The organism is Streptomyces sp. VTCC 41912 (genome assembly GCF_045799175.1).
In the GTDB taxonomy this organism is placed as follows: domain Bacteria; phylum Actinomycetota; class Actinomycetes; order Streptomycetales; family Streptomycetaceae; genus Streptomyces; species Streptomyces albulus_C.
Genome location: NZ_JBJMAB010000025.1, coordinates 56,703 through 113,578, shown reverse-complemented (window position 1 = coordinate 113,578; position 56,876 = coordinate 56,703). Strand labels below are relative to the sequence as shown.

The 56,876-nt window shown below is 71.5% G+C and carries 48 protein-coding genes and 1 pseudogene (1 of these 49 only partly in view); 14 read left to right on the top strand and 35 right to left on the bottom strand.

The genetic code is table 11. The features are described from left to right. The 3 genes from ACJ6WD_RS28405 to ACJ6WD_RS28395 form a co-directional block, all read left to right on the top strand. Positions 1-879, top strand: partial view of a hypothetical protein gene (locus tag ACJ6WD_RS28405; RefSeq protein WP_374206804.1) — the 3' portion only. The gene continues 57 nt to the left of window position 1, outside the view; the window shows 879 of its 936 coding nt (coding positions 58-936); its start codon lies off the left edge, out of view; the stop codon is at positions 877-879. Beyond that, the gene (locus ACJ6WD_RS28400) at positions 876-1,328 is read left to right on the top strand and encodes an ABA4-like family protein (protein WP_233658019.1); all 453 of its coding nucleotides are present in this window, start codon (positions 876-878) and stop codon (positions 1,326-1,328) included. Before ACJ6WD_RS28405 ends, ACJ6WD_RS28400 begins: the two co-directional genes overlap by 4 nt. Positions 1,329-1,659: 331 nt before the next feature. Then, complete coding sequence (locus ACJ6WD_RS28395; protein WP_407616781.1) at positions 1,660-2,784, top strand: LLM class flavin-dependent oxidoreductase; 1,125 nt, start codon at positions 1,660-1,662, stop codon at positions 2,782-2,784. Positions 2,785-2,872: 88 nt separating this feature from the next. Here the strand turns inward: ACJ6WD_RS28395 and ACJ6WD_RS28390 are convergent, their stop codons facing one another. The 11 genes from ACJ6WD_RS28390 to ACJ6WD_RS28340 all read right to left on the bottom strand — a co-directional run bounded on the left by ACJ6WD_RS28390 (position 2,873) and on the right by ACJ6WD_RS28340 (position 14,937). Next, complete coding sequence (locus ACJ6WD_RS28390; protein ID WP_038518422.1) at positions 2,873-5,689, bottom strand: RNA helicase; 2,817 nt, start codon at positions 5,687-5,689, stop codon at positions 2,873-2,875. A gap of 843 nt (positions 5,690-6,532) precedes the next feature. Beyond that, positions 6,533-7,498, bottom strand: coding sequence for a twin-arginine translocase subunit TatC (tatC, locus tag ACJ6WD_RS28385; protein ID WP_407616780.1), 966 nt, complete (start codon positions 7,496-7,498; stop codon positions 6,533-6,535). A 63-nt stretch (positions 7,499-7,561) separates the two neighbouring features. Beyond that, complete coding sequence (gene tatA / locus ACJ6WD_RS28380) at positions 7,562-7,861, bottom strand: Sec-independent protein translocase subunit TatA (protein WP_016570840.1); 300 nt, start codon at positions 7,859-7,861, stop codon at positions 7,562-7,564. A gap of 208 nt (positions 7,862-8,069) precedes the next feature. Further along, a complete protein-coding gene (locus ACJ6WD_RS28375; protein ID WP_016570839.1) occupies positions 8,070-8,279 on the bottom strand; it encodes a hypothetical protein in 210 nt (69 codons plus the stop codon). A 26-nt stretch (positions 8,280-8,305) separates the two neighbouring features. Continuing rightward, entirely contained in the window at positions 8,306-8,566 is a 261-nt protein-coding gene (locus tag ACJ6WD_RS28370; protein ID WP_016570838.1) for a hypothetical protein, read from the bottom strand. A 60-nt stretch (positions 8,567-8,626) separates the two neighbouring features. Continuing rightward, a complete protein-coding gene (locus ACJ6WD_RS28365) occupies positions 8,627-9,577 on the bottom strand; it encodes a YafY family protein (protein WP_016570837.1) in 951 nt (316 codons plus the stop codon). A gap of 13 nt (positions 9,578-9,590) precedes the next feature. Then, the gene (locus tag ACJ6WD_RS28360) at positions 9,591-10,583 is read right to left on the bottom strand and encodes a YafY family protein (protein WP_233658021.1); all 993 of its coding nucleotides are present in this window, start codon (positions 10,581-10,583) and stop codon (positions 9,591-9,593) included. Between the two features lie 114 nt (positions 10,584-10,697). Next, a complete protein-coding gene (locus ACJ6WD_RS28355) occupies positions 10,698-11,069 on the bottom strand; it encodes an FKBP-type peptidyl-prolyl cis-trans isomerase (protein ID WP_016570835.1) in 372 nt (123 codons plus the stop codon). Positions 11,070-11,137: 68 nt separating this feature from the next. Next, positions 11,138-12,154, bottom strand: a complete 1,017-nt coding sequence (locus ACJ6WD_RS28350) for an FKBP-type peptidyl-prolyl cis-trans isomerase (RefSeq protein ID WP_078488511.1) — start codon at positions 12,152-12,154, stop codon at positions 11,138-11,140. Between the two features lie 152 nt (positions 12,155-12,306). Then, positions 12,307-13,668: a Pup--protein ligase gene (gene pafA, locus ACJ6WD_RS28345; RefSeq protein WP_407616779.1), complete on the bottom strand. Its 1,362-nt coding sequence runs from the start codon at positions 13,666-13,668 to the stop codon at positions 12,307-12,309. A 9-nt stretch (positions 13,669-13,677) separates the two neighbouring features. Further along, positions 13,678-14,937: an MFS transporter gene (locus tag ACJ6WD_RS28340; RefSeq protein WP_016570832.1), complete on the bottom strand. Its 1,260-nt coding sequence runs from the start codon at positions 14,935-14,937 to the stop codon at positions 13,678-13,680. Between the two features lie 113 nt (positions 14,938-15,050). Here ACJ6WD_RS28340 and ACJ6WD_RS28335 point away from each other — a divergent pair, with 113 nt between their 5' ends. Then, positions 15,051-16,160: a LacI family DNA-binding transcriptional regulator gene (locus ACJ6WD_RS28335; protein WP_331247615.1), complete on the top strand. Its 1,110-nt coding sequence runs from the start codon at positions 15,051-15,053 to the stop codon at positions 16,158-16,160. A 56-nt stretch (positions 16,161-16,216) separates the two neighbouring features. Here ACJ6WD_RS28335 and prcA read toward each other — a convergent pair whose 3' ends face one another. The 6 genes and pseudogenes from prcA to arc all read right to left on the bottom strand — a co-directional run bounded on the left by prcA (position 16,217) and on the right by arc (position 22,195). Further along, entirely contained in the window at positions 16,217-17,044 is an 828-nt protein-coding gene (gene prcA / locus ACJ6WD_RS28330; RefSeq protein WP_233658024.1) for a proteasome subunit alpha, read from the bottom strand. Between the two features lie 70 nt (positions 17,045-17,114). Continuing rightward, the gene (gene prcB, locus ACJ6WD_RS28325) at positions 17,115-17,960 is read right to left on the bottom strand and encodes a proteasome subunit beta (protein WP_233658025.1); all 846 of its coding nucleotides are present in this window, start codon (positions 17,958-17,960) and stop codon (positions 17,115-17,117) included. A 79-nt stretch (positions 17,961-18,039) separates the two neighbouring features. Beyond that, positions 18,040-18,210: pseudogene (locus ACJ6WD_RS28320) on the bottom strand (hypothetical protein); the annotation flags it as partial. A 24-nt stretch (positions 18,211-18,234) separates the two neighbouring features. Further along, on the bottom strand, positions 18,235-18,453 hold the full coding sequence (locus ACJ6WD_RS28315; protein WP_016570828.1) for a ubiquitin-like protein Pup: 219 nt from the start codon (positions 18,451-18,453) through the stop codon (positions 18,235-18,237). 188 nt (positions 18,454-18,641) lie between these two features. After that, complete coding sequence (dop, locus tag ACJ6WD_RS28310; RefSeq protein ID WP_016570827.1) at positions 18,642-20,153, bottom strand: depupylase/deamidase Dop; 1,512 nt, start codon at positions 20,151-20,153, stop codon at positions 18,642-18,644. 275 nt (positions 20,154-20,428) lie between these two features. Beyond that, complete coding sequence (gene arc / locus ACJ6WD_RS28305; RefSeq protein ID WP_233658026.1) at positions 20,429-22,195, bottom strand: proteasome ATPase; 1,767 nt, start codon at positions 22,193-22,195, stop codon at positions 20,429-20,431. A 249-nt stretch (positions 22,196-22,444) separates the two neighbouring features. Here arc and ACJ6WD_RS28300 point away from each other — a divergent pair, with 249 nt between their 5' ends. Then, entirely contained in the window at positions 22,445-22,738 is a 294-nt protein-coding gene (locus tag ACJ6WD_RS28300; RefSeq protein WP_016570825.1) for a ferredoxin, read from the top strand. A 90-nt stretch (positions 22,739-22,828) separates the two neighbouring features. On the opposite strand, the gene ACJ6WD_RS28295 is transcribed toward ACJ6WD_RS28300, so the two are convergent. From ACJ6WD_RS28295 to ACJ6WD_RS28285, 3 genes are all read right to left on the bottom strand, one after another. After that, a complete protein-coding gene (locus ACJ6WD_RS28295) occupies positions 22,829-23,407 on the bottom strand; it encodes a hypothetical protein (RefSeq protein WP_376557928.1) in 579 nt (192 codons plus the stop codon). Between the two features lie 203 nt (positions 23,408-23,610). Next, a complete protein-coding gene (locus ACJ6WD_RS28290) occupies positions 23,611-24,564 on the bottom strand; it encodes a tRNA (adenine-N1)-methyltransferase (protein WP_407616778.1) in 954 nt (317 codons plus the stop codon). Between the two features lie 227 nt (positions 24,565-24,791). After that, complete coding sequence (locus tag ACJ6WD_RS28285; RefSeq protein ID WP_407616777.1) at positions 24,792-26,078, bottom strand: site-2 protease family protein; 1,287 nt, start codon at positions 26,076-26,078, stop codon at positions 24,792-24,794. Positions 26,079-26,269: 191 nt separating this feature from the next. Here ACJ6WD_RS28285 and ACJ6WD_RS28280 point away from each other — a divergent pair, with 191 nt between their 5' ends. Next, on the top strand, positions 26,270-27,307 hold the full coding sequence (locus tag ACJ6WD_RS28280) for a RecB family exonuclease (protein ID WP_407616776.1): 1,038 nt from the start codon (positions 26,270-26,272) through the stop codon (positions 27,305-27,307). Between the two features lie 25 nt (positions 27,308-27,332). Next, positions 27,333-28,004 carry a response regulator transcription factor gene (locus ACJ6WD_RS28275; RefSeq protein ID WP_020929992.1) on the top strand — a complete coding sequence of 224 codons (672 nt, stop codon included), beginning with the start codon at positions 27,333-27,335 and terminating at the stop codon, positions 28,002-28,004. Between the two features lie 97 nt (positions 28,005-28,101). Here the strand turns inward: ACJ6WD_RS28275 and ACJ6WD_RS28270 are convergent, their stop codons facing one another. The 4 genes from ACJ6WD_RS28270 to metH form a co-directional block, all read right to left on the bottom strand. Then, a complete protein-coding gene (locus tag ACJ6WD_RS28270; RefSeq protein ID WP_233658031.1) occupies positions 28,102-29,697 on the bottom strand; it encodes an ABC transporter substrate-binding protein in 1,596 nt (531 codons plus the stop codon). An 83-nt stretch (positions 29,698-29,780) separates the two neighbouring features. Next, entirely contained in the window at positions 29,781-31,388 is a 1,608-nt protein-coding gene (locus ACJ6WD_RS28265; protein WP_407616775.1) for an ABC transporter substrate-binding protein, read from the bottom strand. A 360-nt stretch (positions 31,389-31,748) separates the two neighbouring features. Next, the gene (locus ACJ6WD_RS28260) at positions 31,749-32,462 is read right to left on the bottom strand and encodes an HAD family phosphatase (RefSeq protein ID WP_233658033.1); all 714 of its coding nucleotides are present in this window, start codon (positions 32,460-32,462) and stop codon (positions 31,749-31,751) included. A gap of 227 nt (positions 32,463-32,689) precedes the next feature. Beyond that, a complete protein-coding gene (gene metH, locus ACJ6WD_RS28255) occupies positions 32,690-36,199 on the bottom strand; it encodes a methionine synthase (RefSeq protein ID WP_331247609.1) in 3,510 nt (1,169 codons plus the stop codon). A 238-nt stretch (positions 36,200-36,437) separates the two neighbouring features. Here metH and ACJ6WD_RS28250 point away from each other — a divergent pair, with 238 nt between their 5' ends. The 6 genes from ACJ6WD_RS28250 (at position 36,438) to ACJ6WD_RS28225 (ending at position 43,538) form a co-directional block, all read left to right on the top strand. After that, positions 36,438-37,202, top strand: coding sequence for an IclR family transcriptional regulator (locus ACJ6WD_RS28250; protein WP_038518450.1), 765 nt, complete (start codon positions 36,438-36,440; stop codon positions 37,200-37,202). Positions 37,203-37,429: 227 nt separating this feature from the next. Next, entirely contained in the window at positions 37,430-38,218 is a 789-nt protein-coding gene (locus ACJ6WD_RS28245; protein ID WP_233658035.1) for an MIP/aquaporin family protein, read from the top strand. 46 nt (positions 38,219-38,264) lie between these two features. Further along, positions 38,265-39,821 carry a glycerol kinase GlpK gene (glpK, locus tag ACJ6WD_RS28240; RefSeq protein ID WP_233658036.1) on the top strand — a complete coding sequence of 519 codons (1,557 nt, stop codon included), beginning with the start codon at positions 38,265-38,267 and terminating at the stop codon, positions 39,819-39,821. A 13-nt stretch (positions 39,822-39,834) separates the two neighbouring features. Continuing rightward, entirely contained in the window at positions 39,835-41,439 is a 1,605-nt protein-coding gene (locus tag ACJ6WD_RS28235) for a glycerol-3-phosphate dehydrogenase/oxidase (protein ID WP_233658037.1), read from the top strand. Between the two features lie 239 nt (positions 41,440-41,678). Continuing rightward, the gene (locus ACJ6WD_RS28230; protein ID WP_407616774.1) at positions 41,679-42,776 is read left to right on the top strand and encodes an LLM class flavin-dependent oxidoreductase; all 1,098 of its coding nucleotides are present in this window, start codon (positions 41,679-41,681) and stop codon (positions 42,774-42,776) included. Positions 42,777-42,866: 90 nt separating this feature from the next. Further along, on the top strand, positions 42,867-43,538 hold the full coding sequence (locus ACJ6WD_RS28225) for a FadR/GntR family transcriptional regulator (RefSeq protein ID WP_331247607.1): 672 nt from the start codon (positions 42,867-42,869) through the stop codon (positions 43,536-43,538). Between the two features lie 19 nt (positions 43,539-43,557). Here ACJ6WD_RS28225 and ACJ6WD_RS28220 read toward each other — a convergent pair whose 3' ends face one another. The 8 genes from ACJ6WD_RS28220 to ACJ6WD_RS28185 all read right to left on the bottom strand — a co-directional run bounded on the left by ACJ6WD_RS28220 (position 43,558) and on the right by ACJ6WD_RS28185 (position 52,426). After that, the gene (locus ACJ6WD_RS28220) at positions 43,558-44,343 is read right to left on the bottom strand and encodes an SDR family oxidoreductase (RefSeq protein ID WP_233658040.1); all 786 of its coding nucleotides are present in this window, start codon (positions 44,341-44,343) and stop codon (positions 43,558-43,560) included. Between the two features lie 153 nt (positions 44,344-44,496). After that, positions 44,497-45,348 (bottom strand): amidohydrolase, encoded by an 852-nt coding sequence (locus tag ACJ6WD_RS28215; protein ID WP_233658041.1) that lies wholly within the window; start codon positions 45,346-45,348, stop codon positions 44,497-44,499. Positions 45,349-45,385: 37 nt separating this feature from the next. Then, complete coding sequence (locus ACJ6WD_RS28210; protein ID WP_233658042.1) at positions 45,386-46,387, bottom strand: aldo/keto reductase; 1,002 nt, start codon at positions 46,385-46,387, stop codon at positions 45,386-45,388. A 12-nt stretch (positions 46,388-46,399) separates the two neighbouring features. Further along, positions 46,400-47,431 (bottom strand): ABC transporter permease, encoded by a 1,032-nt coding sequence (locus ACJ6WD_RS28205; protein ID WP_407616773.1) that lies wholly within the window; start codon positions 47,429-47,431, stop codon positions 46,400-46,402. Continuing rightward, positions 47,428-49,134, bottom strand: coding sequence for a sugar ABC transporter ATP-binding protein (locus tag ACJ6WD_RS28200; RefSeq protein WP_407616783.1), 1,707 nt, complete (start codon positions 49,132-49,134; stop codon positions 47,428-47,430). The genes ACJ6WD_RS28205 and ACJ6WD_RS28200 overlap by 4 nt, the downstream gene beginning before the upstream one ends. Positions 49,135-49,172: 38 nt before the next feature. Beyond that, positions 49,173-50,225: a sugar ABC transporter substrate-binding protein gene (locus tag ACJ6WD_RS28195; RefSeq protein ID WP_407616772.1), complete on the bottom strand. Its 1,053-nt coding sequence runs from the start codon at positions 50,223-50,225 to the stop codon at positions 49,173-49,175. 90 nt (positions 50,226-50,315) lie between these two features. Next, positions 50,316-51,098: an SDR family NAD(P)-dependent oxidoreductase gene (locus ACJ6WD_RS28190; protein ID WP_233658045.1), complete on the bottom strand. Its 783-nt coding sequence runs from the start codon at positions 51,096-51,098 to the stop codon at positions 50,316-50,318. Beyond that, positions 51,095-52,426, bottom strand: a complete 1,332-nt coding sequence (locus tag ACJ6WD_RS28185) for an enolase C-terminal domain-like protein (RefSeq protein ID WP_376558377.1) — start codon at positions 52,424-52,426, stop codon at positions 51,095-51,097. The genes ACJ6WD_RS28190 and ACJ6WD_RS28185 overlap by 4 nt, the downstream gene beginning before the upstream one ends. Positions 52,427-52,736: 310 nt before the next feature. Between ACJ6WD_RS28185 and ACJ6WD_RS28180 the strand changes: the two genes are divergently transcribed. Further along, the gene (locus ACJ6WD_RS28180; protein ID WP_331247603.1) at positions 52,737-53,852 is read left to right on the top strand and encodes a PAC2 family protein; all 1,116 of its coding nucleotides are present in this window, start codon (positions 52,737-52,739) and stop codon (positions 53,850-53,852) included. 114 nt (positions 53,853-53,966) lie between these two features. Here ACJ6WD_RS28180 and mshC read toward each other — a convergent pair whose 3' ends face one another. The 3 genes from mshC to ACJ6WD_RS28165 all read right to left on the bottom strand — a co-directional run bounded on the left by mshC (position 53,967) and on the right by ACJ6WD_RS28165 (position 56,825). Beyond that, positions 53,967-55,196 carry a cysteine--1-D-myo-inosityl 2-amino-2-deoxy-alpha-D-glucopyranoside ligase gene (mshC, locus tag ACJ6WD_RS28175; protein ID WP_233658048.1) on the bottom strand — a complete coding sequence of 410 codons (1,230 nt, stop codon included), beginning with the start codon at positions 55,194-55,196 and terminating at the stop codon, positions 53,967-53,969. Positions 55,197-55,365: 169 nt separating this feature from the next. Beyond that, positions 55,366-56,271 (bottom strand): SCO1664 family protein, encoded by a 906-nt coding sequence (locus ACJ6WD_RS28170; protein ID WP_376559037.1) that lies wholly within the window; start codon positions 56,269-56,271, stop codon positions 55,366-55,368. Next, positions 56,235-56,825 (bottom strand): DUF3090 domain-containing protein, encoded by a 591-nt coding sequence (locus ACJ6WD_RS28165; protein WP_016570982.1) that lies wholly within the window; start codon positions 56,823-56,825, stop codon positions 56,235-56,237. Before ACJ6WD_RS28165 ends, ACJ6WD_RS28170 begins: the two co-directional genes overlap by 37 nt. Between the last annotated feature and the right edge of the window lie 51 nt (positions 56,826-56,876).

Here is a 56,876-nt window from a genome sequence, read left to right as displayed (position 1 = left end):
GTCGGCGCGCCGATCTGGTTCAAACCACTGAAGTTCGCGGTGTCGTTCGCCGCCTACGGGCTGACGCTCGCGTGGATGCTGTCCCGCCGCCCCGCGCCCAGCCGGGTCGGCACCTGGGCCGCGCACACCGTCGTGGTCGCCGGACTCATCGAGATGTCGATCATCATCGGCCAGACGCTGCGCGGCCGCCGCAGCCACTTCAACGTCGAAACCCCCCTGGACCGGGGCCTGTTCCTGATCATGGGCGGCACCATCGTCGCCCTCTGGCTCGCCACCCTGGTCCTCGCGGCACTCCTGTTCCGGGCCCGCCTGGGCGACCGCGCCACGACCTGGGCCATCCGACTCGGCGCGCTGATCGCCCTGGCCGGGCTGCTGCTCGGCGGCCTGATGTTGACACCCACCCCGGAACAGCAGGCCCAGCAGGCCGCCGGCCTCGCCCGCACCCTCGTCGGCGCGCACAGCGTCGGCGTCCCCGACGGCGGCCCGGCCATGCCGCTCACCGGCTGGAACACCACCGGCGGCGACCTGCGCGTGCCGCACTTCGTCGGCATGCACGCACTCCAGGCCCTGCCGCTCTTCCTCCACGGCGTCGAGGCGCTGGCCCGCCGCCGCGCCCGACTGCGCGACGCACGGGTGCGACTGCGCCTGGTGCTCACCGCGGCCGGCTTCCTCACCGGACTGCTCGCGCTGGTCACCTGGCAGGCACTGCGCGGCCAGGCCCTGATCCACCCCGACGCACCCACCCTCACCGCACTGGCCGCCCTCGTCACCGCCACGGCGGCCGGCGGCTACGCGGCCCTCCGCCCCACCTCCCGGACCCACACCGACACCGACATCGACACCGAACGCCCCACTCAGTCAACGGAGTTGACCGCATGACCGACCGCACCCTCTTCAGCCTCGCGTTCGCCCTCGCGGCCCCGTTCTGGGCCCTGCTGATCCTCGCGCCCGGCCGCCGCTGGACCGACCGGATCGCCGCCTCACCGCTGCCCATGGTGCCGGTCATCGGGGTCTACCTCGCCCTGGCGATACCGGTCTTCCCGCAACTGTGGGCCGCGGTCAGCCACCCGGACCTCGCCGGGTTCCAACGCCTGCTCGCGCTCGGCGGCGGCGCCGGGGCGATCTGGGCCCAGCTGATCGCCTGGGACCTCTTCCTCGGCCAGTGGATGTACCGCGAAGCGCGCGACCTGGGCATCCACCCCCTGGTGATGGGCCCGCTCCTGGTCCTGACCATCCTGCTCTCACCCGTCGGCGTCCTGCTCTTCCTGTGCCTGCGCGGCACCCTCCGCCACCGCACCGGACAGCGCCCGTCGACGATCCCGAACTAGCCCTCCGCACACCCCAACCGGACCGCTCCGGTTCCACCACACCGGCAAACGCCCGACGCCCCACGGCACTTGCTTTCCCACGCAATGGTTGACGGCGCATGCACCTGCCTGTTCCACTGGCCCCATGCGACCTCAGCAACGGCTGGTCACCCGCGACCACATCGACTTCGGTCGCGTGTGGTCCGCCTCCTGTTGCCTCTGACGCCCCGGTGCCGCGCCGGGCGCCCCGCCCGCGCGCACCCGCATGCCGCCCTGCCGGTCCTCCCGCGCACCGCGCATGCCCTCGCCATGCCCACTGACGCATGATCGACGAGAAGACGAGGCCGCACCCATGCCTGTCGAGTTCCTCGGCATCGCCGCCACCCACGACGGCTCCGAAGTCACCCCGCGCTCCGGCGCCTCCTTCGACAAGGAGTACACCCTCAAACTCGCCCGCGCCCACGAGGAGTACGGCTGGGACCGGGTCCTGTTCGCCTACGGATCCGGCTCCCCCGACCCCTCCCCGGCCGCCGCCTACGTGGCCGCCCACACCGAGCGGCTGCAACTCCTCGTGGCGCACCGCCCCAACGTCTCCTACCCGACGTTCGCCGCGAAGACCTTCGCGACGCTGGACCGGATCAGCGACGGCCGGCTCGCGGTGCACTTCATCACCGGCGGCAACGACCACGAACAGCGCCGCGAGGGCGACACCCTCACCAAGGACGAGCGCTACGCCCGCACCCGCGAGTACATCCGGATCGTCAAGCAGGTCTGGACGAGCCGCAACCCCTTCGACCACGAGGGCACGCACTACCGCTTCTGGGACTTCGTCTCCGACACCTTCCCCGTCCAGCAGCCGCACCCGCAGGTGTCGTTCGGCGGCTCGTCGCCCGCGGCCTACGCGGCGGGCGGCGCCGAGGCGGACATCTACTGCCTGTGGGGCGAGCCGCTGGCGCAGACCGCCGAGCAGATCGCGTCGGTCAAGGCGGCCGCCGCCGCGGCCGGCCGCACCGACGTGCCCCGGATCCAGGTGGCGTTCCGCCCGATCATCGCGCCCACCGAGGAACTGGCCTGGGAGAAGGCGCACCGCACCCTGGCCCGGATCAGGGCCCGCAAGGAGGGCGGGCCGCTCAGCCGCCGCCACCCCCTGACGAACCCGCAGAACGCCGGCTCCCAACGGCTGCTGGAGGTCGCCGCCCAGGGCGAACGGCACGACCGGGCGCTGTGGACACCGACCGCCGCGGAGACCGGCGGCGCCGGCAACTCCACCGCCCTGGTCGGCACCCCGGAGACCGTCGCCCAGGCCCTCCTGGACTACTACGACCTGGGCGTGGACATCCTCTCCGCCCGCGGCTACGACCTGCTCGACGACGCCATCGACTTCGGCCGGTACGTCATCCCGCTGGTCCGCGAGGAGGTCGCCAAGCGCGACGCCGAACGGGCGGCGCGGGGGCCGGCGGAGCGGACCGCCTCCTAGCGGCAGCCGCGCGGCGTCCACCGGGCCGCGCCGTCGTCGCGGGCGCTCGCCCGCCCCGACGGCGCGGCCCGACGGCCGCCGTCCGACGTCAGCCGACCGAGGAGTACGCCACGACCCCGCGCAGCACCCCGTCCATCGCCTTGCGCGCGGACCGCGCCACCGTGCCCTCGGCCGGGGCCGCCGCCGCGATCTGCCCGAGGACGTCCACCAGTTGCTTGCACCACCGGACGAAGTCGCCGGCCGGCATGTCGGCCTCGCCCAGCACCTCGTCGAGGCCGAAGCCGGAGGCCCAGCGGTACGCGGCCCAGGCGAAGCCGAGGTCCGGCTCGCGCTGGCCGACGCCCTCGGCCTGGCTGATCTTGTGGTCCTCCTCCAGGGCGTCCAGCCGGCCCCAGATGTGCACCATCTCCGCCAGGGCGTCCCGTGCCTTGCCGGCCGGCAGCTTCGGCGCCACCGCGTCGTCCGCCTGGCGCGCCTCGTAGACCAACGCCGAGGCGCAGGCGGCTAGTTCGGCGGGGCCGAGCCCCTCCCAGACGCCGTCCCGCAGGCACTCGCTGGCCAGCAGGTCCAGTTCGCCGTAGAGCCGGCCCAAGCGGCGGCCCTCGTCGGTGACGGTGTCCCCCTCCAGGTAGTCCAGCTCGGTCAGCAGCGCGCAGATCCGGTCGAAGGTCCGCGCGATGGTGTTCGTCCGGCCCTCGATCCGGCGCTCCAGCTGGTGGGTGTCCCGCCGGAGCCGGTGGTAGCGCTCCGCCCAGCGGGCGTGGTCCTCCCGCTCGTCGCACCCGTGGCAGGGATGGGCCCGGATGTCCTTGCGCAGCCGGGCGATCTCACGGTCGTCGGCCGCCTCCGCCCGCGGCTTGCGGTGCCGCGAGGGCACCAGGTGGCCGGCCTTGGTGCGCAGCGCGGACGCCAGATCGCGGCGCGACTGCGGACTGCGGGCGTTGAAGCTGCGCGGGATCCGCATCCGGTCCAGGGCCGTCACCGGCACCGGGAAGTCCATCGACGCGAGCCGCTTGACCTGCCGCTCGGCGGTCAGCACCAGCGGCCGGGGGCCGTCCTGGGCGTCCATGCCGCGGTGGCCGTTGGTCCGTCCGGAGGGCATGCCCGGGTCCAGCACCAGCGCCAGCCCGGCGTACTTGCCCGTCGGCACGTGGATGACGTCGCCCGGCCGCAGCTTCTCCAGCGCCGCCGCGGCCGCCGACCGCCGCTGGACCGCGCCCTGCTTGGCGAGTTCGGTCTCGCGGTCCTTCAACTCCCGCCGCAGCCGGGAGTACTCCTCGAAGTCGCCGAGGTGGCAGACCATCGCCTCGCGATAGCCGTCCAGGCCCTCCTCGTTGCGCTGCACCTGGCGGGTGATGCCGACCACCGACCGGTCGGCCTGGAACTGCGCGAAGGACATCTCCAGCAGTTCCCGCGAACGGTGCCGCCCGAACTGCGCGACGAGGTTGACCGCCATGTTGTACGACGGCTTGAAGGAGGAGCGCAGCGGGTACGTCCGGGTCCCGGCGAGGCCGGCCAGCGCCCCCGGGTTCATCCCGCGCTGCCACAGCACCACCGCGTGGCCCTCGACGTCGATCCCGCGCCGCCCGGCCCGACCGGTCAGCTGGGTGTACTCGCCGGGGGTGATGTCGGCGTGCTGCTCGCCGTTCCACTTGACGAGCTTCTCCAGCACCACCGACCGCGCCGGCATGTTGATGCCCAGCGCCAGCGTCTCGGTGGCGAAGACGGCCTTGACCAGCCCCTTGACGAACAGCTCCTCGACGACCTCCTTGAAGGTGGGCAGCATCCCGGCGTGGTGCGCCGCGATGCCCCGCTCCAGGCCCTCCAGCCACTCGAAGTAGCCGAGCACGTGCAGGTCGTCGTCCGGGATGCCGGCCGTCCGGGCCTCGACTATCCGCCGGACCTTCTCCCGGGCCTCCGTGTCGTTGAGCCGCAGGCCGGAGTGGAGGCACTGCTGGACGGCCGCCTCGCACCCGGCGCGGCTGAAGATGAAGGTGATCGCCGGCAGCAGCCCCTCGTTGTCCAGCCGGTCGATCACCTCGGGCCGGCTCGGCGTCCAGATCCGGGCGCGCTGGCGCCGCTCCCGCTCCCGGTCGGCCTCGCGCAGGTTGCGGCCGCGCCGCTTGTCCCGGCCGAACGTCGGCCGGCTGTTCTCCATCCGCGCCAGCCGCTCCAGGTCGGGATTGACCTCCCGGCGGCCGCCGGTCGCCCCGTCCCGCTCCTCGAAGAGGTCGTAGATCCGGCGGCCCGCCAGGACGTGCTGCCACAGCGGCACCGGGCGGTGCTCGGAGACGATCACTTCGGTGTCGCCGCGCACGGTGTCCAGCCAGTCGCCGAACTCCTCGGCGTTGGAGACCGTCGCGGACAGGGACACCAGCGTCACCGACGCCGGCAGGTGGATGATCACCTCTTCCCAGACGGCGCCGCGGAACCGGTCGGAGAGGTAGTGCACCTCGTCCATCACCACGTAGCCCAGGCCGGTCAGCGACTGCGAACCGGCGTAGAGCATGTTCCGCAGGACCTCGGTGGTCATCACGATCACCGGGGCTTCGCCGTTGACGCTGTTGTCGCCGGTCAGCAGGCCGACCTTGTCGGGGCCGTAGCGTTTGACCAGGTCCTGGAACTTCTGGTTGGACAACGCCTTGATGGGCGTGGTGTAGAAGCATTTGCGGCCCTGGGCCAGGGCCAGGTGGACGGCGAACTCGCCCACGATCGTCTTGCCGGATCCGGTGGGAGCCGCGACCAGCACGCCTTTTCCGGCCTCCAGGGCCTGGCACGCCTCGACCTGGTAGGGATCCAGGTCGAAGTCGTAGAGCTCCCGGAACGGCGCGAGTGCGGTGGCTTGCTCGGCCGCCCGGACTTTGGCGGCGGCATAGCGCTCAGCAGGGGACATGTCCTCGGTCATCGTGCTTACGAGACTACCGGCCACCTCTGACAACGACCGGATCTTTATGGCGGCCCCATACAAATGAAACGGGCCCCACTCACGTATCGTCACATAACGACTACAGGCCAGCCGGGACGCGAGTGGCGATTTCAGCCGCCATACATGTCCAAATCACCCCTTGATCGCTCCAGCGTCAGCCATTACCGTGATCACTTCCTCCGAGCGCTCGAACTAGCTTTCCATTCCGATAGTCCAGATCAACTTCGCGCACGAGGAATGAACCATACTGACATCAGGGGGGAATGTGACGATTACGAAGCGCGCCGTAACGACAGTGACAGGCGCGGCGATTTTGGCCATGCTGACAACTGTTAGTCCCGCATCAGCCACCACCGCTTCGATTGCAAGCATGCACCGCGGCACGGCCGGTTGCTTTAACTGGTCCTGGGCGGATGGCAACGTCACGACAGCGGTGTACGTTCACAACACCTGCTCATCCGCACGGAAGATCCACGTAGAGTGGAACGCCAGTTCCGACTGGAACGAGTGCGTTGCTGCAGACGGAAATTCAGGCGCTCGTAGCACGGGCGGAGTCACCGTCATCAAGGACTATGGCGCATGCTAAGTGCACATCGCTAGCAATGCATGATGGGCGGCTCCCATCGAGCCGCCCATCATGCATTCTGCATGGGACATCCTGGATTTATTTCACGAGCGCCCCGCAACACCATGTTCGAGAAGCGTCCGAAGCCTTTCACTTCGCCACTAGCCAGGACATCGGCAAGCCGAGAATTCAGATTCTCCCCCCGGAAGGGGTGCTGGAGGCCATCACCTCTCAGTAATGAGCCCTTCATGTCCCAATCACGTCACGTCGTCAAGGCCCTCACGCCGACTCGACCCGATTGCGCCCTGGTCGCCATCCGCACGCTTCGACAGCATCTGGCTGGACTCGACCGGCTCGATCGCGCCGACCTCGGCCGGGGTCAGGTCGAGGTCGGACGCCTCGTCGTCGGCCAGGTCCCGGTCGGGGTTGGCCCGGCTTCGACGGCGGTCGTTGAAGAGGCAGATGGCCACGGCGCCGAAGTACAGCAGCACGATCGGAGCGGCCAACAGTGACATGGTGAGAGGGTCACCGGTCGGCGTGGCGACTGCCGCGAAGATGGTGATGCCCAGCACCATGAACCGCCACCAGCTCAGCACTCGCTTGCCCGTGAGGACCCCACCCAAGTTGAGCAGCACCAACAACAGTGGCAACTCGAAGGACAGCCCAAAGACCAGGACCATGCGCGTGACGATGTCGAAAAAGTCGTCAGCCGGGAAGAGATTGGACCAGTCGCTCGGGGTCAGGCCGACCAACGCGCCTGCGGTGGTCGGCAGCACCGCGTAGGCGAGGTAAGCACCACCCAGGAAAAGCGGTGCACCGGCAGCCACAAAGCTCAGCGCGTACTTCTTCTCGTGCTTGTGCAGACCGGGAGCGAGAAAAGCCCACAGTTGGTAAAGCCAGAGCGGACTGGCTGCAACCAAGCCCACGGTCAGCGACAGTTTAAGCATGATCGTGAACGGAGCGATAAAGCCGTTGGCGACGATTTCCGCGCATGGATGGGGCTGCCCACCAACTGAAGAAGCGCCCTTGGGACAGCCCACAGCCGCGATGGTCGGCCCTGTAATGAAATGGGCGATGGGGTCGTACTGCCACATGGCGATGACGGTGACCACGAGGATCGCCAGCACCGATTTCAGCAGCCGGTTGCGCAGCTCACGCAGGTGTGCCGCGAGGGGCATCCGCCCCTCGGGGTCCATCTGCTGCTTGCGGGCAGACTTGAGCAACCCACTTCCTCGTCTCGTACGTCAGCCGCACCGACGGTGTCGGCACGGCCGGGATCGGCTCGGTCAGCTCTGGGTGGTGCGGTTCGGCTCGGCCACGGGGCGCGAACTCGCCACGTCGCCGGGCGAAGCCTGAATCGTACGAGGCGCCTGCTGGGCGGCGTCGGCAGGAGCCTGCGCCGCGGTGCCGCCGTCAGCCGACCGCTCCGCCTCGCCCTCCTTCTTCATCGCCTTGGCCTCGCTCTTGAGGATGCGGGCCGACTTGCCGAGCGAACGCGCCATGTCAGGCAGCTTCTTCGCGCCGAACAGCAGGAAGATCACGGCGATGATCAGCAGAATCTCGGGGAGCCTCAGGTTGGCTAGCATGTGCGACTACCTTCTCGCCGGGGCGGCGTCTCCTGTGGTGCCTGCCGATGGGGTCGGACTGGCGTCCTGGTGGTCCCTCGATCGTAACGTTCGGCGGTGAACGTCCGGCAATCCCCGTGCATACTCCGGATTGCCCGCACCACCGCACGGTCTGAACCGCTCAGCAGCCTACCTGCCGGGGGCACGCAACAGCAGGGTGCGACCGCGCTCAGGTCCGTTCGCGTCCCAGGTCGTGCATCCGCGCGGCGAGCGGCACCGCGGCCCGCTCCAGGTCCTCCGTGGCCCGCTGGATCCGCTCGGTGGCCGTGCCGACCGCCCGGGCCAGTCGCCGCACCTCGGCGAAGACGCGGACGGCGAGGACGCCGAGGACGACGAGCCCCAGGAACCCCAGGGCGATGGCGATCATGGGCCAGAGCATGCCGCGAGCCTATCCGTTCGTCCCGGTCAGCCGGTGTGCAGCCGCAGCGTGCGCACCCCGCCGCCGGTGAGCAGTTCCACGATCCGCTCGCCGGCCGGCTTGCGCACCGCCCGGTCGCAGTCGGGGCAGGTGAAGGAGTAGAAGGTGGTGCGGCGGCTGGCGCCGATCGCCAGCCGGAAGGCGTCCGAGGCCAGTTCGAAACGCCCGCGGCACTCCGGACACGCCGCCTTGAAGAGCACCGGAGCGGTCATGCCCGCCAGCGTGGTCGTCACCATCGTGGTCGTCATCCTTCGCTGCCTTCTCCTACGGTCAACGGTGCGCCGGCCCGCCCACCGGACGGGCCGGTCTCACTCGCCGTACGCCGCCAGCGCCTGCCGGGCGGCTTCCCGGGCGCTCGCCTCAAGGGCGGGCGGCGACACGATCCGGCCGTCCCGGCCGAGTCGAAGGGCCAGCCGTCGCAGCGACGCCGGGTCGGGGGTGCGCAGGGTGATCCGCAGCCCCCCGTCGGGCAGTTCCTCGGCGCTGTCGTGCGGGTAGTACTCGGCGACCCACCGACCGCCGGGGCCCACCTCGATGGCCACCTCGGGGTCCTCGGCCGCGGGCTGCACCAGCCCTTCCGACAGGTCGCGCAGCTCGACCGGCGGCGGGTCGGCGGGCGCGTCCAGCAGCTTGATCTCGGCGACCCGGTCGAGCCGGAAGGTGCGCCGGGCCTCGGAGAGCCGGCACCACGCCTCCATGTAGGTGTGGCCGACCGCGAACAACCGGATCGGGTCCACCTCGCGCTCGGTCAGCTCGTCGCGGGCCGGGGAGTAGTAGCGCAGCCACAGCCGGCGCCGCTCGGCGATGGCGCGGTCCACGTCCGCGAAGACCCCGCCCTCGGACTCGAACGTCACCGACAGCCGGGAGCTGGCACCGGCCGCCTCGCCGGCCGCCGCCTCCAGCTTGGCGGTGGCCCGCAGCAACGCCTGCCGGTCGCCCTCGCGCAGCCCCGGGAGGGTGGCCACCGCACGGGCCGCCACCAGCAGCGCGGTGGCCTCGTCGGCGGCCAGCCGGAGCGGCTCGGCGACGTCGTCGGGGTTGTGCCACCAGATCCGGTCGCCGTCGGTGTCGATGTCCATCAGGTCGCCGCCGCGGAAGCTCGTCCCGCACATCGGCAGCACGTCGAGGTCGGCGATCAGCTCGTCCTCGGTGATGCCGAAGGCGCGCGCGACGTCGCCGACGCGGGCGCCGGGGCGCTCGCGCAGGTACGTCACCAGCGACAGCATCCGGCGGGTCTGGTCGATCGCGTTCGCAGCCATGGTCCTGCTCCCCTCAGCCCTTGGCCACCGCGCGCAGCCGGTCGATGACCTCGGCCCGCAGCTCCGCCGGTTCCAGTACGACCACGTCGGGCCCGAACTCCACCAACCAGGCGTCGAGTCCGTGCCCGTAGGGGATCTCCAACTCGTCCCAGTCGCCGTCCACCGGATGGACGGCGAGGGCGCGGGCGCGCAGCGGATAGCCGTGCCCGGCGCGGAGCTTGATCCGTGCGGTGCCGGTGGCGGCCTCCCCCGCCCAGCGCTCGACGGTCTCGCGGACGGTGACGTGGTCCGGCACCGGCGCGGTGAACTTGCCCTGCCGGGAACGGACCTTGCCGGTGATCCGGGAGAGCCGGAAGACCCGCTCGGCGCCGCGGTCCCGGTCCCAGCCGGCCACGTACCAGTGGCCGCGCCAGCACTCCAGGATCCACGGTTCGAGGTGGCGCTGCTCGGGCCGCGCGGCGTTGGACTTGCGGTAGTCGAAGACGACCGGGCGGCGGTCCCGGCAGGCCAGCATCAGCGGTTCGAAGGACGCCTCGTGGGCGGGGATCCGGGGTTCCAACGCGCTGTGCGGCGCAGCGGCGTCCACGTCGTCGACGTCCCCGGCCAGCGGCATCCCGGCCGCCCGCAGCTTCTGCAGCGCGCCGCTGGCGGCGCCGGCCAGCCGGGCCTGCTGCCAGACCTTGGCGGCCAGTCCGAGGGCGGCGGACTCCTCGGCGTCCAACGTGATCGGGGGCAGGCGGTTGCTGTCGCGCCGGGCGAGGTAGCCGACCTCGCCGTCGATGCCGTCCACGGTCTCGATGACCAGGCCCAGCTCGCGCAGGTCGTCCTTGTCCCGCTCGAACATCCGGTTGAAGGCGTCGTCTCCGGCGCCGTGACCAGCTCCCGGACCGAACACGTCGCGGTACGCCTCGATCGACGACCGCAGCTCGTGCTTGGTCAACGGGCGTCGCGTCCCCAACAGGCACAGCGCCAGATTCATCAGCCGCTCGGCCTTGGCAATCGCCATCGACGCCCTCTCTCGTTAGCTCCCAACGGGTGACCGTACCGCCCTGGGTGCGTACCGCAAAAGCGAAAGGGTCCGCGCCGGTCGGCGCGGACCCTCACGGTGTCGTGCGGGGTCTCAGACGGAGACCAGGTCGCAGACGAAGATCAACGTCTCGTTGGCGCCGATCGCGGCGCCGGCGCCGCGCTCGCCGTAGGCGAGGTGCGGCGGGATGGTCAGCCGGCGCCGACCGCCCACCTTCATGCCCTGCACACCCTTGTCCCACCCCGGGATGACCTGACCGACGCCGAGCTTGAACTGGAGCGGCTTGCCGCGGTTCCAGCTCGCGTCGAACTCCTCACCGGTGCTGTAGGAGACGCCGACGTAGTGCACGGAGACCATGTCCCCGGCCTTGGCGACCGCCCCATCGCCCTCCCACAGGTCCACGATCTCCAGATCGGTGGGAACCGGGCCCTCGGGGAAGTCGATCTCGGGCTTGTCGATGTTCACGTATGTGCTCCTACTTGCGAATCTTTTCGATTACCGGGTCAGTCTTGCAGATCCCGGGGAACGTCCGGTCAGACCGTGCCGACGATGTCCACCACGAAGACCAGGGTGTTCTTCGCCAGCTCGTGCTGCGGGCTGGCGCCGTAGCCCAGCTTCGGCGGGATCACGATCTCGACCCGGTCACCGACGTGCTTGCCGACCAGTGCCTGGTCCCAGCCCTGGACGACCTGGCCGGTACCGATCTGGAAGGCCGTCGCACCGCCGTGGTCCCACGACGAGTCGAACTTCTTGCCGTCCTCCCACTTCACGCCGGTGTACTGGGCGATCAGGCCGTCACCGGCCTTGACCTCCGGGCCCTTGCCCTTGATCAGCACCTGCTGCTTGAGGTCGGTGGGCGCCTTCTCCCCCTTGGGGATGGTGATCGTCGCGGCCTTGTCGTCCGCGGCCTTCACCTCCGGCATGCCGTCCTCCGGCGCCGCCTGGGTGCCCTCGGCCTTCGCCTTCTTGTCCACCTTCTTGGCGCCGACCACGTCGACGACCCAGACCAGGCCGTCCTCCGGCTTGATGCCCGACTGCGGGTTGAGGCCCTCGCCGATCAGCGCCTTGGCGGTGCCCTCGACCTCGAACCGGCCTCCGACCTTCTGCCCGGCCGCGGCGGTCAGCACCGACGGCGGCACCATCTGCTGCGTCATCTGGTCGGTGACCTCGGTGACCACCTGGGTGCGCGCCGCACCCTCCTTGGCGCCCGGCTGCGGGGTCCAGCTGCTGCCGAGGTTCTGGCCCTTCATGGTCTGCGCGGTGAAGTCCAGTCGGACCAGGTCGCCCTTGTTGACGACCGCGCCCTTGCCCTCGATGAGGGTCTTGGTGACGGCCTTGTCGGCCGGCTTGGCGTCCTTCGGCACGGAGATCGTGGGCTTGGCACCCGGCTTGCCCGTCACCTTGACCACCGCGGCGTCGGAGGTCTTGCCGTCGTCGTTCCCGCAGGCGGCGGTGAGGAGCAGAACGGGCACCGCCAGCGCGGCAGCGGCGGCGCGGCGGGTGTGCGTGGCGAACGGACGGGGGAAGCGCCCCCCGGGAGTATTCAGCATCTGTCCAACTCGGGCTCGTGGGGAAGATGGGCAATGCCCGCCACTCTACGACCTGTCGCTGTGGCCGCTTCCGGTTAACACAACGGCCCGCCGCCGCACGACAATGCGCCGGGAGCATTCACGCTCCCGGCGCACCGCGCGGATTCCGGCCGTCACATCCCGGCGATGAGCTTCTCCACCCGGTCGTCGACGGAACGGAACGGGTCCTTGCACAGCACCGTGCGCTGCGCCTGGTCATTGAGCTTCAGGTGCACCCAGTCGACGGTGAAATCACGGCGCTGCTCCTGAGCCCGGCGAATGAAGTCGCCCCGCAGCCGCGCACGCGTGGTCTGCGGCGGAACCGACTTCCCCTCGAAGATCTTCAGATCGTTGCAGATCCGGGCCGCCTGTCCCTTCCGCTCCAGGAGGTAGTAAAGCCCCCGGCGGCGGTGGATGTCGTGATACGCGAGGTCTATCTGCGCCACGCGCGGATGGGACATGCTGATGTTGTTCTTCGCGCGGTACCGCTCGATGAGCTGATGCTTCATCACCCAGTCGATTTCCGTCGCGATGCGATCGAGTTCCTGATCGCGCACGGCTTCGAGGGTGCGGCCCCACAACTCCAGGACGCGTTCGACGGTGCCCGTGCGGATTCCGCGACGGTCACAGAAATCCACGGCCTTTTCGTAGTATTCCTGCTGCACTTCGAGGGCGGACGCCTCGCGCCCACTGGCCAGCCGCACCTTGCGCTGGCCGGTGGTGTCATGACTGACCTCGCGGATCGCCCGGATCGGGTTCTCCAGCGTCAGGTCGCGCATGACGGTGCCCGCCTCGATCATCCGCAGCACCAGGTCCGTGGCCCCGACCTTGAGCATCATCGTGGTCTCGGACATGTTGGAGTCGCCGACGATGACGTGCAGCCGGCGGTAGCGCTCGGCGTCCGCGTGCGGTTCGTCCCGGGTGTTGATGATCGGCCGGGAGCGGGTCGTCGCCGAGGAGACGCCCTCCCAGATGTGCTCGGCACGCTGGCTGACGCAGTAGACCGCGCCGCGCGGCGTCTGCAGCACCTTGCCGGCACCGCACAGCAACTGCCGGGTGACGAGGAACGGAATGAGGATGTCCGCGAGCCGGGAGAACTCCCCGTGCCGGGCCACGAGGTAGTTCTCGTGGCAGCCGTAGGAGTTTCCCGCCGAATCGGTGTTGTTCTTGAAGAGGTAGACGTCGCCCGCGATTCCCTCCTCGTGCAGGCGGCGTTCGGCGTCGACGAGCAGACCTTCGAGAATGCGTTCGCCGGCCTTGTCGTGGGTGACCAGTTCGGTCACGTTGTCGCACTCGGGAGTTGCGTATTCCGGGTGCGACCCCACGTCCAAGTACAGGCGGGCGCCGTTCCGCAGGAAGACGTTGCTGCTGCGGCCCCATGACACGACACGGCGGAAGAGGTACCGCGCCACTTCGTCAGGTGACAGTCGGCGCTGTCCCCTGAACGTGCACGTGACGCCGTACTCGTTCTCCAGCCCGAAAATGCGGCGGTCCATGACTGAACATTACGCCTGATGGCCTGCTCTGAAACCGGGTTCGACGGCCCCGTTTCGATCATTTTCCGCCCGGACCGCGTCGTCGACGGGTGCCACCGGATCGCCCAGGAATCGCTTCATCGACAAAAGCACCAGCAGACCGGCGACTCCGGAGACACCGGCGACCGCGAACCCCGCGGCCGGTCCGCCGCTCTCCAGCGCCGGGCCGGCCACCGAGGCGCCGGCGGCCGAACCGACGCCGAACGTGGTCACCAGCCACGAGAACGCCTCCGTCACCGTCCCCTTGGGCGCGTGCCGGTCCACCACCACGAACGCGCAGGCCAGCGCCGGCGCCAGGAACACCCCGGCAAGCCCGGTCAGCGCCGTCATGCCGGCCACCCCGGGCACCAGGAACAGCGGAAGATAGCCCAGCGCCAACAGCCCCACGAGCAGCCGCAGCCGCGACTCGGGGCGCCCGGGCCACTGGCGGGCGCCGTAGACCAGACCGCCGGCCAGCGCCCCCACGCCCAGCGCGGAGAGCAGGTAGCTGGAGACCATGCCGCCGCCGTGCAGGTCGGCATAGGCCACCGCCGCCACCGCGATCGACCCCAGCGCCAGCCCGACGAAGAAGAACGCGCCGATCAGCACCAGCAGTCCGGGCGCGCGCAGGGCACCGAGCCAGTGCGCCTCCCGAGGCGCGCTGCGCCACTGCCGCGACGGTGCGGAGATCGCGACGGAGAGCGCGCCGAGCACCCCGATGCCGTTGATCACCAGCAGTGCCGCCGCGGCCGACCAGGCGGCCACGCACAGGGTGACCAGCAACGGGCCGACCGCGAACATGACCTCCTGCGCCACCGCGTCGAGCGCGTACGCGGCGTGCACCCGGTCCGTCCGCTGGAGCACCGCCGGCCACAGCGCGCGCAGTCCGCCCTCCAGCGGCGGGGTGAAGAACCCGGCGATCACCATCGCGACGTAGGCGGGCCACCGCGGCTCCACCCCGACGGCGGCCAGCAGCGCCATGCCCAGCCCGGAGAGCACCGAGGCGGGCAGCATCACCCGGGGCTGGCCGTAGAGGTCCACGGCGCGGCCGAGCAGCGGCTGGCCGAGGGCGTTGCAGACGCCGTAGATCGCCGAGAGCGCGCCGGCCAGGGCGTAGCTGCCGCCCTGGCCGCGCACGAACAGGACCACCGCCAGCGCGGCGGTGGCGTTCGGCAGCCGCCCGACCAGGGTTCCGACCAGCAGCCGTGCGGCATACCGGGTCTTGAGCAAATCCGCATATCCGGCGGCCACGCCCACCCCTCTCCGCCCGGTCCGCGCCAGGGCGTGTTACGTATAACGTGTGGCGTCATAAGTACCATGACGGCAACCCGCGGGTCCACCCCGCAGTGTCGGACCAAGGAGTGATGCGCCCGGTGACCAGCGACGAGGCCGCACCCGGTGACCCACAGGACCTGCCGGACGGCTCGCCCGCCCGGGCCGCCGCCCGGGTCACCAGCCGCGACGTCGCACGCGCCGCCGGCGTCTCGCAGGCCGCGGTCTCCCTGGTCCTCGGCGACAAGTGGCGCGGCCGGGTCTCCCCCGGCAAGGCAGAGGTCGTCCGGAGCGTCGCCCGCGAGCTGGGCTACCGCCCCAACCTCGCCGCCCGCAGCCTGCGCACCGGGCGCACCCGCACCGCGCTGCTCGTCGTCCCGGCGCTCACCACCGAGTTCTTCGCGCGGGTCTACACCGGCGCCGCACGGCTCGCCGCGGACCACGATTTCGGCGTGGTGCTCTACCCCTCCCCCGAGGGCAACGGAGTGGCCCCCAGCCCCTTCGACTCCGCCTCGGCCGCGCTGGACGGCGTCATCGCCTCGTCGATGGCGGCCGACGCGCTCGCCGCGCTGCGCGGTGCCGGGTTGCCGCTGGTGATGCTCGACAGCGACCCGGACGACCCCACCGCCGCGGCCGCCGTCAACCTCGACATCGCCGACGGCGCACGGCAGTTGGCCACCCACCTCACCGGACTGGGCCACCGCCGGATCACCCACCTCGCCGCCGACGTGGAGTCCTGGACCTTCGCGGTCCGCGCCCGGGCCCTGGCCGACGTGCTGGCCGACGTCCCAGGCGCCGTACTGCGCCGCCAGCCCTCCGCACTGGGCGTGGACGCCGGCCGACGGGCCGCGCACGCCGCGCTGACCGGCCCCGGCCCGCGCCCCACCGCGCTGCTGTGCGACGACGACATCATCGCCGCCGGCGCCTGCAAGGCGGTCCGCCGGCTCGGCCTGCGCATCCCGGAGGACGTCTCGGTCACCGGATTCGACGACCTGGCCCTCGCGGTCGCCGTGGAGCCGGAACTGACGACCGTTCGACTGCCCGCCGAGGAGTTCGGGGAGGCCGGGATGCGGGCCCTGATGGCCGTTCTGGACGGCACCCCGGTCGAGGCCGCCACCCTGCCGGTCGCCCTCGTGCCGCGCGGCTCCACGGCCCCGCCGCCGGACGCCGGACACAACGGCGCGCGCCCCGGCGGGCGATGACCCACCGGGGCGCGCGGTCCGTGCCGTGCGGCCCGGAAGCGGAGGAACTGCTCCGGTCAGTCGTCCGCGTCGGACTCCGCGCCGGTGTCCTTGCCGGTGCTCTTGCCGCCCTTGCCCGACGGGGCGTCACCCGAGGACTCCCCCGCGTCCGCCGCGGGCTCGTCCTTCTCCTGCTCCGCGTCGGCGTGCTCGTCCAGCAGCCGGGACAGCTGACGCCCCAGGATCCGCTTGAACTTCCGCTTCTGCGGACGGGTGCGGTCCAGCACCGCGACCTCGAGCTGCTCGGCGGTCAGCGTGCGCTCGCCGCCGTTGGTGTCCCGGGAGAGCGAGTCGACGGCCAGCCGCAGCGCCTCGGCCAGCGACATTCCGTCGCGGTGGCGCTGGTCGAGGTAGGTGCTGATCTGGTCGGCGTTGCCGCCCACCGCGACCGAGCCGTGCTCGTCCACGATCGAGCCGTCGTGCGGCAGTCGGTAGATCTGGTCGTCCTCGGGGGCGTTGCCCACCTCGGCGACGATCAGCTCCACCTCGTAGGGCTTCTCGGCGGCGCTGGAGAAGATCGTGCCGAGCGTCTGGGCGTAGACGTTGGCCAGCCCGCGGGCGGTCACGTCCTCCCGGTGGTAGGTGTAACCGCGCAGGTCGGCGTAGCGCACGCCACCGATCCGCAGGTTCTCGAACTCGTTGTACTTGCCGACCGCCGCGAAGGCGATCCGGTCATAGATCTCGCTGACCTTGTGCAGGGCGCGGGACGGATTCTCGGCGACGAAGAGCACGCCGTCGGTGTACTGCAACACCACGACGCTGCGCCCGCGCGCGATGCCCTTGCGGGCGTACTCGGCGCGGTCGGCCATGGCCTGCTGGGGTGAGACATAGAACGGCGTCGACACCGGCTATCCGTCCCTTCCTGTCAAAAGCTCTCTCGCTGTCTGGGGGCGCACCACGAAACCATCCGTCCCGTCAGAGCAGCGCGGCGCGCGGGCCGTCGGGCTGTTCGAGGCGCCTCTCGTGCACGGCGCGGACGATCTCCGAGACCTCCGCCTCGGTCAACTTCTTGAATCCCTCTTCGGTGATGACCGTGACGATCGGGTAGATCCGCCGCGCCAAGTCCGGACCACCGGTCGCCGAGTCGTCGTCGGCGGCGTCGTAGAGCGCCTGGACGACGGCGGTGGCGGCCTGCTGCTCCGTGAAGTCCTCGCGGAGCAGCTTCTTGAGCGCACTGCGCGCGAAGACCGAACCGGAGCCGGTCGCCGCGAAGCCGTGCTCCTCCGAACGCCCGCCGGTGACGTCGTAGGAGAAGATCCGGCCCGTCTCGCGCTCCAGGTCGTAGCCGGCGAAGAGCGGCACCACGGCGAGGCCCTGCATGGCCATCCCGAGGTTGCTGCGGATCATCGTCGAGAGCCGGTTCGCCTTGCCCTCCAGGGAGAGTTGGGCGCCCTCGACCTTCTCGAAGTGCTCCAGCTCCAGCTGGAAGAGCTTGACCATCTCGATCGCGAGGCCGGCCGTGCCCGCCATCCCGACCGCCGAGTACTCGTCGGTCGGGAAGACCTTCTCCATGTCGCGCTGAGCGATGACGTTGCCCATCGTCGCCCGGCGGTCACCGGCGAGCACCACACCGCCGGGGAACGACACCGCCACGATGGTCGTGCCGTGCGGCGCCTCGATGACGCCCTGCACGGGCGGCAGCGAGCGCTTGCCCGGCAACAGCTCGGGCGCCTGTTGCCCGAGGAAGTCCATGAATGACGAGGATCCAGGCGTCAGGAAGGCAGCTGGCAGACGCCCGGTGCTCGGTGTATTGGCTTCCACACGTTTCCTTCCGGATACTCGGCCGCCCGCCCCGAAGTACGTCCGGCCGATCCTTGAATTGACCCACGGCTGCATTGCAGCTGAAGCAGAGTACGCCTGGGACCCTACCCGTCCCGGAGCCGTGATCCACATGTCGGGATCCGGTATCGAACGGGCCGGGCAGAATCCGCCCGAAGCCGTGCGCGCCGACCGGGCGCCGTACGCGGGAATTTCTTTTCGCACCGCGCACGGCACACCGGCCGGCGAGCATCAGAGATAAGCGCCCGATTTGCGCTTACTGTCCGCCTTTTTGGACAAATGACCGCACGAAGTCCTCGGCATTTTCTTCGAGGACGTCGTCGATCTCGTCCAGGACGGAATCCACGTCGTCGGACAATTTCTCCTGGCGCTCCTTGAGGTCCCCCGACGCTTCCGCGTCCTGGGCCTGCTCCTCGACCTCTTCGGTGGACCGGGTGGCCCGCTGCTGTCCGCCGCCGCTGTCCTTGGTCGCCATATCCCTCACCCCGCTCGGTTTGCCCCGCTCGATGTGACCTTCAAGATCCGACCCTACAAGCAGGGTCCGACATCGGCCCTGCACTTGCTGCAACGCCCGAGAGTCACCTGAATGATTCCCGCGGCAGGGCCGATTCAGCCGTCGATCGACTGCGGATCATGGTGTATTTGCCATGAACCTGCCCCTCGTCAGCGCCCGGACAACGTCCTGACCAGCTCTTCTGCCGTGCGGCAGCGGTCCAGTAGCTCCTTCACGTGCTTACGGGTCCCGCGCAGGGGTTCCAGTGTGGGCACCCGTTGCAGAGAGTCACGGCCGGGCAGGTCGAAGATGACCGAATCCCACGAGGCGGCGGCCACGTCGTCCGCGTACTGCTCCAGGCAGCGGCCGCGGAAATAGGCCCGGGTGTCCTCCGGAGGCTTCAGCTCGGCCTGCTCCACCGCCGGCTCGTCCAACAGCCGCTTCATCCGGCCGCGCGCCACCAGACGGTTGTACAGGCCCTTCTCGGCGCGCACGTCGGCGTACTGGAGGTCGATGAGGTGCAGCCGGGCGGCGTCCCAGTCCAGGCCGTCCCGGCGGCGGTAGCCCTCCATCAGCTCCCGCTTGGCGACCCAGTCCAGCTCGCCCGCCAGGCTCATCGGGTCGTTCTCCAACCGGCCCAGCACGTCCTCCCACCGGGACAGCACGTCCCGGGTCTGCTCGTCGGCGTCCGCGCCGTAACGGTCCTCGACGTACTTGCGGGCCAGCTCGAAGTACTCCATCTGGAGCTGCACCGCGGTCAGGGTGCGCCCGCTGCGGAGCGTGATCAGATGGCGCAGCGACGGGTCGTGCGAGACCTGGTGCAGGGTGCGGACCGGCTGGTCGACGGCGAGGTCCACGGCGATGAAACCGTCCTCGATCATGGACAGCACCAGCGCCGTCGTGCCCAGCTTCAGGTACGTCGAGATCTCGGAGAGGTTGGCGTCGCCGATGATCACGTGCAGCCGGCGGTACTTCTCGGCGTCCGCGTGCGGTTCGTCCCGGGTGTTGATGATGGGCCGCTTGAGGGTCGTCTCCAGGCCCACCTCCACCTCGAAGTAGTCGGCGCGCTGGCTGATCTGGAAGCCGTGCTCGTGGCCGTCCTGGCCGATCCCGACCCGGCCGGCGCCGGTGACCACCTGCCGGGAGACGAAGAACGGGGTCAGGTGGCGCACGATGTCCGAGAACGGGGTCTCCCGCTTCATCAGGTAGTTCTCGTGCGTCCCGTAGGAGGCGCCCTTGTTGTCGGTGTTGTTCTTGTAGAGGTGGATGGGCTGGGCGCCCGGGACCTGCGCCGCGCGCTCGGCGGCCTCCGCCATGATCCGCTCGCCGGCCTTGTCCCACAGGACCGCGTCGCGCGGATTGGTGACCTCGGGCGCGCTGTACTCGGGGTGGGCGTGGTCGACGTAGAGCCTGGCCCCGTTGGTGAGGATGACGTTGGCCAGGCCGATGTCCTCGTCCGTGAGCTGGCTGGAGTCGGCGGCCTCACGGGCGAGGTCGAAGCCTCGCGCGTCCCGCAGCGGGTTCTCCTCCTCGAAGTCCCAGCGAGCACGTCGTGCCCGGTGCATCGCCGCCGCGTACGCGTTGACGACCTGGGACGAGGTGAGCATGGCATTGGCGTTCGGGTGACCGGGGACGGAGATCCCGTACTCCGTCTCGATACCCATTACTCGCCGTACGGTCATGCGGCCCTCCTTGCCCGGCGGCGCCCCCGGATGGGGCAGGCGCTCAAAAACCGCTGCACTTCCGGTTCCCGTGCGTTCCCCGCACCCGCACAGCGAGACGCAGCGGTACCGAAGAGCCTAGAACGCCTTTGCGGCGCTGGGGAGATCATTACAGTCATTGCTCCAGTCCGGTTTTCCCTGGTCCGTCGCCGGACCGCCCCAGCGGCCCGCGCGCCCCCGGAAAAGCGTCCGGCTGCGGACGCCCCATCCAGGACATCCGCAGCCGGAGAGCGGTGTTACAGGTATTGGCCGGTATTCGCCACCGTGTCGATGGAGCGACCGGTGTCCGCGCCCTGCTTTCCGGTGACGAGGGTGCGGATGTAGACGATCCGCTCGCCCTTCTTTCCGGAGATCCGCGCCCAGTCGTCCGGGTTGGTGGTGTTGGGCAGGTCCTCGTTCTCCTTGAACTCGTCCACGCACGCCTGGAGGAGGTGCGCGACCCGCAGACCCTTCTGGTTGTGCTCCAGGAAAGCCTTGATGGCCATCTTCTTCGCACGACCCACGATGTTTTCGATCATCGCGCCGGAGTTGAAGTCCTTGAAGTAGAGGACTTCCTTGTCACCATTGGCGTAGGTGACCTCCAGGAAACGGTTTTCCTCGGATTCCGCATACATCTGCTCGACGACCGACTGGATCATTCCGCTGACCGCAGCCTTACGGGAATTCCCGTGCTCGGCGAGATCGTCGGCGTGCAGCGGGAGCCTTTCCGTGAGGTACTTCGAGAAGATGTCCTTGGCTGCCTCCGCGTCCGGACGCTCAATCTTGATCTTCACGTCGAGGCGGCCGGGGCGCAGGATCGCCGGGTCGATCATGTCCTCGCGGTTCGAGGCACCGATGACGATCACGTTTTCCAGGCCCTCGACGCCGTCGATCTCGGAGAGCAGCTGCGGGACGATGGTGTTCTCCACGTCCGAGCTGACCCCGGATCCACGGGTGCGGAAGAGGGAGTCCATCTCGTCGAAGAAGACGATGACGGGCGTGCCCTCGCTCGCCTTCTCCCTGGCGCGTTGGAAGACCAGGCGGATGTGCCGCTCGGTTTCGCCGACGTACTTGTTGAGCAGCTCGGGGCCCTTGATGTTCAGGAAGAAGCTCTTCCCCGCGGGCTGCCCGGTCACCTCGGCGACCTTCTTGGCAAGGGAGTTGGCGACCGCCTTGGCGATGAGCGTCTTGCCGCAGCCGGGCGGGCCGTAGAGCAAGACGCCCTTGGGCGGGCGGAGTTCGTGCTCCTTGAAGAGGTCCGGGTAGAGGTAGGGGAGCTCGACCGCGTCGCGGATCAGCTCGATCTGACCGCTCAGACCGCCGATCTTGGTGTAGTCGATGTCCGGGACCTCTTCGAGGACCAGCTCCTCGACCTCGCTCTTGGGAATGACCTCGTAGACGTAGCCGGAGCGGGAGTCGAGCAGCAGGGCGTCGCCGGGGCGGATGGTGATGTCCAGCAGCGGCTCGGCGAGCCGCACCACCCGCTCCTCGTCGGTGTGCCCGATGACCAGCGCGCGCTCGCCGTCCTCCAGGACTTCCTTGAGGGTGACGATGTCGCCGGCGCTCTCGAACTCCATGGCCTCGACCACGTTGAGCGCTTCGTTGAGCATCACTTCTTGGCCGCGCCGGAGGTCCTCGGCCTCGACGCTGGGGCTGGCGTTCACCCGGAGCTTGCGGCCCCCGGTGAAGATGTCGACGGTGCCGTCCTCGTTCGCCTGCAGGAAGACACCGAAACCGGCCGGCGGCTGTGCGAGCCGGTCGACCTCTTCCTTGAGGGCCACGATCTGGTCGCGGGCCTCGCGGAGCGTATTGGCGAGGCGTTCGTTCTGGGCGGACACGCCGGCCAGGTTGGTCTGCAGCTCGACGATCCGCTCTTCGAGAATCCTCGTGTGCCGCGGAGAGTCGGCGAGCTTACGTCGCAGGACGGCGATCTCCTGCTCAAGATAGGCAACCTGACCGGCTGGATCTTCAGACCCGCGCCCCGGCCGGATGCCGCGGTTGATGTCGTCGTCGTGGGCTGCCACGGTCCTCACCTCCTCCAAGGAGCTGGACGCTTCCAGACCCTACCTGGGCCGGTGCAGGTTGAAACCCCTAGATCGAAAAGACTGTCGGGGTGTGTCCGATCTTCACCCTTGCGCACGTCCTCACGCCAAGGGAATACCCACCCAACAACATCGGAAAGCGAGCGGTTGTATCGTCGAGTCGGTCAACACCCGTCAGGGCTGGCGCCACTTAGACAAAAACGATTCACGTAAGCAGGAACGGCAGGCGACATGACTGCGCAGGACGAAGCACCGGAGCTGGAAGTCTGGATCGACCAGGACCTGTGCACCGGGGACGGGATCTGCGCGCAGTACGCGCCCGAGGTCTTCGAGCTGGACATCGACGGGCTGGCCTATGTGAAGAGCGCCGACGACGAGCTGCTGCAGGACAAGGGCGCCACAACGCCCGTCCCGCTGCCGCTGCTCACCGACGTGCGCGACTCGGCCAAGGAGTGCCCCGGCGACTGCATCCACGTGCGCCGGGTCTCCGACCACGTCGAGGTCTACGGACCCGACGCGGAGTGACGAGCTCCGCTGACCCGGAGTGGACGCCGTGCGTACGCGGCGTAGGCAGGACGCGGCAGATCGCCGTAGACGTCCGCACCGAGTGACGGATCAGGCACCTTCGGTCGCGGTGGAGGCGGGGAGTTCGCTCTGGACGAACTTCCCGCCTTGCCATTGCCACTTGACGGTCTTGTGCACGTCCGGCATGTAGCGCGGCACGGAGGCCGAGGAATAGCCCTGGAGGGTCGCGGAGACGACCCGGCCCTGGAGGGTGAGGTCCTGGACCGAGAGCCGCTGCGCGGGCGCCAGGAGGGTCGCCACGATCCGCGGTGCGGCCTTGGGGTCGGACGGTTGGGCGAGGACGTAGACGCCGCTGGGCGGGCTGCCGGCCTCGGTGTGGCAGCGGACCACGGCGACGGTCTGGGTGCCGCCGGCGCCGTCGAGGTCTCCGGAGACCTTCTGGACCACGTCGAGGCGGTTGGGTCCGCAGTTGACCGGGAACGTCACGCGGCTCGGGTCGGGGGCCGCGACGGCCGGGGCGGAGGCGGCGCCGGCGGCCGTGGCGGTGGCCGCGGAGGGCTGGAAGAGGGACGAGACCGCGATCACCGCGGAGACGGCTGTGGCAGTGGCGAGCCAGTGCATGGGGTGGGGCTGGGTGTGCAACAGGTCCTGGCCTGCCAAGGGCTGCACTAGGGGTAACTCCTGTGAGGTGCTGTGGCGGTGGGAGTGCCCAGCATCGTTCCACAGCCGGGGGCGGCAAGGAACCGGCGGGGGCGGAGTTTGCCGAGTTTTCCGCACCGGTCCGCAGGCAGAACGAAACGGCGCCGCCGACGGTTCCCGCAGAACGGGAACTCGTCGGCGGCGCCGGTCGGTTCGGTGGCCTGCCGGAGGCGTCAGTCGCGCTCGGGCGAGCCGTCGGTGAGGTCGGCGGCGGTCCCGTCGGGCTGGTCGGCGGCGGTCTTCTCCCGCCCGGGTCCGCTGTAGTCCTCGCCGTAGGCGCCCTTCGCGGGCCGGCGGCGGCGCAGCGGGGGCTCGACGCCGTCGGCCAGCCGGCGGGCGGTCAGCAGGAAGCCGGTGTGGCCGATCATGCGGTGGTCGGGGCGGACCGCGAGGCCCTCCACGTGCCACGTGCGGACCATGGTCTCCCAGGCCGACGGCTCGTTGAACGTGCCGTGTTCGCGGATCGCCTCCACCGTGCGGGCCAGCTGCGTGGTCGTGGCCACGTAGGCGCAGAGGATGCCGCCGGGCACCAGGGCCTTGGAGACGGCCTCCAGGCACTCCCAGGGGGCGAGCATGTCCAGGATGACCCGGTCGACGTCGGTGTCGGAGAGGTTGTCCTGGAGGTCGCCGACGGTGAGCGTCCAGGCGGGGTGCGGACCGCCGAAGTAGCGCTCCACGTTCTGGGTGGCGATCTCGGCGAAGTCGGCGCGGCGCTCGTAGGAGTGCAGCATGCCGTCGTCGCCGATGGCGCGCAGCAGGAAGCTGCTGAGCGAGCCGGAGCCCACCCCCGCCTCGACGACGCGGGCACCGGGGAAGATGTCGGCCATCGCCAGGATCTGCCCCGCGTCCTTGGGGTAGACCACGGCGGCACCGCGGGGCATGGACAGGACGTAGTCGGGGAGCAGGGGACGCAGCGCGAGGTAAGCGACGTTTCCGGTGGTACGGACAACACTGCCCTCGGGCGCGCCGATCAGCTCGTCGTGGGGGAAGGCTCCCTTGTGGGTGTGGAAGCTCTTGCCCTCTTCGAGCGTGAAGGTGTAGTGGCGTCCCTTGGGGTCGGTGAGCTGGACCTGGTCCCCGACCTTGAAGGGCCCGCGACGGCGGGCGGCACCGGTCGGTTCGGACATGTGACCAGCCTACCGGCCGTTCCGCGTCCGCCGTACCACGGGCACGTGTCCCGGCCCTCGCACCGGCCGCGGGGCGGGCCTGCGGCGCGCCACTCGGCGGCGCCGGCGGGCGAGCGCCTACGGGTGCGTCGAACGGGGCCGGCCCCCCGGCTGGGGGCTACCCGGGAGCGGGGGCCGGGAACCGCGCGCCGTGGTGGGCACGGGCATCGGCGGCGGTTCCTGGGTGGTCAGGACGGGCGGGCCATGGCGGCGACGAAGGCGCGTTCCACGTCGGCGGTGGAGAGGACGCCGTAGATCGTACCGGTGGGTTCGACGACGAGGTACTCGGTGGCGGGGGTGGCCCGGAGGTGGTCCAGGAGGGCCTCGCCGGAGAGTTCGGCGGCGACCCGCATGCCGTCCTTGAGGTCCTGGGCGAGGGAGCCGACGGACACCCATGGGCGGCGGTGTTCGGGAATGCCGACGAGGGCGGCCTCGCGCACCAGGGCGGTGGGGAACCCCTGGCGGTCGACGACGACCAGGGCACGGGCGCCGGCGTCGTTGGCGCGGCGCAGCGCCTCGGAGAGCGGGGTGTCGGCCTCCACGGGGATGGCGCGCCGGGTGAGCGTGCGGGCGGTGAGGTCCGGGAGGCGTTCGCGGAGCCGGGCCATGCGCAGGCTGTTGCCGGCGCCGGTCCAGATGATGGCGGCGAGGATCGCGGCGAGCAGCGCGTCGGTGAGCGAGTCGGCGCCGCTGAGTTCCTCGGGGGCCCGGCCGAGGGCGCCGGTGCGGGTGAGCAGCGGGAGGCCGATGAGGACGGTGACGGCGAGCGCGCGACCGACCCAGGCGGCGGCGACGGTGCCGCTCATCGGCTTGCCGGTGATCTTCCAGACGACGGCGCGCAGCATCCGGCCGCCGTCCAGCGGGAGGCCGGGCAGCAGGTTGAAGACCGCGACGATGAGGTTGGAGACCATCAGGCCGGCGAGCAGGACGCCGGGGACCGTGCCTGGTTCGACCACCTGCATGCCCGCGTAGAAGACGCCGGCGAGGACGAGGGAGAGGAGCGGGCCGACGAAGGCGAGGACGAACTCCCGGCCGGGGGTCTCGCTCTCCTTCTCTATCTCCGAGACGCCGCCGAAGAACTGGAGCTGGATCCGGCGGACCGGGAGCTTGAACCGGAGCGCCGCGACGGTGTGCGCGAGCTCGTGGACGAGCACGGAGGCGTAGAAGGCGACCGCGAAGAAGAGCGAGACCAGGTAGCGCGCGGCGCCCAGTTCGGGCAGGACCCGCTCCAGTTGGCCGCCGAAGACCCAGGTGATCAGGGCGGCGACCAGGAACCAGCTGGGTGCGACGTAGACCGGCACGCCGAAGGGGCGGCCCATGAGGATGCCGCCGCCGGGGGCCTTCGGGCCGGTGTCGCCCCGGTCGCCGCCCCGCGGTGCGCCCGGGGGCGGCGCCTGGGGCCCGTCGGGTGTGCGCTCGGGCGGCCGGTCCTGCCCGGACTCCTGGGGGTCCTGCGGCTTCCCGCTCTCGTCCACGACGTCCCCTCGTTGAATGCGGCTTCGGCACCTGCACTGTCTGACAACTCGATCATGCAGGGCAAAGGTGCCCGACGTCGATGGTATGCGGAGCTTCCGGCCGTGATCGGTTGCGGGGGCGGACCTGGCGGTGGGCTCACCGTCGGTGACGCGAGGGCGCTTGTCAGTGGCGGGCCGTAGGGTTCTGTGGCATGGGATCGAGCACGGAGATGACCGAGGCGGACGTGCCGGGCGGCGGGCCGGAGCCGGCGGCGGGGCCCGCCGGGGGTTCGGCGCCGGCGGGGGCCGTGGTGCCGGCGCAGGGCGGGGCGCAGCCACCGGTGGCGCTGTCGCCGTCGCGCGCCAGCGACTTCATGCAGTGCCCGCTGCTCTACCGCTTCCGCGTGATCGACAAGCTGCCGGAGAAGCCGAGTCCGGCGGCGACCCGCGGCACGGTGGTGCACGCGGTGCTGGAGCGGCTCTTCGACGCGCCGGCGGGGCAGCGCACGGCGGCCGGGGCCCGCGCGCTGGTGCCGGCGGAGTGGGAGAAGTTGCTGGCCAAGCGCCCGGAGCTGGCCGAGCTGTTCCCCGACGACGCGGACGGGGCGCGGCTGGGCCAGTGGCTGGCGGAGGCCGAGGCGCTGGTGGACCGCTGGTTCACGCTGGAGGATCCGACGCGGCTGGAGCCGGCCGACCGCGAGCTGTACGTGGAGACGGTGCTGGACTCCGGGCTGCGGCTGCGGGGCTTCATCGACCGGGTCGACGTGGCGCCGACCGGCGAGGTGCGCCTGGTGGACTACAAGACCGGGAAGGCGCCGCGTCCGCAGTTCGCCGAGGGCGCGTTGTTCCAGATGAAGTTCTACGCGTTGGTGGTGTGGCGGCTGCGGGGCGTGGTGCCGCGCCGGCTCCAGCTGGTGTACCTGGGCAGCGGCGACGTGCTGACGTACGACCCGGACGAGCGCGATCTGCGGGGCGTGGAGCGGAAGTTGCTGGCGCTGTGGGAGGCCATCCGGCAGGCGACGGAGACCGGTGACTGGCGGCCGCGGCCGACGAAGTTGTGCGGCTGGTGCGACCACCAGGCGCATTGTCCGGAGTTCGGCGGCACTCCCCCGGTGTATCCGTTGACGGTGCGGGGGCCGGGTGAGGTGGCCGGGGGTGCGGGGGTCGCCGCCCAGGAGACGCCGTCGTCACCGGTGCGCCCGGCGGAGGGCGGGGGCGAGCCGCAGGGCAGAATGGAGCGGATCGAGTAGATCGCCGCCCGTTGAAGGAGAGCTTGTGGCCATCCGCGTCCTGCTGGTCGACGACCAGCCCCTGCTGCGTACGGGTTTCCGGATGATTCTGGAGGCCGAGCAGGATCTGGCGGTCGTCGGTGAGGCGGGCGACGGGCTCCAGGCGCTGGAGCAGGTGCGGGCGTTGCAGCCCGACGTGGTGCTGATGGACATCCGGATGCCGCGGATGGACGGCGTCGAGGCGACCCGGCAGATCACCGGCCCGGCCAAGGACGGTCCGGCGAAGGTGCTGGTGCTGACCACGTTCGACCTGGACGAGTACGTCGTCGAGGCACTGCGGGCCGGGGCCAGCGGGTTCCTGCTCAAGGACGCGCCGGCCAACGAACTGGTGCAGGCGATCCGGGTGGTGGCGGGGGGCGAGGCGATGCTCGCGCCGAGCATCACCCGCCGGCTGTTGGACAAGTACGCCGGGCACCTGCCGTCGGGTGAGGAGCCGGTGCCGGACACCCTCCACACGCTCACCGAGCGGGAGGTGGAGGTGTTGAAGCTGGTGGCCCGCGGGTTGTCGAACGCGGAGATCGCCGCGGACCTGTTCGTCAGCGAGACGACCGTGAAGACGCACGTGGGGCACGTGCTGACGAAGCTGGGGCTGCGCGACCGGGTGCAGGCCGCGGTGTACGCCTACGAGAGCGGACTGGTGCGGCCCGGCGCGCAGTAGTCGGGGCGCGTGCGGTCGAGGTGCGAACGGCGGCGGGGCCGGTCCGGGTGTCCCCGGGCCGGCCCCGCCGTCCGTCGTCCGTGCGCGCCGGGCCGGCTCAGGCGTCGGCGGACTTGCTGATCTCCCAGAAGCGGAAGACCGTCGAGGAGTCCAGGGTCCATTCCAGGCCGGCGATGCCCTGGCGGGCCACCGCGTACTGCTTGCCCTGCCAGATCGGTATCACCGGCAGGTCCTTGGCGACGATGTCCTGGAGCTCGCGGAAGGCGGTCTTGGTGGCGCCGCGGTTGGGCTGGTCGGCCGTCTCGGGCAGCAGCCGGCCGGTGATCTCCGGCGAGCTGTAGTGGTTGCCCAGCACGCTGTCCTTGCCGAAGAACGGCTGGGTGAAGTTGTCCGGATCCGGATAGTCGGGGATCCAGCCCTTGATGTAGACGCCGAACCGGCCGGCGGCCATGCCCTCGTCGTACGCGTCGGTGGGCACGCTGCGCACCTTGGCCTCGAACAGGCCGCTGGCGTTGAGCTGGCCGGCGATCTCCTGGACCGCGGGGACGGTGCCCGGGCCGAACCGGTCGGGGGTGGCCCACAGGGTGAGCGGGACCTTGCCCTGGAGGCCGGCGTCGCGCAGGGCGGCGGCGGCCTTGTCGGGCTGCGGGCGGTCCCCGTAGGTGTTGAAGAAGGCGGTGTTGTGGCCGGTGATGCCGGCCGGGACGACCGAGTACAGCGGTTCGGCGGTGCGCTGGTAGACGTCCCGGACGAGGGTGGAGCGGTCCAGGAGGTAGGCGATGGCCTTGCGGACGCCGAGTTTGCCGGCGACCGGGTCCTTGAGGTTGAAGACCAGGTGCATGACCTCGGCGCTGCCGCCCTCGACGACCTGGGTGCCGTGCTGCTGGTGCAGGGACGCCCGGTCCAGTGCGGCGATGTCCTTCATGGCCAGGCCGCGGTAGGCGACGTCGATGCTGCCGCTCTGGACGGCCTTCTTGAGCTGGTCGCGGTTGGTGAAGAACTTCAGGGTCATCCCGGAGTTCTTGGCCTTGGCGGGGCCCTTGTAGGAGGTGTTGACGGAGAACTTGGCCTGCTGCGGGCTGTAGGAGTCCAGGGCGTAGACGCCGGACCCGATGGCCTTGCCGTCGGTGCGCAGCCGGTCCGCGGGGTAGGCGGTGTGGTCGACGATGGAGCCGGCGCCCGAGGCGATCTTCATGGGGAAGGTGGCGTCGGGCGTCTTGAGGTGGAAGACCACGGTGCGGTCGTCCGGGGTCTGGACGTCGTCCAGCGCCGCGAACATCACGGCGGGGCCGTTCTTGTCCTTGATGCGCTTGATGCGGTCGAAGGAGAACTTGACGTCCTGGGCGGTGAGCTGGTCACCGTTGCTGAACGTCAGGCCCTCTTTCAGGGTGCAGCGGTAGACCTTGCTGTCGGAACCGGTGAAGCCGCAGCTCTCGGCGGCCTCCGGTTCCGGGGTGGTGCCGCCCTTGGGGAAGCTGAGCAGTGACTGGAAGACGTTGTTGAACAGCAGCCAGGAGCCGGGGTCATAGCCCGAGGCTGGGTCGGTGGCCACGACCTTGTCGGTCATGCCCATCACGACGGGCTCGCCGTGGCCGGACGACTCCGAGGTGTCCGTGCCGCACCCGGCGACCGCGAGCAGGACTGTCGCCAGCCCCGCTCCGATCGGGGCGGACAGCCACTGGTCACGCTTCACTCGGTGGTTCCTCACGTTCTGGTGGTGCCGGTCGGGCCGCGGCGGGGTGCCGCGGCGGGGACGGTTCGGTGCGGGACGGGCGGTCAGCTGGAGACGCCGCGGCCCAGTTCCCAGATCTGGAGCGCCGAGGAGGAGTTGAGGGCCCATTCGACGCCGGTGATGTTGTCGCGGGCGGCGACGTACTGCTTGCCCTGCCACAGCGGCAGGTAGGGGACGTCGTCGGCGAGGATGTCCTGGGCCTGCTTGAAGCCGGCCGCGGCGGCGTTGCGGTCGGCCTGCTGGCGGGTCGCCGGGATCAGCTGCGACTCGATCTTCTCGTTGCGGTACGGGGAGTTGAGGAAGTTCCCCTTGCCGACGAACGGCGCGATGTAGTTGTCCGCGTCGGGGATGTCGGCGAACCATCCCATGCCGAAGGCCGCGTACTTGCCCGTCGACTCGTCGGTGCGGAACGTCTGCCAGCGGTCGATGCCCTTAATGCTGACGTCGAACAGCTTGGTGCTGTTGAGCTGCTGCTGGAGGGCGACGAACTCCTTCGCGGTGTTCGGCCCGTAGTGGTACTTGCTGTAGGTCAGGGTGAACTTCACCGGGGTGGTGATGTTCGCCTGCTGGAGCGTCTGGCGGGCCGCGGCGACGTCGGGGTCGCCGTACTTCGTGTAGAACGAGTTGATGTGCCCGGTGAGGCCGGAGGGGACCATCGAGTACAGCGGGTCGCCGGTGTACGCGTAGACGTCGCGCACCAGCTGGGAGCGGTTGACGACCTGCGCTATCGCCTGCCGGACGGCCTTGTTGGAGACGGCCGGGTCCTTGGTGTTGAAGGCGAGGTAGCGGATCTCCTGGCCCGGCATCTCCTGGAGCATCAGGTGCTTGTCGCGGGAGTTCTGCAGGCTCTTGACCTGGTCGGGCGTCAGGCCGCGGCTCAGCAGGTCGATGTCGCCCTTGCGGAGCGCCGCCTCCATGTCCGCGGAGTCGTCGAAGAACCGCATCTCGACCTTGTCGTTCTTCACCGTCAGCCCGCCCTTGTACTCGGGGTTCTTGGTGAAGACGGCCTTGGTGAGGCGGTTGCCGGCGTGCTCGGTCGTGAGCACGTAGGGGCCCGAGCCGACGGTCTCCCAGCCCTTGTAGAGGCTGTTCTTCGGGTAGACCTGGCTGTCGACGATGGCGGCGGCGGGGGTGGCGAGCTTCTGCGGGAAGGTGGCGTCCGGCTTGGTGAGGTGGAAGACCACCTCGCTGTCGCTGGGCGTCTCGACCCGGTCGATGTCGTCGAGCAGCGACACCGGACCGTTGGTGTAGTTGATGGTCCGCAGCCGGTCGATGGAGAACTTCACGTCCTGCGCGGTCAGCGCGTGCCCGTTGGAGAACTTCAGGCCGCTGCGCAACGTGCACCGGTACTGCTCGTTCTGGGTGTCGCGGAAGCCGCACGACTCGGCGGCGTCGGGCACCACGGCGGTGCCGGTGCGGGGCAGCCGCATCAGCGTCTGGAAGGTGCTGCGCAACACGTTCCAGGCGTCGACGTCGTACGCCTGTGCCGGGTCGAGGGGCGCGGGCGCCGCCTTGGTGGCCTCGATCTGGGAGGCGACGCCGACGACGATCGGCGAGCCGCTCGAGCCCGCGCCGTCGGTGTTGCCGCAAGCAGCGAGAGCCGGGGCGAGGAGACCGGCCAGCGCCGGCAGCACCAAGGTCTTGCGATTCATCGTCGGCAGGTTCCTTATCAGCGCAGAGGTGTTGCTCGCGTCGAGATTAGTAGGCGCCGCCAGCGGGTCATCGACGCAAGGAAGTTACAGCGATATGGCGGTCGGATAACGGGGACTCGGTGATCGATATCCGGACGGCGGAACGTATCGCACGTTGCCCCATCAATCCGGACACTTACCCCCGTAGAAACCAACGGAGGACCCCTTTGGAACACCGGCCGAGCCCCCTGTCGACGGCCCGACGCGTGAGAAACGTCACGCATCCTAGCGGTCCGGTCGCCAGGTGAATTCCCCCGGGTATTCGTCACGGAAAATAAGCGGCCCGCTGCCGTGAGTTCCCGGGCATTGCGTGCAATACGCTCAGTGCACGACCCCTCGGCTTTCCGTGATGAGCGCCTGGAGAAAAGGGAGATCGACTTCTTCGAGCGAGCGCACCACGGTACGCCCCGGAGCTGCGGGAACGGGCATCACGGAGGGCACCGCGACCACCCGGCAACCAGCCGCCTCGCCCGCCCGCACGCCGGTCAGGGTGTCCTCGATGACCGCGCACCGGGCCGGGTCGACGCCCAGTCGCGCGGCGGCGGTCAGATACGGGTCCGGGTGCGGCTTGGTCCGCATCAGGTCGTCCCCGGCGACGACCAGCGCGAAGTTCTCCGGGCCGAGGGAGTGCAGCATCTGCTCGATGACGGTCCGGTGCGAGGCGGAGACCAGCGCGGCGGGCAGACTGTGGGCGGCCAGCTCGGACAGCAGCCGGCGGGCGCCCGGCATCAGCGGCACCCCGCGGCCGATGCGGGCCACGAACGCCTCGTTGAGCAGGGTGCTCAGCTCCGTCAGGCCGATGTCCGCGCCCGTCTCGCGGAGCAGGTAGCCGGCGCTGCGGGACATCGGCCCGCCGACCACGACCTCCCGGTGGCGGTCGTCGAGGATGTGGCCGAGCCGGGCGAAGACCTCGGCCTCGGCCTCCCACCAGAAGCCCTCGGTGTCGACGAGCGTGCCGTCCAGATCGAGGAAGACGGCCTGGAGGGTCGCGGCTTCGGCTGAGCGGGTGCCGACTGCGGGGATGCTGCTGGTCATCCATCCACCTCCCTGAGGGCGCCCCCGGAGGGACGAAAGGGCCGGCCGCCTCCCCCGGTGGGGGAAAACGACCGGCCACTACCGGACCGACAAGTGTACGACCGAGTGCGGCGAAACGCCCGGGGAGTGCGGAGGATCCGCTTCCCCGGGCGTCCCGCCGGGACCGCCGCTACGGTGCGTCACCGTCGGCGCCGGGACGTACCCCGGGCCCCGGGCGCGCCACCGCGCTACCGCGCGTTGAAGTACTTGGCCTCCGGGTGGTGGATGACGAGGGCGTCGGTGGACTGCTCGGGGTGGAGCTGGAACTCCTCGGAGAGCTGGACGCCGATCCGTTCCGGCTGGAGGAGGTCGGCGATCTTGGCGCGGTCCTCCAGGTCAGGGCAGGCGCCGTAGCCGAGGGAGAACCGGGCGCCGCGGTACTTCAGCGCGAACATGTCCTCGACGTCGGCCGGGTCCTCCCCGCCGAAGCCGAGTTCGCCGCGGACCCGGGCGTGCCAGTACTCGGCCAGCGCCTCCGCCAACTGCACGGACAGGCCGTGCAGTTCGAGGTAGTCGCGGTAGGAGTTGGCCTCGAACAGCTCGGCGGTGGCCGCGCCGATCCGCGAACCGACGGTGACGACCTGAAGGCCGACCACGTCGGTCTCGCCGGAGTCCTCGGGGCGGAAGAAGTCGGCCAGACACAGGCGCCGACCGCGCCGCTGCCGCGGGAAGGTGAACCGCGTCCGCTCGGTGCCGTCCTCGCCCAGCAGGATCAGGTCGTCGCCCTTGGAGACGCACGGGAAGTAGCCGTAGACGACGGCCGCCTCCAGCAGGTTCTCGGTCTGGAGCTTGTCCAGCCAGCCGCGCAGCCGCGGCCGCCCCTCGCTCTCCACCAGCTCCTCGTAGCTGGGGCCCTCGCCGGTGCGGGCCTGCTTGAGCCCCCACTGCCCCTTGAACAGGGCGCCCTCGTCCAGCCAGGAGGCGTACTCCTTGAGCTGGATGCCCTTGATGACCCGGGTGCCCCAGAACGGCGGCGTGGGCACCGCATTGTCGACGGCCACGTCGGAACGGATCGCGCCCTGCTCCGGCTCCGGCTCCGAGACCTGCACGTCCCGCTTGGCCACCCGCCGCTGCTTGAGCTCGGGCAGGGTGGCGCCGGGCACCCCGCGCTTGACCGCGATCAACGCGTCCATCAACCGCAGACCCTCGAACGCGTCCCGGGCGTAGCGGACTTCGCCCTCGTAGATCTCGTGGAGGTCCTGTTCGACGTAGGCGCGGGTCAGGGCGGCACCGCCGAGGATGACGGGGTAGTCGGCGGCCATCCTGCGCTGGTTGAGCTCCTGAAGGTTCTCCTTCATGATCACCGTGGACTTCACCAGCAACCCCGACATGCCGATCACGTCGGCCTTGTGCTCCTCGGCCGCCTCCAAGATCGCCGAAACCGGCTGCTTGATCCCGAGGTTGACGACGTTGTAGCCGTTGTTGGACAAGATGATGTCGACGAGGTTCTTACCGATGTCATGGACGTCACCACGCACCGTGGCCAGCACGATCGTGCCCTTGCCCTCATCGTCGGACTTCTCCATGTGCGGCTCCAAATAGGCCACCGCACCCTTCATCACCTCGGCCGACTGCAACACGAACGGCAACTGCATCTGGCCGGAGCCGAACAGCTCACCGACCACCTTCATACCGTCCAGCAACGTCTCGTTGACGATGTCCAACGCCGGACGCTCGGCCAACGCCGCCTCGAGATCGGCCTCCAGGCCGTTCTTCTCCCCGTCGATGATCCGCCGCTTGAGCCGCTCGTCCAACGGCAACGCCGCCAACTCCTCGGCCTGACCGGCCTTGAGCGACTTGGCCGTCGCGCCCTCGAAGAGTTCCATCAACTTCTGCAGCGGGTCATAGCCCTCGGCCCGCCGGTCGTAGATCAGATCCCGCGCCACCGTGACCTGCTCCTCATCGAAGCGGGCGATCGGCAGGATCTTCGAGGCATGCACGATCGCCGAATCGAGGCCGGCCTTGACGCACTCGTCCAGAAAGACGGAGTTCAACACGATCCGCGCGGCCGGATTCAGACCGAAGGAGATGTTCGACAGTCCCAACGTGGTCTGCACGTCCGGACGCCGCTTCTTCAACTCCCGGATCGCCTCGATCGTGGCGATACCGTCCTTACGCGACTCCTCCTGACCCGTGCAGATGGTGAAGGTCAGGGTGTCGATGAGGATGTCCGACTCGAGAATGCCCCAGTTGCCCGTCAGGTCGGCGATCAACCGCTCGGCGATCTCCACCTTCTTCTCCGCGGTGCGCGCCTGACCCTCCTCGTCGATGGTCAACGCGATCAACGCCGCACCGTGCTCGGCCGCCAGCCGCGTCACCTTCACAAACCGCGACTCCGGCCCGTCGCCGTCCTCGTAGTTCACCGAGTTGATCACCGCGCGGCCGCCGAGCTTCTCCAAACCCGCCTGGATCACTTCCAGTTCGGTGGAGTCCAACACGATCGGCAACGTCGAAGCGGTCGCGAACCGGCCCGCCAGCTCCGCCATGTCCGCCACACCGTCACGGCCCACGTAGTCCACGCACAGGTCCAGCAGGTGCGCGCCCTCGCGGATCTGCTCCCGGGCCATCTCCACACAGTCGTCCCAGCGACCGTCCAGCATCGCCTCACGGAACTTCTTCGACCCGTTGGCGTTGGTCCGCTCGCCGATCGCCAAGTAGGAGGTGTCCTGGCGGAACGGCACCGTCTGATACAGGGAGGCCGCACCGGGCTCCGGACGCACCACCCGCTCGCTCAGAGCGGCCCCCCGCACCCGCTCCACGACCTGCCGCAGGTGCTCCGGCGTCGTACCGCAGCAGCCACCCACCAACGACAGCCCGTACTCCCGCACGAACGTCTCCTGCGCATCGGCCAGCTCGGCCGGCGACAGCGGGTAGTGCGCACCGTCCTTGCCCAACACCGGCAGACCCGCATTGGGCATGCACGACAGCGGAATGCGGGAGTGGCGGGCCAGGTAGCGCAGGTGCTCGCTCATCTCGGCCGGACCGGTCGCACAGTTCAGACCGATCATGTCGATGCCCAGCGGCTCCAACGCCGTCAGCGCCGCCCCGATCTCCGAACCCAGCAGCATCGTGCCGGTCGTCTCCACCGTCACCGAACAGATGACCGGCAGATCCGTACCAGTCGCCGCCAGCGCGCGGCGCGCGCCCAGCACGGCGGCCTTGGTCTGCAACAGATCCTGCGTGGTCTCCACCAGCAGCGCGTCCGCGCCACCGACGATCATGCCCTCGGCGTTCTGCTGGAAGGCGTCGCGCAACGTCACGTAGTCGACGTGCCCCAACGTCGGCAGCTTCGTGCCCGGCCCCATCGAACCCAACACGAACCGCTGCTGCCCGGTCGACGCGGTGAACTCGTCCGCGACCTCCCGCGCGATCGCCGCACCGGCCTGCGACAGCTCGAAGACCCGATCGGCGATGTCGTACTCCGCCAGCGCCGCGAAGTTCGCACCGAAGGTGTTGGTCTCCACACAGTCCACACCGACCGCGAAGTACTCCTCGTGCACCGAACGCACGATGTCCGGCCGGGTGAGGTTGAGGATCTCGTTGCAGCCCTCCAGCTGCTCGAAGTCCTCCATGGACGGATCCTGCGCCTGCAACATCGTGCCCATCGCACCGTCGGCAACCACGACCCGGGAAGCAAGCGCTTCGCGGAACGCGGTGACGCGGGACGAGCTGGTGGACGAGGGCGTATTCGAAGCCATGGAGGTGCTCCCGTGGTTGCGACGGCTGTCGGCTTTGCACCCCTCCTGAAGAGGGCGCACCCGGCCAGCGTAGCTTCCGGGCCGGGACAGGTGTTCACCATTCCACGGCGTGGACAGCGGCGCCTGAGCGCGGCTCGGTCCGTTATCCATGATCGTCGAAGGCCCAACCCACTCCCCACGGTCGGCATGGGCCGATATCGTTCAGCATTGTCGAACCAGATACTTCGGAGGTCGCCCGATGGCACGCACCATCCAGTCGCTGGAGCGAGCAGCCGCGATGCTGCGGCTGCTCGCGGGGGGAGAACGGCGACTGGGCCTCTCCGACATCTCCTCCTCCCTGGGGCTGGCCAAGGGGACCGCCCACGGCATCCTGCGCACGCTCCAGCAGGAGGGCTTCGTGGAGCAGGACCAGGCTTCCGGCCGCTACCAGCTCGGCGCCGAGCTGCTGCGGCTGGGCAACAGCTACCTCGACGTCCACGAGCTGCGGGCCCGCGCCCTGGTGTGGACCGACGACCTGGCCCGCTCCAGCGGGGAGAGCGTCTACCTGGGCGTCCTGCACCAGCAGGGCGTACTGATCGTGCACCACGTCTTCCGCCCCGACGACAGCCGGCAGGTGCTGGAGGTCGGCGCGATGCAGCCGCTGCACAGCACGGCGCTGGGGAAGGTGCTGTCGGCGTACGACCCGGTGGCGCACAGCGAGGTCGTGGAGACCGACCGGGAGGCGTTCACGCCGCGGACCACGACCGGCCTGGCGGACTTCGAGACGGTGCTGGACCTCACGCGGGCGCGCGGCTGGGCCGCGGACGTGGAGGAGACCTGGGAGGGCGTGGCCTCGATCGCCGCACCGATCCATGACCGGCGCCGGATGCCGGTGGGCGCGGTGGGGGTCACGGGGGCCGTGGAGCGGGTGTGCCGCGACGGCGAACTGCGGCCGGAAATCGTCGCTGCTGTGAGGGATTGCGCACGTGCGGTCTCTCGTGACCTGGGGGCAGGGCGATTCTGACCCCCTATGTCTCAAATGTTCACCTAAGTTTTTCGCCACAGAACCCTTGACGAGGTCTGGGAGGTAAATAAAACTGCCGTTCGTCGGTCGGCATTGCCGAACACCTAACGGCAATAAGCGTTAGGGTGTGGACTGCCGCGGGCCGACCAACGCCCTCTCGGAGGGTGCGGACCACCGGAGGGACCCGGGGTTCGCCTTCCCCTGGACGAAGGACAAAGGAGTCGCGGGTGTCCAGCTCCGACATCTTCATCAGCGAGACCATCGGTACCGCTGTTCTGGTCTTGATGGGCGGTGGTGTCTGCGCCGCCGTCACCTTCAAGCGTTCCAAGGCGTTCAACGCCGGATGGGTCGCCATCGCCTTCGGGTGGGGCTTCGCCGTGCTGACGGGTGCCTACATCGCCGCGAAGTCCGGCGCACACCTCAACCCGGCAGTCACCATCGGCCTCGCGATCAAGGGCGGCATCGAGTGGAGTCAGGTGCCGGTGTACTTCGCCGGTGAGCTCCTCGGCGCCCTGATCGGTGCGGTGCTGGTGTGGCTGGTCTACTACGGACAGTTCCGGGCGCACCTGACCGACCCCGAGGTGCTGGCCGGTCACAACGGCGAGGAGGGCATGGTCGACCCGGCCGCCGCTCCGAAGGCCGGCCCGGTGCTGGGCATCTTCTCCACCGGCCCGGAGATCCGGAACGTGGTGCAGAACCTCGTCACCGAGATCATCGCCACCATCGTGCTCGTGCTGGCGATCCTCACCCTCGGGCTGAGCGACAACGGCAAGGGCGTGGGCGCGATCGGCACGCTGCTGGTCGCCCTGGTCGTCACCGGCATCGGCCTGTCGCTGGGCGGTCCGACCGGGTACGCCATCAACCCGGTCCGCGACCTGGGCCCGCGCATCGTGCACGCGCTGCTGCCGCTGCCGAACAAGGGTGGTTCCGATTGGGGCTACGCCTGGATCCCGGTGGTCGGCCCGCTGATCGGCGGCGCCCTCGCCGGGGGCATCTACCAGTTGGCGTTCGCCTGAGCCGCCCCGCCCACCCCGCCGCCCGCACCGAACCTTGGAGCACACCATGAGCGACACCCCCAGCACCTCCTCGCACGGCCACGGTCCGTTCATCGCCGCGATCGACCAGGGCACCACCTCCAGCCGCTGCATCGTCTTCGACCGGGACGGCCGGATCGTCTCGGTCGACCAGAAGGAACACGAGCAGATCTTCCCCAAGCCGGGCTGGGTCGAACACGATGCGGTCGAGATCTGGGCCAACGTCCAGCAGGTCGTCGAGGGCGCCATCGACAAGGCCGCGCAGAGCAACCCCGGCTTCACCTCGGCCGACGTCAAGGCGATCGGCATCACCAACCAGCGCGAGACCACCCTGCTCTGGGACAAGAACACCGGTGAGCCGGTCCACAACGCCATCGTCTGGCAGGACACCCGCACCGACGGGCTCTGCCGGGAGCTGGGCCGCAACGTCGGCCAGGACCGCTTCCGCCGCGAGACCGGCCTGCCGCTGGCCTCGTACTTCGCCGGCCCGAAGATCCGCTGGCTGCTGGACAACGTCGAGGGGCTGCGCGAGCGCGCCGAGCGCGGCGAGATCCTCTTCGGCACCATGGACTCCTGGGTCATCTGGAACCTCACCGGCGGCGTCAACGGCGGTCGGCACGTCACCGACGTGACCAACGCCTCGCGCACCCTCCTGATGAACCTGCACACCCTGCAGTGGGACGAGAAGATCCTCACGTCGATGGACATCCCGGCGGCCCTGCTGCCGGAGATCCGCTCCTCCGCCGAGGTCTACGGCACCACCGCCGCCGGAGTGCTCGAAGGCGTCCCGGTCGCCTCCGCGCTCGGCGACCAGCAGGCCGCGCTCTTCGGCCAGACCTGCTTCGCCGAGGGCGAGGCCAAGTCCACGTACGGCACCGGCACCTTCATGCTGATGAACACCGGACACCAGCCGGTGAACTCCTACAACGGGCTGCTGACCACGGTCGGCTACCGGATCGGCGACGAGCAGCCGGTCTACGCCCTGGAAGGCTCCATCGCCGTCACCGGCTCGCTCGTCCAGTGGATGCGCGACCAGATGGGGCTGATCAACAGCGCGGCCGAGATCGAGACGCTGGCCAGCACCGTCGAGGACAACGGCGGCGCCTACTTCGTGCCGGCCTTCTCCGGCCTGTTCGCCCCCTACTGGCGCTCGGACGCCCGCGGCGTCATCGCCGGCCTGACCCGGTACGTCACCAAGGCGCACATCGCCCGTGCCGTCCTTGAGGCCACCGCCTGGCAGACCCGCGAGATCACCGACGCCATGACCAAGGACTCCGGCGTCGACCTGACCGCGCTCAAGGTCGACGGCGGAATGACCTCCAACAACCTGCTGATGCAGACGATCTCGGACTTCCTGGACGCCCCCGTGGTGCGCCCGATGGTCGCCGAGACCACCTGCCTCGGCGCTGCCTACGCGGCCGGTCTGGCCGTCGGCTTCTGGTCCAGCACCGACGAACTGCGCGCCAACTGGCGTCGGGCCGCCGAGTGGACCCCCCGCATGGACGCGGCCATCCGTGACCGCGAGTACAAGAACTGGCTCAAGGCCGTTGAGCGGACCATGGGCTGGCTCGACGACGAGAGCTGACGAGGAGCACATCATGAGCACCCTGCAGAGCGTCCCGGCCCTCGGGACGCACCCGGCCGCCGGTTCCCTGCCGAGCCGCGCCGAAACCCGGGAGCAGCTGTCCAAGGCGACGTACGACCTCCTGGTGATCGGCGGCGGCATCCTGGGCATCTCCACCGCCTGGCATGCCGCGCAGGCCGGACTGCGGGTTGCCCTGGTGGACGCCGGCGACTTCGCCGGCGCCACCTCCTCCGCGTCCTCCAAGCTGCTGCACGGCGGTCTGCGCTACCTGCAGACCGGCGCGGTCAAGCTGGTCGCGGAGAACCACTTCGAGCGGCGCGCGGTCTCCCGCCAGGTGGCCCCGCACCTGGCCAACCCGCTCACCTTCTACCTGCCGGTCTACAAGGGCGGCCCGCACGGCGCGGCCAAGCTCGGCGCGGGCGTCTTCGCCTACTCCGCGCTGTCCGCGTTCGGCGACGGCGTCGGCCACGTCATAAGCCCGGCCAAGGCCCAGCGGGACGTGCCGGAGCTGCGCACGGAGAACCTCAAGGCCGTGGCCGTGTACGGCGACGACCAGATGAACGACTCCCGGATGGCGCTGATGACCGTCCGCGCGGCGGTCGAGGCCGGCGCCACGGTCCTGAACCACTCCGAGGTCACCGGCCTGCGCTTCACCCAGGGCCGGGTCACCGGCGCCGAGCTCAAGGACCGCCTGGACGGCAGCGAGTTCGGCGTCAACGCCCGCCTGGTGCTCAACGCCACCGGCCCCTGGGTCGACCACCTGCGCAAGATGGAGGACCCCAACGCGGCCCCCTCCATCCGCCTGTCCAAGGGCGCGCACCTGGTCCTCAAGCGCACCTCCCCCTGGAAGGCCGCACTGGCCACCCCGATCGACAAGTACCGCATCACCTTCGCCCTCCCCTGGGAGGACATGCTGCTGCTCGGCACCACCGACGAGGAGTACGAGGGCGACCCGGCGGACGTCTCGGTCACCGAGAAGGACACCGCCCAGATCCTGGACGAGGCCGCCTTCTCCGTCCGTGACCAGCAGCTCTCCCGCGACCTGATCACCTACTCGTTCGCCGGTCTGCGGGTGCTGCCCGGCGGCCCCGGCGACACCTCCAAGGCCAAGCGCGAGACGGTGGTCACCGAGGGCTCCGGCGGGATGCTGTCGGTGGCCGGCGGCAAGTGGACGACCTTCCGGCACATCGGCCGCACGGTGATGAACAAGCTCGCCGCGCTGCCCGGCCACCCGCTGGCCGAGGACATGGAGCCGATCTCGCAGCTGCCGAAGAAGCTCCCGCTGCCCGGCATCGCCAACCCCAACGCGGTCGCCCACCGACTGCTGGTCGACGGCGGCACGCCCGGCCCCCGGATGGCCGCCGACACCGCGCGGCACCTCGCCACGCACTACGGTTCGCTGTCGTTCGACATCGCCCGGCTGGCGAACGAGGACCCGGCGCTGGCCGAGCGGATCCACCCGGACGCCCCGGAGATCTGGGCGCAGGTCGCCTACGCCCGGGACCACGAGTGGGCCGAGACCGTCGACGACGTGCTGCGCCGCCGGACCACGCTGACCATCCGCGGGCTGGACACCGAGGACGTGCGGGCCCGCGTCAAGGGCATGCTGGAGGACTGACGGACCCTCGACCGAGCGATCGGTGAACGGCGGTGGGACGGCCGAGGGGCCGCCCCACCGCCCTGCGCACAGCACCGCGGCGCGCGTCCCGGACGGGGCGCGCGCCGCGGTGCATTCGCCGCACGGGTGCCACGGTGCCGACACACCGCGGCAACGTCCGGCGCGCACAGTGGGAGGACCCGCCGGCGGGCCGGCAGTGCGCCCGGCCGCCCGGCCGGAACCCACGCCGGAAGGACACCATGCGATTCTCCGTGCTCTCGCTGATCGGCCACGCACCGCACCCGCTGACCGGTCACCTGCCCTCCCCCGCCGACCGGTTCGCCGAGGTCGTCGAGACCGCCGTGGCGGCCGAACGGCTCGGCTTCGACGCGTACGCCGTCGGTGAACGGCACGCCGGGCCGTTCCTGTCCTCCAGCCCGTCGGTGGTGCTGGGGGCGCTGGCCGCCCGGACCTCCCGGATCCGGCTGCTGACCGGGGTGACCGTCGTGGCGGTCCTCGACCCGGTGCGGGTCGCGGAGGACTACGCCACCCTCACCCACCTCGCCCGCGGCCGTCTCGAACTCGTCGTCGGCAAGGGCGCGGAGGCCGGCCACTTCGACCTCTTCGGGCTCGACGAGGCGCGGCAGTGGGACCTCCAGGCCGAGAAGTACGAGCTGCTGCGCCGGCTGTGGAGCGAGGAGCACGTCGACTGGTCGGGCGAGTTCCGGCCGCCGCTGAAGGACGTGACGACCGTGCCGCGCCCGTACGGCGGTCCGCCGCGGATCTGGCACGGCTCGGCCACCAGCCGCAACTCCCCCGAGCTCGCGGCGAAGCACGGCGATCCGCTGTTCACCGCCAACGCCATCCAACCGCGGGCCGCGTACGCCGAGTTGATCGCGTACTACCGCGAGCGGTTCGCCGCGTACGGCCACGATCCGGCGCGGGCCCGGGTGGCCGCCGGCTCCGGCGGGCTGCTGCTCGCCGACAGCGAGCGGGCGGCGATCGCCCGCTACAAGGACCTCTACGAGGCGAAGGTCGCCCAGACCTTCCGACCGCACCTGGCCGGCAAGGCCGGGTACAACACCCCGTTCCGCACCATCGAGGACGCCATCGCGAACGGGCCGCAACTGATCGGCTCGCCGCAGCAGGTCATCGACAAGATCCTCGGCTACCACGGGGTGTACGGGCACGACCTCCAGTCGATCACCGTCGACGGCTTCGGCCTGGAGCACGGCGAGCAGTTGGAGACGTTGCAGCGGTTCGCCGAGGAGGTCGCCCCGGTGGTCCGGCGCGAGGCGCCCAGCACGCTGTGGGAGGACCCGGAGGGCGGGAGCGGGGTGGACGGGGACGGGCGCTGACCGGGCGCCGCGGGTCATAATGCCCCAGACATCGGAGGTCTGGGGCCGCGCCCCGCGGCTTCCGGGCGGGTCCGGACGGGGAGGGCGGCCATGGCGGTCACCGACGAGGCCATCGAGAAGATCAAGGGGATGATCGTCTCCGGTGCGCTGCGGCCGGGCGACCGGCTGCCCAGGGAGAGCGAACTCGCCGCGGAACTGGGGCTGTCGCGCAACTCCCTGCGGGAGGCGGTGCGCGCGCTGTCGCTGATCCGCATCCTGGACGTCCGCCAGGGCGACGGCACCTACGTCACCAGCCTGGACCCGCAACTCCTGCTGGAGGCGATGAGCTTCGTGGTGGACTTCCACCGCGACGACACGGTCCTGGAGTTCCTCGCCGTGCGCCGGATCCTGGAGCCGGCCGCCACCGGCATGGCGGCCGGCCGGCTCCCGGCGGCCGAACTGGACGCCCTCCAGGACGCGTTGGACGCACTGGGACCCGAGCCGGCGCTGGAGGACCTGATCGCCGGCGACCTGGAGTTCCACCGTCGGATCGTCGCCGCGGCCGGCAACTCGGTGCTCTGCTCGCTGCTGGACGGCCTGTCCGGGCCGACCACCCGCGCCAGGATCTGGCGCGGGCTGACCCAGAAGGACGCGGTCGCCCGCACCCTCGCCGAGCACCGGGCGATCCTCGGTGCGCTGCGCGACGGGGACGCCGAGGCGGCGCGGGCGTGGGCGACGGTGCACGTCGCCAGCGTGGAGCAGTGGCTGCGGGCGTCCCTGTGAGGACGCCCGCGGCCACCGCTCAGGCCGCGAAGCCGCCGTCGACGGCGAGCGCGGCGCCGGTGACGTACCGGCCGCCGTCGCCCGCCAGGTGGGCCACCATCGCCGCCACGTCCGCCGGCTGCCCGTAGCTGCCGAGCGACGTCAACTGGGCCTGGAGGGCGGCGGCCTCGCCGTCCGCGGGGTTCATGTCGGTGTCGACGGGTCCCGGCAGGACGAGGTTGACGGTGATGCCGCGCGGCCCCAACTCCCTGGCCAGCGCCTTGGTCAGGCCGCCGAGCGCGGCCTTGCTGGTGGCGTAGAGGGAGCCGCCGGGGAAGGCCGCCCGCTCGGCGACGCAGCTGCCGATCGAGATGATCCGGCCGCCCTCGGTCAGGTGGGCGGCGGCGGCCTGGGCGGCGAGGAAGGGGGCTCGGACGTTGACCGCCAGCACCCGGTCCACGTCGTCGAGCGCGATCCCCTCGAAGGGGCCCATGATGCCGGCGCCGGCGTTGTTGACGAGGACGTCCAACCGTCCGAACCGGTCGGCAGCGGCGGCCACCGAGGCCCGCACCGCCTCCGGGTCCGCACCGTCGGCCCGGACCGCCCAGGCCCGCCCGCCGGCCCGCTCGATCTGCCGGACGACCTCGGCGGCCAGGTCGTCCCGGTGCTGGTAGGTCAGCGCCACCGCCGCCCCGTCGGCCGCCAGCCGGGCCGCGATCGCCGCGCCGATGCCCCGGCTGCCGCCGGTCACCAGGGCCGCCTTGCCGGACAGCGGGCGGGTGCCGGGCACCGGGGTTGCGGACGCCGTGGTCGTCGTCATCGTCATCACCTTCGTCTCACGTTCCTCTTCGAGCCGTGCGTACCGGGTTGATGCGGCAGCAGTGGAAAAGCCATGGTTCGTGGCGCTTCGCGCGCTTCCGCCGCGGTACGGCTCGATCCTCCGGCAGCGCGGAGGGCGGTGCTGGCGGAATCCGGACGGCTAGTCCACGCCGGACGGGGGCCGGGCGTCCAGGCCGTAGACGCGGGTCGCGGTGCCGCCGAAGACGGCGGCGCGTTCCGGGCCGCTGAGGTGGTCGGTGGCGGCCTCGGCGAGCGCCACGACGTCCCCGTAGCCGGCGGCCAGGGTGCAGACCGGCCAGTCGGAGCCGAACATCACCCGCTCCGGGCCGAACGCGTCCAGGACGTGCCGGGCGTACGGCAGCAGGTGCGACGGCCGCCAGGCGTGCCAGTCGGCCTCGGTGACCAGGCCGGAGAGCTTGCAGGTGACGTTCGGGAGGCGGGCGAGAGCGGTGAGCGCGGCCGCCCAGGGCTGCCACGCGCCGCGGGCGATCGCCGGTTTGCCGGCGTGGTCCAGGACGAAGGACAGCTCCGGCAGGGCCCGCACGACGGCGTGGGCGGCGGGCAGTTGGCGCGGGGTGACCAGCAGGTCGTAGACGAGTCGGTGGGCGGCGAGGGTGCGCAGGCCGCGCCGGACGTCGGGGCGGGCCAGCCAGTGCGGATCGGGTTCGTCCTGGACCTGGTGGCGCAGGCCGACGAGCCCGGCGGGCAGGGCGGCGAGCGCGTCCGGCAGGCCGGCGGCGGTGAGGTCGGCCCAGCCGACGACGCCGCGCACCGGCCCGTCCTCGGCGGCCAGGGCGAGGAGTTCGACGGTCTCCCGGGCGGAGGCCGAGGACTGGACCAGGACGGTGCCGGCGATGCGGTGCGCCGCGACGTGCGGGGCGAGGTCGGCCGGGGCGTAGCTGCGGCGGATCGGGTCGGCCCAGGGCCCGTCCATCCAGGGCTGGCCGCGGCGGGCGAGGTCCCACAGGTGGTGGTGGGCGTCGATGCGCATCGGGCGGCTCCCGGTGGTCGGGTCGGCGGGCGGGGCGTCAGACGTCCGCCGGCAGCGGCAGGTCGGGGTCGAGCAGCCCGCGGGCGACGAGGGCGTGCCAGAGGCCGGCCGGGACGGGGTGGCGGAACAGGGCCGCGTTCTCGGCGGCCTCGTCGGGCGAGGCGGCGCCGACCACGGCCGCGGCGACGGCCGGATGCCCGAACGGGAAGCGCAGCGCGGCGGCCTTGAGCGGGACGTCGAACGCGGCGCAGACCGCGGCGAGTCGGCGCGCACGGGCGAGGACCGCGGGCGGCGCCGGGGCGTAGTCGTAGGGCGCGCCGGGGGTCGGGTCGGCGAGCAGGCCGGAGTTGTAGACCCCGCCGACGACGACCGAGGTGCCGCGCCGGGCGCACACCGGCAGCAGGTCGGTGGCGGCGGTCTGCTCCAGCAGCGTCCAGCGGCCGGCGCAGAGCACCACGTCCACGTCGAGGTCGGCGACCAGGCGGGCCAGGACGCCGCTGTGGTTCATGCCGAAGCCGATGGCGCGGACGGTGCCCTCGGCGCGGAGTTCGGCCAGGGCCGGGTAGCCGGTCTCGTAGACCTCGCGCAGGTGGTGTTCGACGTCGTGGAGGTAGACGACGTCCACCGCGGCCACGCCGAGACGGGTCAGGGACGCCTCCAGGGTGGCCCGGATGCCGGCCCGGGTGAGGTCGCGCACCCTGGCCCGGGCGGGGGTGGCCACGAAGCCCTCGCCGGTGGGCCGTTCGCCGGGGGCGAGCGGGCGCAGCCGGCGGCCGACCTTGGTGGACAGCACGTAGCCGGACCGGTCGAGGCCGCGCAGCGCCCGGCCGAGGCGCTCCTCGGACAGGCCGACGCCGTAGTGCGGGGCGGTGTCGAAGTAGTGGGCGCCGGTGGCCAGGGCGGTGCGGACGACGGCTCGGGCGCGGGCCTCGGGGACGGGGCGGTAGAGGTTGCCCAGGGGTGCGCAGCCCAGGCCCAGCGGGGGGACGGTGACGCCGCTGCGGCCGAGGTGGCGTGGCCCGTGGGGCGGTCGGCTCATGGTGGCGGCCCGTCAGTCCTGCTTCTCGCCGCTGGTGAAGCGGGAGACGATCAGCGCGAGGAGGATGATCGCGCCGTTGAGGAACTGCGTCCACAGCGGCGGCACCCCGCCGAGGGTCATCACGTTGATGACGAGTTGGAGGGTGAGGACGCCGGTGAGCGCCCCGAAGAGGGTGCCGCGGCCGCCCTTGAGACTGATGCCGCCGATCACCGCGGCGGCGAACACCTGGAAGATCCAGCCGCTGCCCTGACTGGCGGAGACCGCGCCGTAGTGGCCGGTGTAGAGGATGCCGGCGAAGGCCGCGAGGCCGCCGGCGAGGACCAGGACGGTCCAGGTGATCCGGTCGGTGCGGATGCCGGCCGCCCGGGCCGCCTCCGGGTTGCCGCCGATCGCGTAGAGGGCGCGGCCGTGCCGGAGGTAGCCGAGCGCCGCACCGCCGAGGGCGAACAGGGCCAGGCAGATCCAGACGGCGGCGGGGACGCCCAGCCAGGCGGTCCGGCCCAGGTAGCCGAAGGAGTCCGGGACGTCGCTGAGGGAGCGGCCCTCGGAGAGGCCGACCTGGAGGCCGCGCAGCATGGTGAGCATGCCGAGGGTGGCGATGAAGCCGTTGACCCGCAGCCGGAGGATGAGGAAGCCGTTGGCGGCGCCGATGACCGCGCCCACGGCCAGGCACAGCGGGACCGCGCTCCAGGAGGGCAGCAGCCCCAGGCCGGCGAACCGGGTGCCGTGCGCGGGCAGCACCAGCCACAGGGCGACCACCGGCGCCAGGCCGATGGTCGACTCCAGCGACAGGTCCATCCGCCCGCTGATCAGCACCAGCGCCTCGCCGAGCACCAACAGGCCGAGTTCGGTGGACTGTTGGACGACGCCGATGAGGTTGTCCTCGGTGAGGAAGGCGGGCGAGACGATGAAGCCGACGACGCCGAGGAGGAGGATCACCGGGACGAGCGAGAGGTCCCGCCAGCGGCCGGCCGCGAGCCGGGGGCGGCGCACCCGGCGGGCCGGCGGCGCCTCGGCGGTCGGTGGTGCCGTGGTGTCGGTCATGGCGCGGTCCCTTCGGTCGCGGTCCCCTCGGGCGCGGTCCCCTCCGGCGCGGGGGCGTCCGGCCCGGGGGCGTCCGGCCCGGCGTCCGATACGGCGGGCGGGCCGGGGATGGCGGAGGCGTCGGGGATGGCGGGGGCGGCTCCCGCCAGGGCGGCCAGCAGGTCCGCCTCGCGCCAGCCGCGTCGGAACTCGGTGCGGGTCCGGCCGCGGACGACCGTCACCACCCGGTCGCAGATCCGCAGGTCGGCCGGCTCGTCGGAGACGACCAGCGCGCCGCGGCCGTCGTCGGCGACCCGTTGCACGACGCCGAGCAGGGCCTCCTTGGAGCGGACGTCCACGCCGTTGGTGGGGCGGACGGCGACCAGGACGGCGGGGTCGCGGGCCAGTGCGCGGGCGACCACCACCTTCTGCTGGTTGCCGCCGGAGAGCCCGGCGACGGGCTGGTCCGGCCCGGTGGTCTTGATGTCCAGCGCCGCGATCATCCGCCGGGCGAAGGCGCGGGTCCGGGCCGGCAGGACGGTTCCCCACGGGCCCAGGTGCGCGGTGACGGTCAAGGTGGCGTTCTCGGCGACGCTGCGGCCGGGGACCAGTCCCTCGCGGTGCCGGTCCTCGGGGACGTAGCCGATGCCGGCGTCCAGGGCGTGCGGCACGCTCCCGGGGCGGACCGGCCGACCGCGGACGGTGATCCGCCCGGCCTCGGGGGTGCGCAGTCCGGCCAGCGCCTCGGCGACCGCGGTGGTGCCGGCGGTCGCGGCGCCGGCCAGGCCCACCACCTCGCCGGCCCGGACGGTCAGGTCGATCGGCCCGAAGTGCCCACGCAGCGCCAGCCCTTCGGCCCGCAGCAGCGGCTCCCCGGTGCCGGAGGTGGTGCCGGAGGTGGTGGCGGAGGTGGTGGCGGAGGTGGTGGTCGTGGCGGCCCGGGCCGGCGACGGCACGCTCCGGCCGGGGCTCGGGCGCCCGGTCTCCTCCCCCGCCATCGCCGCCACCAGCGCCGCCTCGCCGAGCGCGGCGACCGGCGCGGTCAGCACCCACCGCGCGTCCCGGAGGACTGTAACGGTGTCACAGAGCGCATGGACCTCCTGGAGATGGTGCGAGATGAACAGGAACGCCACCCCCTGGGAGCGCAGTTCCCGCACCTTGCCGAAGAGCCGGGCGGTGCCGGCCGCGTCCAGCCGGGCGGTGGGCTCGTCCAGGACGATCAGCCGGGCGCCGCGCGACAGAGCGCGGGCGATCTCCACGAACTGCCGCTGCTCGACGCCCAGTTCACCGAGTCGGGCGCCCGGGTCGACATCCACGCCGTAGCCGGCGAGCAGTTCCCGGGCCCGGGCGCGCACCGCCCGCCACCGCAGGATCGGGCCGCCGGGGAAGTGGTTGAGGAAGAGGTTCTCCGCGACCGTCAGCCCGGGCACCGTCATCGACCGCTGGTGGACGCAGGCGACCTGCCGCTGCCAGGCGGCGGGGTCGCCCCAGCCGGGCGCCGCGACCCCGCCGAAGCCGACCCGCCCGGCGTCCGGCCGGACCAGCCCGGTCAGCACCGACACCAGGGTCGACTTGCCGGCGCCGTTGCGACCGACCAGGGCGTGCGCCTCGCCGGCCCGCACGGTCAGCCGCACGCCGTCCAGGGCGACGGTGGGCCCGTAGCGCTTGACGAGGCCCTCGGCGTGCACGGCCGGGGGCGCTTCGGGCCCCGGCTCGGCGGGCACCGACCGCTCGGGCGGCGGGCCACCGGGGGCGGCGGCCGTCACCTCCCCTGCTCCGTCCGGTTGGCCCACAGGTGCGGGTCGTCGACGTTGTCCTTGGTGACCAGCGGCGCGGGGAGCTGGTCCTCCAGGCCGTTCCCGATCCGCACGATGGTCGAACCGTGGTCGGTCGGCCCGGGCCGGAAGGTCTTCCCGGCGAGCGCCGCGCGGGCGTAGTACAGGGCGTACTCGGCGTAGCGGTCGGCGGGTTGGGAGAGGGTGGCGTCCAGGGTGCCGGCCCGGATGGCGGCCAGCTCCTCGGGGATGCCGTCGTTGGAGACGAGGGTGAGGTGGCCCGGCGTCCCGACGGGTTTGAGCAGTCCGCGCTGGCGCAACAGGGCCAGCACCGGCTGGAGGAAGGCCCCGCCGGCCTGGAGGTAGACGCCGTCGAGGTCCGGGTGCTGGGCCAGCAGGCTCTGGAGCTTGGCGGAGGCGACCTCGCCCTTCCAGTCCGTGGCCAGTTCGTGGACGGTGATCCCGGGGAACTTCCGCTTCATGCAGGACGCGAACGCCTCCGAACGGTCCCGGCCGTTGATCGAGCTGAGGTCGCCCTGGAGTTCGGCGACCCGGCCGTGGCCGCCGAGCCGCGCGCCGAGGTAGGCGCAGGACCGTTCCCCGTAGGCCCGGTTGTCGGCCCGGACGACCATGTAGACCGGGCCGTCGTCGGGGCGGGTGTCGACGCTGACGACCGGGATCTTCTTGGCGGCCAGGCGCCGGAGTTCGGCGGTGATGGCGCCGGTGTCCTGCGGGGCCATCACGATCGCCCGGGCGCCCTGGGCGGTCAGCGCCTGGACGTCGGAGACGACCTTGCCCACGTCGTTCTGGGAGTTGGCCAACGGGAGCGCGGCGGGGCCGCCGCGGGCCAGGTCCGCCTCCAGGTACCGCTGGTAGGAGTTCCAGAAGTCGGTGTCGGTGCGGGGCACGTCGATGCCGATCCGGCCGGCGGCGTCGCTGCCGCGGTTGCAGCCGGCCAGCACAGCCAGCACGGCCAGCACAGCCAGCGCGAGCGCCGCGGCGCCGACCGCCGTGCCGGTGGTGCGGGTGCGCGGTCTCATGGGTGGTCCCTCCCGTCGGGTCGGTGGCCCCTCGGTCGTGGGGGTCGGTGCGCAGCGGGCGGTGCGCGGCGGACGTCCGGCGCGCACGGCTCAACCGGCCGGCCGGGGCCGCAGCCCCTGCATCCCGCCGTCCACGGCCAGCGCGGTGCCGGTGATGCCGGAGGCGGCCGGGGACGCCAAGTGGACGATGGCCGCGGCGACTTCCGCCGCGGTCACCATCCGCCCCATGGGTTGACGGGCGTTCAGCGCGGCCCGTTCGGCCACCGGGTCGGCGGCCCGGTCGAGCAGCCGGGCGACCCAGGGGGTGTCCGCGGTGCCGGGGTTGACGCAGTTGACCCGGATGCCCTCCCGCAGGTGGTCCGCGGCCATCGCCAGGGTCAGCGCCAGCACCGCCCCCTTGCTCGCGCCGTACAGGGCCCGCTGGGGCAGTCCGGCGGTGGCGGCGATGGAGCAGGTGTGCGTGATGGAGACCGCCCCGGGCGCCTCGGCCGCGGCCCGCCGCAGGTGCGGCAGCGCGGCCCGGGCGGTGCGCACCAGCCCCAGCACGTTGACGTCCAGGACGTGCCGCCACTCCTCGTCGTCGTTGTCCGCGACGGTGCCGACGGCGCCGGTCCCCGCGTTGCCGACGAGCGCGTGCAGGGCGCCCAGCTCCGCCACCGCCGCCGCGACCGCGGCCCGCACGCCGGCGTCGTCGGTGACGTCCGCGGCGATCCGCAACGCCCCGGCCGGCGCCCCCGACGGATCGCGGTCCACGACGGCGACCCGGGCGCCGCGGGCCAGCAGCAGGGCCGCGGTGGCCGCCCCGATGCCCGAGCCGCCACCGGTGACCAGGGCCGCCAGCCCCGTGAAGTCCTGCGCGGCGGGCCCGCTCATGCCGGCACCCCCGCGTCCCGGCGCGCACCGCGCTCCCGCCACACCGGCCCCTCGGGGTAGCGGTACGCGGCGAGCGACGCCGACGCCATCCGGGCGGAGAACCCGGGGGCGGTCGGCGCGTGGTAGCGGCCGCGGGCGACGACCACCGGATCGGTGAAGTGCTCGTGCAGGTGGTCGACGTACTCGATCACCCGGTCCTCCCAACTCCCGGACACCGCCACGTAGTCGAACATCGCCAGGTGCTGGACCAGCTCGCACAGCCCCACGCCGCCGGCGTGCGGGCACACCGGCACCCCGTACTTCGCGGCCATCAGCAGGACCGCCAGGTTGTCGTTGACGCCGGCCACCCGGGCCGCGTCGATCTGCACGAAGTCCACCGCGCCGGCCTGCAACAGCTGCTTGAACCCGACCCGGTTGGCGACGTGCTCGCCGGTGGCGACCTTCACCGGCTGCCCGGCGCGCACCGCGGCGTGTCCCAGGACGTCGTCCGGGCTGGTCGGCTCCTCGATCCAGTGCGGGGCGTAGGGCGCCAGCGCGGTCATCCACCGGACCGCCTCGGCCACCTCCCAGCGCTGGTTGGCGTCGACCGCGATCCGCACGCCGGGCCCGACCGCGGCGCGGACCAGCCGCAGCCGCCGCAGGTCGTCGTCGAGGTCGGCGCCCACCTTCAGCTTGATCTGCGCGAAGCCGTCGGCCACCGCTTCCTCGGCGAGCCGGACCAGGGTGGCGTCGTCGTGGCCGAGCCAGCCGGGGGAGGTGGTGTAGGCGGGGTAGCCCTCGGCCTTGAGGCGGGCCGTGCGCGCGGCCCGGCCGGGCTCGGCGGCCCGCAGCAGGGCCAGCGCCTCGGCGGGCGTCAGCACGTCCGAGAGGTAGCGGAAGTCGACCAGTCCGACCAGCTCTTCGGGCGTCAGGCCGGCCAGGAACGCCCAGACCGGGCGGCCGGCGCGACGCGCGGCGAGGTCCCAGGCCGCGTTGACCACCGCCCCGGCGGCCATCTGCGCCACCCCCTTCTCGGGGCCGAGCCAGCGCAGCTGGGAGTCGTGGGTCAGCGCGCGGTGCAGCGCCCCGAGCCGGCCGACGGTGACCGGGGCGGGGTGGCCGACGACGTACGGGGCCAGGGCCCGGACCGCGGCGGCCACGACGTCGTTGCCGCGTCCGAGGGTGAAGCAGAGGCCGTGGCCGTCCGGGCCGTCGGCGGTGCGCAGCACGACGTAGGCCGCGGAGTAGTCGGGGTCGGGGTGCATCGCGTCCGAACCCTGGAGCCGGTCGGAGGTGGGGAAGCGGACGTCGTGGACCTCCAGCCCGGTGACGGTGTCGGTTCCGGCCATGGGCACGCCCCCTGGGGATGTCGTGTCACGCGCAGGTCGCGGGAGAACATCGGACCTTTCCCGGTCCTCCGATGTATAGCCCCGCCCCGAAGACCGCGTCCATACCCCGTACCCGAATCCGCCAGGACCGCCAGGGTGGTTGACCGATCGCCCCGCACTCCGTCACGCAACACCTCGGACCTATCCGTACACGCGCTCGCAAAGGGGCTGCGGATCGGTACCCCGGAAGCCGTAGTCTTGGGAGCGCACGCAACGGAACTAAAGCCGGCGGCCGCCCCGGGCGGTCGAGCCGGTCGGAAGGAGGGGCTGGGTGATCGAGCTGGAGGGGGTGCCCGAGCTGATCGACCCGGTCATGGTGGCCGCGTTCGAGGGCTGGAACGACGCCGGCGATGCCGCCTCCGCCGCGGTCGCCCACCTGGACCGGGAGTGGAAGGGCGAGGTCTTCGCCGCGCTCGACGCGGAGGACTACTACGACTTCCAAGTGAACCGCCCGACGGTCTTCCTGGAGAACGGCGTCCGCAAGATCACCTGGCCCACGACGCGGCTCTCGGTCGTCCGGATCGGGGACGCGGACGGCAAGGGCAACCCCCGCGACCTGGTCCTGGTCCGCGGCATCGAGCCGAGCATGCGCTGGCGCTCGTTCTGCAACGAACTCCTCGGCTTCGCCCACGAGTTGGGCGTCGAGATGATGGTGGTGCTGGGTTCCCTGCTGGGCGACACCCCGCACACCCGGCCGGTACCGGTCAGCGGCGTCACCTCCGACGCCGACGTGGCCCGCCGGCTGGACCTGGAGGAGTCCCGCTACGAGGGCCCCACGGGCATCGTCGGCATCCTCCAGGAGGCGTGCACCCACGCCGGCGTACCGGCCGTCAGCCTGTGGGCCTCGGTGCCGCACTACGTCTCCCAGCCGCCGAACCCCAAGGCCACCCTCGCCCTCCTCAACCGCCTGGAGGACCTGCTCGACCTGCGGATCCCGCTCGGCGAACTGACCGAGGACGCCCGCGCCTGGCAGCTGGGCGTGGACCAACTCGCCGCGGAGGACAGCGAGGTCGCCGAGTACGTCCAGTCGTTGGAGGAGGCCCGGGACACCGCGGAACTCCCGGAGGCGTCCGGCGAGGCCATCGCCCGCGAGTTCGAGCGCTACCTGCGCCGCCGCGACCCGCAGGCCGGCCCGGGGGTGGCGACCGAGGGCGGCCTCGCCGACGGCCGGGACGCCTCGTACCTCCGCGACACCGGCAGCGGCCGCACCCGGCCCCCGCGGGCCACGCCCAAGGAACCGCGCGAACCCCGGCCGTCGGACGACGCCGCGCCCCCGAAGGCGCCCGGCGCCCCGGAGCCCGGCGAGGACACCGGCACGCCGGGCGAAGGACGGGACGACGGCCGCACCGGCGGCGACGGCCCGCCGGAAGCGGGCACCGAGGACTGACCGGCCCGCCCGGCCCGCCCCGAGCGGGCCGCGGGCGGCACGGCGACGACGAAGGGGCGCCCCCACCATCCGGCGGGGGCGCCCCTCACGCGATCCGGGCGCGGGCGGGCGCCCTTACAGCGCCACGCCCAACAGCGCGTCCACCGCGCGGGAGACGAGGCCGGGCGCGCCCTCGTCCGTGCCGCCGCCGTCCTGCTGGCTGGCGGCCCAGCGGTCCACCGCGGCCAGCGCCGCCGGCGCGTCCAGGTCGTCGGCGAGCGCCGCGCGGAGCTCCTCCAGGAGCCCCTCGGCGGGCGGCCCGTCGGGACGGGAGACCGCGGACCGCCAGCGGCCCAACCGGGCCTCGGCGGCGGTGAGCTCCGCGTCGGTCCACTCCCAGTCGCTGCGGTAGTGGTGGGCCAGCAGCGCCAGGCGGATGGCGGCCGGGTCGGTGCCGGCGCGCCGCAGCGCGGAGACGAAGACCAGGTTGCCCTTGGATTTGGACATCTTCGCGCCGTCCAGGGCCACCATGCCGGCGTGCACGTACGCCTGGGCGAACGGGTGCTCACCGGTCAGCGCCTGGGCGTGCGAGGCGCCCATCTCATGGTGCGGGAAGGCGAGGTCGGAGCCGCCGCCCTGGACGTCGAAGCCCATGCCGAGGTGCTCCAGGGCGATGGCGACGCACTCGATGTGCCAACCGGGCCGGCCGCGGCCCAGCGAGCCGCCGTCCCAGCTCGGTTCGCCGTCGCGGGCGGCCATCCACAGCATCGGGTCGAGGGGGTTCTTCTTGCCCTCGCGGTCCGGGTCGCCGCCGCGCTCGGCGGACAGCAGCCGCATGGTCGCGGCGTCCAGGCCGGAGACCTCGCCGAAGTGCGCGTCGGACGCGACCGAGAAGTAGACGTCGCCGTCCAGCTCGTAGGCGGCACCGGCGTCGCGCAGCCGCTCCACCAGCGGCACGATGCGGGGTATCGCCTCGACGGCGCCTATGTAGTGGCGCGGCGGCAGCATCCGCAGCGCCGTCATGTCCTCGCGGAACAGGGCGGTCTCGCGCTCGGCGAGCACGGTCCAGTCGTCGCCGGTCGCCACCGCCCGCTCCAGCAAGGGGTCGTCGACGTCGGTGACGTTCTGCACGTAGTGCACCTGACGCTTCGTGTCGAGCCACACGCGCTGAACGAGGTCGAACGCGTTGTAGGTCGCCGCGTGCCCCATGTGGGTGGCGTCGTACGGCGTGATGCCGCAGACGTAGATACGGGCGACGGGACCGGGGGCGAGGGTTACTCGTCCGCCGGTCGCGGTGTCGTGGATCCTCAGGTCGCGGCCCTGACCGGGCAGGGCGGGGACCTCAGAAGCGGGCCATGCATGCATGCCTTGAGCGTAACCGGACGGATGTTCCGCATACGAACCGGAGGGGGCTCTCTGGCCGGAAAGGCGGTCTTGTGTTCCACCGCCGGATGTGCCAGGCGCGAACGGCGGCACATGCGTCAGCCGCTCCGGTGGAGCCGGCGCCCGCACCGGGGCCCGGCGGCGCCGGGGATCAGACCGGCGGCCACGGAATCGCCGGCCACTCCCCGCTCGGCTCCGGATGCCGCCCGCTGCTCAGCAGCCCGTCCACCCGCGCCCGCAGCGCCGTCAGCTCGGCGTCCGTGATCAGTTCGGCCAGCCGGACGGCGAGCGGCGCACCGTCCGCCAACTCGGTCCGCACCCCGCGCAGCACGGTCAGCACCTCGTCGGTCAGCGGCTCCCCGGCCCACCCCCACAGGAGCGTGCGCAGCTTGTCGGCCGAGTTGAACGTCACACCGTGATCGATCGCGAAGAACGCGCCGCCGGCGCCGGGAAGCAGGTGGCCGCCCTTGCGGTCACCGTTGTTGATCACCGCGTCCAGCACCGCCAACCGGCGCAGCCGCGGATGGTCGGCGTGGACCAGCAGCGCGGTGCGGCCCGCGCCGATGTCCGCCCGCCCGACCGCCTTCCACCCCGGCGCCGGCTCGTCCTCGGCGACCAGCGCCAGCAGCTCGGGCGCCTCGTCGCCGTCCCCGGGCGGGGCTATCCACTCCTGGACCATGCCGGTCCCGTAGGGGCCGTCCCGCAGCACCGTGGTGGGGATCAGGTCCCAGCCGCAGGCCCGGGAGACCTCGTACGCGGCGACCTCGCGCTGGGCGAGCGTGCCGTCCGGGAAGTCCCACAGCGGGCGCTCGCCGCGGACCGGCTTGTAGACGCAGGCGGCGCTGCGCCCGTCGAGCGCGACGGTGCAGTACAGCACGGCGTTGGAGGCGTCCTGGATCTGGCCGCGGACGGTCAGCTCGCCCTCGGCGAGCAGCTCCGGCGTCAGGCTGCCGACGGGCTCCGCCGGGGTGGTGGGGGCGGCGTCCGGGCCGGCCGGTTCGACGGTGGGCTCCATGGGGCTCAGGCGTCCCGCCGGTATCCGTTCTGGCGCGGGCATACGTGTCCCTCCGGATCGAGCGGCAGGCTGCACAGCGGGCACGGCGGACGGCCGGCGTTGACGACGTCCAGCGCCCGCTTGGCGAACGCCCGGGCCATGGTGCCGGTCAGCCGCACCCGCAGCATCGGCGGGCCGTTCTCGTCGTCCTGGAGCAGCCGCTCCTCGGCGTCGGCGAGGTCCTCGTCGCTGTCGGCCTCCAGCTCGACCAGCGCCTGGGCCTCGACGATCATCCGCTCGTCCTCGCCGTCCCAGGCCAGCGCCATGGTGCCGACCCGGAACTCCTCCTCCACCGGCGACTCCAGCGGCGCGGTGTCGGTCATCTCGGACGGCGAGACGGCGGGCACCGGGGCGCTGCCGCCGCTGCGCCGCACCACCTCGTCCAGCAGTTCGTCGATCCGCTCGGCGAGCGCCGCCACCTGCGTCTTCTCCAGGGCGACGCTGGTGGTGCGACCGCCCGCGGTGGCCTGGAGGAAGAAACTACGGCGGCCAGGCAGCCCGACCGTACCGGCCACGAAACGGTCCGGTAGGTCGTAGAAGAACACCTGACGGGACAACGTCCTGCTCCGATTGTGTCGACTGCTGGGTCAGTGCGGGCGCTGCGGTCG

What these genes read in the sequence shown, in the direction of transcription:
- ACJ6WD_RS28195 (WP_407616772.1), bottom strand. Translation starts at nt 50,225, where the DNA reads ATGAGACCGCGCACCCGCACCACCGGCACGGCGGTCGGCGCCGCGGCG.
- ACJ6WD_RS28300 (WP_016570825.1), top strand. Translation starts at nt 22,445, where the DNA reads ATGACTGCGCAGGACGAAGCACCGGAGCTGGAAGTCTGGATCGACCAG.
- ACJ6WD_RS28390 (WP_038518422.1), bottom strand. Translation starts at nt 5,689, where the DNA reads ATGACCGAGGACATGTCCCCTGCTGAGCGCTATGCCGCCGCCAAAGTC.
- ACJ6WD_RS28375 (WP_016570839.1), bottom strand. Translation starts at nt 8,279, where the DNA reads ATGCTCTGGCCCATGATCGCCATCGCCCTGGGGTTCCTGGGGCTCGTC.
- ACJ6WD_RS28350 (WP_078488511.1), bottom strand. Translation starts at nt 12,154, where the DNA reads ATGCTGAATACTCCCGGGGGGCGCTTCCCCCGTCCGTTCGCCACGCAC.
- ACJ6WD_RS28365 (WP_016570837.1), bottom strand. Translation starts at nt 9,577, where the DNA reads ATGGCTGCGAACGCGATCGACCAGACCCGCCGGATGCTGTCGCTGGTG.
- mshC (WP_233658048.1), bottom strand. Translation starts at nt 55,196, where the DNA reads ATGCATGCATGGCCCGCTTCTGAGGTCCCCGCCCTGCCCGGTCAGGGC.
- ACJ6WD_RS28170 (WP_376559037.1), bottom strand. Translation starts at nt 56,271, where the DNA reads ATGCCCGCGCCAGAACGGATACCGGCGGGACGCCTGAGCCCCATGGAG.
- ACJ6WD_RS28190 (WP_233658045.1), bottom strand. Translation starts at nt 51,098, where the DNA reads ATGAGCGGGCCCGCCGCGCAGGACTTCACGGGGCTGGCGGCCCTGGTC.
- ACJ6WD_RS28400 (WP_233658019.1), top strand. Translation starts at nt 876, where the DNA reads ATGACCGACCGCACCCTCTTCAGCCTCGCGTTCGCCCTCGCGGCCCCG.
- ACJ6WD_RS28280 (WP_407616776.1), top strand. Translation starts at nt 26,270, where the DNA reads ATGGGATCGAGCACGGAGATGACCGAGGCGGACGTGCCGGGCGGCGGG.
- ACJ6WD_RS28215 (WP_233658041.1), bottom strand. Translation starts at nt 45,348, where the DNA reads ATGCGCATCGACGCCCACCACCACCTGTGGGACCTCGCCCGCCGCGGC.
- ACJ6WD_RS28315 (WP_016570828.1), bottom strand. Translation starts at nt 18,453, where the DNA reads ATGGCGACCAAGGACAGCGGCGGCGGACAGCAGCGGGCCACCCGGTCC.
- glpK (WP_233658036.1), top strand. Translation starts at nt 38,265, where the DNA reads ATGAGCGACACCCCCAGCACCTCCTCGCACGGCCACGGTCCGTTCATC.
- ACJ6WD_RS28225 (WP_331247607.1), top strand. Translation starts at nt 42,867, where the DNA reads ATGGCGGTCACCGACGAGGCCATCGAGAAGATCAAGGGGATGATCGTC.
- ACJ6WD_RS28185 (WP_376558377.1), bottom strand. Translation starts at nt 52,426, where the DNA reads ATGGCCGGAACCGACACCGTCACCGGGCTGGAGGTCCACGACGTCCGC.
- ACJ6WD_RS28360 (WP_233658021.1), bottom strand. Translation starts at nt 10,583, where the DNA reads ATGGCGATTGCCAAGGCCGAGCGGCTGATGAATCTGGCGCTGTGCCTG.
- tatA (WP_016570840.1), bottom strand. Translation starts at nt 7,861, where the DNA reads ATGCTAGCCAACCTGAGGCTCCCCGAGATTCTGCTGATCATCGCCGTG.
- ACJ6WD_RS28210 (WP_233658042.1), bottom strand. Translation starts at nt 46,387, where the DNA reads ATGAGCCGACCGCCCCACGGGCCACGCCACCTCGGCCGCAGCGGCGTC.
- metH (WP_331247609.1), bottom strand. Translation starts at nt 36,199, where the DNA reads ATGGCTTCGAATACGCCCTCGTCCACCAGCTCGTCCCGCGTCACCGCG.
- ACJ6WD_RS28335 (WP_331247615.1), top strand. Translation starts at nt 15,051, where the DNA reads ATGCGCCCGGTGACCAGCGACGAGGCCGCACCCGGTGACCCACAGGAC.
- pafA (WP_407616779.1), bottom strand. Translation starts at nt 13,668, where the DNA reads ATGGACCGCCGCATTTTCGGGCTGGAGAACGAGTACGGCGTCACGTGC.
- ACJ6WD_RS28260 (WP_233658033.1), bottom strand. Translation starts at nt 32,462, where the DNA reads ATGACCAGCAGCATCCCCGCAGTCGGCACCCGCTCAGCCGAAGCCGCG.
- ACJ6WD_RS28220 (WP_233658040.1), bottom strand. Translation starts at nt 44,343, where the DNA reads ATGACGATGACGACGACCACGGCGTCCGCAACCCCGGTGCCCGGCACC.
- ACJ6WD_RS28235 (WP_233658037.1), top strand. Translation starts at nt 39,835, where the DNA reads ATGAGCACCCTGCAGAGCGTCCCGGCCCTCGGGACGCACCCGGCCGCC.
- ACJ6WD_RS28230 (WP_407616774.1), top strand. Translation starts at nt 41,679, where the DNA reads ATGCGATTCTCCGTGCTCTCGCTGATCGGCCACGCACCGCACCCGCTG.
- ACJ6WD_RS28250 (WP_038518450.1), top strand. Translation starts at nt 36,438, where the DNA reads ATGGCACGCACCATCCAGTCGCTGGAGCGAGCAGCCGCGATGCTGCGG.
- ACJ6WD_RS28290 (WP_407616778.1), bottom strand. Translation starts at nt 24,564, where the DNA reads ATGTCCGAACCGACCGGTGCCGCCCGCCGTCGCGGGCCCTTCAAGGTC.
- ACJ6WD_RS28395 (WP_407616781.1), top strand. Translation starts at nt 1,660, where the DNA reads ATGCCTGTCGAGTTCCTCGGCATCGCCGCCACCCACGACGGCTCCGAA.
- dop (WP_016570827.1), bottom strand. Translation starts at nt 20,153, where the DNA reads ATGACCGTACGGCGAGTAATGGGTATCGAGACGGAGTACGGGATCTCC.
- ACJ6WD_RS28205 (WP_407616773.1), bottom strand. Translation starts at nt 47,431, where the DNA reads ATGACCGACACCACGGCACCACCGACCGCCGAGGCGCCGCCGGCCCGC.
- ACJ6WD_RS28370 (WP_016570838.1), bottom strand. Translation starts at nt 8,566, where the DNA reads ATGACGACCACGATGGTGACGACCACGCTGGCGGGCATGACCGCTCCG.
- ACJ6WD_RS28265 (WP_407616775.1), bottom strand. Translation starts at nt 31,388, where the DNA reads ATGAATCGCAAGACCTTGGTGCTGCCGGCGCTGGCCGGTCTCCTCGCC.